At 65.8% G+C, this 56,208-nt stretch carries 51 protein-coding genes, 7 tRNA genes, 1 pseudogene and 1 riboswitch (2 of these 60 running past the window's edge); of the genes and pseudogenes, 22 read left to right on the top strand and 37 right to left on the bottom strand.

Annotation, left to right across the window (positions count from 1 at the left end):
* On the top strand, window positions 1-678 hold the 3' portion of the coding sequence (locus ACVWY0_RS11430) for a Gfo/Idh/MocA family protein (RefSeq protein ID WP_485836785.1). It extends 357 nt beyond the left edge of the window; only the last 678 of its 1,035 coding nucleotides appear in the window; its start codon lies off the left edge, out of view; its stop codon occupies window positions 676-678.
* Between the two features lie 1,051 nt (window positions 679-1,729).
* Here ACVWY0_RS11430 and ACVWY0_RS11425 read toward each other — a convergent pair.
* From ACVWY0_RS11425 to ACVWY0_RS11400, 6 genes are all read right to left on the bottom strand, one after another.
* Window positions 1,730-2,980, bottom strand: coding sequence for an IS30 family transposase (locus tag ACVWY0_RS11425; RefSeq protein ID WP_485836798.1), 1,251 nt, complete (start codon window positions 2,978-2,980; stop codon window positions 1,730-1,732).
* Between the two features lie 746 nt (window positions 2,981-3,726).
* Window positions 3,727-3,873 (bottom strand): lmo0937 family membrane protein, encoded by a 147-nt coding sequence (locus ACVWY0_RS11420; RefSeq protein WP_485836784.1) that lies wholly within the window; start codon window positions 3,871-3,873, stop codon window positions 3,727-3,729.
* 716 nt (window positions 3,874-4,589) lie between these two features.
* Window positions 4,590-4,796: a hypothetical protein gene (locus ACVWY0_RS11415; protein WP_485836783.1), complete on the bottom strand. Its 207-nt coding sequence runs from the start codon at window positions 4,794-4,796 to the stop codon at window positions 4,590-4,592.
* Between the two features lie 348 nt (window positions 4,797-5,144).
* Complete coding sequence (locus ACVWY0_RS11410; RefSeq protein ID WP_372447828.1) at window positions 5,145-5,237, bottom strand: hypothetical protein; 93 nt, start codon at window positions 5,235-5,237, stop codon at window positions 5,145-5,147.
* A gap of 272 nt (window positions 5,238-5,509) precedes the next feature.
* Window positions 5,510-6,907, bottom strand: coding sequence for an IS1182 family transposase (locus ACVWY0_RS11405; RefSeq protein ID WP_485836797.1), 1,398 nt, complete (start codon window positions 6,905-6,907; stop codon window positions 5,510-5,512).
* 466 nt (window positions 6,908-7,373) lie between these two features.
* Entirely contained in the window at window positions 7,374-8,408 is a 1,035-nt protein-coding gene (locus tag ACVWY0_RS11400; RefSeq protein WP_485836782.1) for an AAA family ATPase, read from the bottom strand.
* Window positions 8,409-8,555: 147 nt separating this feature from the next.
* Here ACVWY0_RS11400 and ACVWY0_RS11395 point away from each other — a divergent pair.
* Window positions 8,556-8,714, top strand: a pseudogene (locus tag ACVWY0_RS11395) (DUF2188 domain-containing protein); the annotation flags it as partial.
* A gap of 278 nt (window positions 8,715-8,992) precedes the next feature.
* On the opposite strand, the gene ACVWY0_RS11390 reads toward ACVWY0_RS11395, so the two are convergent.
* Window positions 8,993-9,074 (bottom strand) — tRNA-Leu (locus ACVWY0_RS11390).
* Between the two features lie 204 nt (window positions 9,075-9,278).
* On the opposite strand from ACVWY0_RS11390, the gene ACVWY0_RS11385 reads away from it, so the two are divergent.
* Entirely contained in the window at window positions 9,279-9,884 is a 606-nt protein-coding gene (locus ACVWY0_RS11385) for an ANTAR domain-containing response regulator (protein ID WP_056345656.1), read from the top strand.
* A 112-nt stretch (window positions 9,885-9,996) separates the two neighbouring features.
* Here ACVWY0_RS11385 and pyk read toward each other — a convergent pair whose 3' ends face one another.
* From pyk to hisI, 11 genes are all read right to left on the bottom strand, one after another.
* Window positions 9,997-11,478: a pyruvate kinase gene (gene pyk, locus ACVWY0_RS11380; RefSeq protein WP_485836781.1), complete on the bottom strand. Its 1,482-nt coding sequence runs from the start codon at window positions 11,476-11,478 to the stop codon at window positions 9,997-9,999.
* Between the two features lie 71 nt (window positions 11,479-11,549).
* The gene (locus tag ACVWY0_RS11375; RefSeq protein ID WP_485836780.1) at window positions 11,550-13,007 is read right to left on the bottom strand and encodes a glutamate synthase subunit beta; all 1,458 of its coding nucleotides are present in this window, start codon (window positions 13,005-13,007) and stop codon (window positions 11,550-11,552) included.
* A complete protein-coding gene (gene gltB, locus ACVWY0_RS11370) occupies window positions 13,000-17,610 on the bottom strand; it encodes a glutamate synthase large subunit (RefSeq protein ID WP_485836779.1) in 4,611 nt (1,536 codons plus the stop codon). Before gltB ends, ACVWY0_RS11375 begins: the two co-directional genes overlap by 8 nt.
* Window positions 17,611-17,873: 263 nt before the next feature.
* The gene (gene lgt / locus ACVWY0_RS11365; protein WP_485836778.1) at window positions 17,874-19,028 is read right to left on the bottom strand and encodes a prolipoprotein diacylglyceryl transferase; all 1,155 of its coding nucleotides are present in this window, start codon (window positions 19,026-19,028) and stop codon (window positions 17,874-17,876) included.
* 5 nt (window positions 19,029-19,033) lie between these two features.
* Window positions 19,034-19,840, bottom strand: a complete 807-nt coding sequence (gene trpA / locus ACVWY0_RS11360) for a tryptophan synthase subunit alpha (protein ID WP_485836777.1) — start codon at window positions 19,838-19,840, stop codon at window positions 19,034-19,036.
* On the bottom strand, window positions 19,840-21,246 hold the full coding sequence (gene trpB / locus ACVWY0_RS11355) for a tryptophan synthase subunit beta (RefSeq protein WP_485836776.1): 1,407 nt from the start codon (window positions 21,244-21,246) through the stop codon (window positions 19,840-19,842). Before trpB ends, trpA begins: the two co-directional genes overlap by 1 nt.
* A gap of 74 nt (window positions 21,247-21,320) precedes the next feature.
* Window positions 21,321-22,142, bottom strand: a complete 822-nt coding sequence (trpC, locus tag ACVWY0_RS11350; RefSeq protein ID WP_485836775.1) for an indole-3-glycerol phosphate synthase TrpC — start codon at window positions 22,140-22,142, stop codon at window positions 21,321-21,323.
* Window positions 22,142-22,429: an HGxxPAAW family protein gene (locus tag ACVWY0_RS11345; RefSeq protein WP_104062004.1), complete on the bottom strand. Its 288-nt coding sequence runs from the start codon at window positions 22,427-22,429 to the stop codon at window positions 22,142-22,144. Before ACVWY0_RS11345 ends, trpC begins: the two co-directional genes overlap by 1 nt.
* Before the next feature lie 118 nt (window positions 22,430-22,547).
* Window positions 22,548-23,150: a Trp biosynthesis-associated membrane protein gene (locus ACVWY0_RS11340; RefSeq protein WP_485836774.1), complete on the bottom strand. Its 603-nt coding sequence runs from the start codon at window positions 23,148-23,150 to the stop codon at window positions 22,548-22,550.
* The gene (locus tag ACVWY0_RS11335; protein ID WP_485836773.1) at window positions 23,147-24,748 is read right to left on the bottom strand and encodes an anthranilate synthase component I; all 1,602 of its coding nucleotides are present in this window, start codon (window positions 24,746-24,748) and stop codon (window positions 23,147-23,149) included. The genes ACVWY0_RS11340 and ACVWY0_RS11335 overlap by 4 nt, the downstream gene beginning before the upstream one ends.
* A gap of 123 nt (window positions 24,749-24,871) precedes the next feature.
* A complete protein-coding gene (hisI, locus tag ACVWY0_RS11330; protein ID WP_485836772.1) occupies window positions 24,872-25,279 on the bottom strand; it encodes a phosphoribosyl-AMP cyclohydrolase in 408 nt (135 codons plus the stop codon).
* Between the two features lie 136 nt (window positions 25,280-25,415).
* Between hisI and ACVWY0_RS11325 the strand changes: the two genes are divergently transcribed.
* A complete protein-coding gene (locus tag ACVWY0_RS11325) occupies window positions 25,416-26,060 on the top strand; it encodes a TIGR03085 family metal-binding protein (RefSeq protein WP_058932697.1) in 645 nt (214 codons plus the stop codon).
* Between the two features lie 53 nt (window positions 26,061-26,113).
* Here ACVWY0_RS11325 and hisF read toward each other — a convergent pair whose 3' ends face one another.
* From hisF to ACVWY0_RS11255, 14 genes are all read right to left on the bottom strand, one after another.
* Window positions 26,114-26,890, bottom strand: a complete 777-nt coding sequence (gene hisF, locus ACVWY0_RS11320) for an imidazole glycerol phosphate synthase subunit HisF (protein WP_485836771.1) — start codon at window positions 26,888-26,890, stop codon at window positions 26,114-26,116.
* A 58-nt stretch (window positions 26,891-26,948) separates the two neighbouring features.
* Window positions 26,949-27,809 carry an ATP phosphoribosyltransferase gene (hisG, locus tag ACVWY0_RS11315; RefSeq protein ID WP_141140181.1) on the bottom strand — a complete coding sequence of 287 codons (861 nt, stop codon included), beginning with the start codon at window positions 27,807-27,809 and terminating at the stop codon, window positions 26,949-26,951.
* Window positions 27,810-27,902: 93 nt separating this feature from the next.
* A complete protein-coding gene (locus ACVWY0_RS11310) occupies window positions 27,903-28,166 on the bottom strand; it encodes a phosphoribosyl-ATP diphosphatase (protein WP_056345618.1) in 264 nt (87 codons plus the stop codon).
* 104 nt (window positions 28,167-28,270) lie between these two features.
* Window positions 28,271-28,756, bottom strand: coding sequence for a 6,7-dimethyl-8-ribityllumazine synthase (ribH, locus tag ACVWY0_RS11305; protein WP_463862399.1), 486 nt, complete (start codon window positions 28,754-28,756; stop codon window positions 28,271-28,273).
* A 17-nt stretch (window positions 28,757-28,773) separates the two neighbouring features.
* Window positions 28,774-29,505 (bottom strand): GTP cyclohydrolase II, encoded by a 732-nt coding sequence (gene ribA, locus ACVWY0_RS11300; RefSeq protein ID WP_485836796.1) that lies wholly within the window; start codon window positions 29,503-29,505, stop codon window positions 28,774-28,776.
* A gap of 10 nt (window positions 29,506-29,515) precedes the next feature.
* Entirely contained in the window at window positions 29,516-30,232 is a 717-nt protein-coding gene (gene ribB, locus ACVWY0_RS11295; RefSeq protein WP_485836770.1) for a 3,4-dihydroxy-2-butanone-4-phosphate synthase, read from the bottom strand.
* The gene (locus ACVWY0_RS11290) at window positions 30,229-30,864 is read right to left on the bottom strand and encodes a riboflavin synthase (RefSeq protein WP_485836769.1); all 636 of its coding nucleotides are present in this window, start codon (window positions 30,862-30,864) and stop codon (window positions 30,229-30,231) included. Before ACVWY0_RS11290 ends, ribB begins: the two co-directional genes overlap by 4 nt.
* Window positions 30,864-31,982, bottom strand: a complete 1,119-nt coding sequence (gene ribD, locus ACVWY0_RS11285) for a bifunctional diaminohydroxyphosphoribosylaminopyrimidine deaminase/5-amino-6-(5-phosphoribosylamino)uracil reductase RibD (protein ID WP_485836768.1) — start codon at window positions 31,980-31,982, stop codon at window positions 30,864-30,866. Before ribD ends, ACVWY0_RS11290 begins: the two co-directional genes overlap by 1 nt.
* 174 nt (window positions 31,983-32,156) lie before the next feature.
* Window positions 32,157-32,311, bottom strand: a riboswitch (FMN riboswitch).
* A 40-nt stretch (window positions 32,312-32,351) separates the two neighbouring features.
* Complete coding sequence (gene rpe / locus ACVWY0_RS11280; RefSeq protein ID WP_485836795.1) at window positions 32,352-33,032, bottom strand: ribulose-phosphate 3-epimerase; 681 nt, start codon at window positions 33,030-33,032, stop codon at window positions 32,352-32,354.
* Window positions 33,033-33,050: 18 nt separating this feature from the next.
* Window positions 33,051-34,640, bottom strand: a complete 1,590-nt coding sequence (locus tag ACVWY0_RS11275; RefSeq protein WP_485836767.1) for an RsmB/NOP family class I SAM-dependent RNA methyltransferase — start codon at window positions 34,638-34,640, stop codon at window positions 33,051-33,053.
* Entirely contained in the window at window positions 34,637-35,557 is a 921-nt protein-coding gene (fmt, locus tag ACVWY0_RS11270) for a methionyl-tRNA formyltransferase (protein WP_485836766.1), read from the bottom strand. Before fmt ends, ACVWY0_RS11275 begins: the two co-directional genes overlap by 4 nt.
* Window positions 35,554-36,132 carry a peptide deformylase gene (gene def / locus ACVWY0_RS11265; RefSeq protein WP_485836765.1) on the bottom strand — a complete coding sequence of 193 codons (579 nt, stop codon included), beginning with the start codon at window positions 36,130-36,132 and terminating at the stop codon, window positions 35,554-35,556. Before def ends, fmt begins: the two co-directional genes overlap by 4 nt.
* Before the next feature lie 108 nt (window positions 36,133-36,240).
* The gene (locus tag ACVWY0_RS11260) at window positions 36,241-37,101 is read right to left on the bottom strand and encodes a cytochrome (RefSeq protein WP_485836764.1); all 861 of its coding nucleotides are present in this window, start codon (window positions 37,099-37,101) and stop codon (window positions 36,241-36,243) included.
* Window positions 37,102-37,193: 92 nt separating this feature from the next.
* Window positions 37,194-37,265 (bottom strand) — tRNA-Val (locus tag ACVWY0_RS11255).
* Between the two features lie 228 nt (window positions 37,266-37,493).
* Here ACVWY0_RS11255 and ACVWY0_RS11250 point away from each other — a divergent pair.
* The 6 genes from ACVWY0_RS11250 to ACVWY0_RS11225 all read left to right on the top strand — a co-directional run bounded on the left by ACVWY0_RS11250 (window position 37,494) and on the right by ACVWY0_RS11225 (window position 38,459).
* Window positions 37,494-37,566, top strand: a tRNA-Gly gene (locus ACVWY0_RS11250).
* 47 nt (window positions 37,567-37,613) lie between these two features.
* A tRNA-Cys gene (locus tag ACVWY0_RS11245) sits at window positions 37,614-37,684 on the top strand.
* Window positions 37,685-37,723: 39 nt separating this feature from the next.
* Window positions 37,724-37,798, top strand: a tRNA-Val gene (locus tag ACVWY0_RS11240).
* A 58-nt stretch (window positions 37,799-37,856) separates the two neighbouring features.
* Window positions 37,857-37,929, top strand: a tRNA-Gly gene (locus ACVWY0_RS11235).
* 44 nt (window positions 37,930-37,973) lie between these two features.
* Window positions 37,974-38,045, top strand: a tRNA-Val gene (locus tag ACVWY0_RS11230).
* 156 nt (window positions 38,046-38,201) lie between these two features.
* A complete protein-coding gene (locus ACVWY0_RS11225) occupies window positions 38,202-38,459 on the top strand; it encodes an antitoxin (protein ID WP_485836763.1) in 258 nt (85 codons plus the stop codon).
* Between the two features lie 113 nt (window positions 38,460-38,572).
* On the opposite strand, the gene zapE is transcribed toward ACVWY0_RS11225, so the two are convergent.
* Window positions 38,573-39,610: a cell division protein ZapE gene (gene zapE, locus ACVWY0_RS11220; RefSeq protein WP_485836762.1), complete on the bottom strand. Its 1,038-nt coding sequence runs from the start codon at window positions 39,608-39,610 to the stop codon at window positions 38,573-38,575.
* A gap of 212 nt (window positions 39,611-39,822) precedes the next feature.
* Here zapE and ACVWY0_RS11215 point away from each other — a divergent pair, with 212 nt between their 5' ends.
* From ACVWY0_RS11215 to ybaK, 3 genes are read left to right on the top strand one after another with little or no spacing between them, the layout of a single operon-like run.
* Window positions 39,823-40,734: a sulfurtransferase gene (locus tag ACVWY0_RS11215; RefSeq protein WP_485836761.1), complete on the top strand. Its 912-nt coding sequence runs from the start codon at window positions 39,823-39,825 to the stop codon at window positions 40,732-40,734.
* A gap of 10 nt (window positions 40,735-40,744) precedes the next feature.
* Complete coding sequence (locus ACVWY0_RS11210; RefSeq protein ID WP_485836760.1) at window positions 40,745-41,206, top strand: SufE family protein; 462 nt, start codon at window positions 40,745-40,747, stop codon at window positions 41,204-41,206.
* Between the two features lie 30 nt (window positions 41,207-41,236).
* Window positions 41,237-41,734: a Cys-tRNA(Pro) deacylase gene (gene ybaK, locus ACVWY0_RS11205; protein WP_485836759.1), complete on the top strand. Its 498-nt coding sequence runs from the start codon at window positions 41,237-41,239 to the stop codon at window positions 41,732-41,734.
* Here ybaK and ACVWY0_RS11200 read toward each other — a convergent pair.
* Entirely contained in the window at window positions 41,731-42,933 is a 1,203-nt protein-coding gene (locus ACVWY0_RS11200; protein ID WP_485836794.1) for an alpha/beta hydrolase family protein, read from the bottom strand. The genes ybaK and ACVWY0_RS11200 overlap by 4 nt on opposite strands.
* Before the next feature lie 219 nt (window positions 42,934-43,152).
* Between ACVWY0_RS11200 and ACVWY0_RS11195 the strand changes: the two genes are divergently transcribed.
* The 9 genes from ACVWY0_RS11195 (at window position 43,153) to ACVWY0_RS11155 (ending at window position 53,334) form a co-directional block, all read left to right on the top strand.
* The gene (locus tag ACVWY0_RS11195; RefSeq protein WP_485836758.1) at window positions 43,153-43,644 is read left to right on the top strand and encodes a hypothetical protein; all 492 of its coding nucleotides are present in this window, start codon (window positions 43,153-43,155) and stop codon (window positions 43,642-43,644) included.
* Window positions 43,645-43,658: 14 nt separating this feature from the next.
* Window positions 43,659-44,168, top strand: a complete 510-nt coding sequence (gene msrB, locus ACVWY0_RS11190) for a peptide-methionine (R)-S-oxide reductase MsrB (RefSeq protein WP_485836757.1) — start codon at window positions 43,659-43,661, stop codon at window positions 44,166-44,168.
* 154 nt (window positions 44,169-44,322) lie between these two features.
* Complete coding sequence (locus ACVWY0_RS11185; protein ID WP_485836756.1) at window positions 44,323-45,690, top strand: DUF6421 family protein; 1,368 nt, start codon at window positions 44,323-44,325, stop codon at window positions 45,688-45,690.
* A complete protein-coding gene (locus ACVWY0_RS11180) occupies window positions 45,687-46,448 on the top strand; it encodes an SDR family oxidoreductase (RefSeq protein ID WP_485836755.1) in 762 nt (253 codons plus the stop codon). The genes ACVWY0_RS11185 and ACVWY0_RS11180 overlap by 4 nt, the downstream gene beginning before the upstream one ends.
* Window positions 46,449-46,523: 75 nt before the next feature.
* A complete protein-coding gene (locus tag ACVWY0_RS11175; RefSeq protein ID WP_485836793.1) occupies window positions 46,524-47,639 on the top strand; it encodes a threonine aldolase family protein in 1,116 nt (371 codons plus the stop codon).
* A 61-nt stretch (window positions 47,640-47,700) separates the two neighbouring features.
* Entirely contained in the window at window positions 47,701-48,351 is a 651-nt protein-coding gene (locus ACVWY0_RS11170; protein WP_485836754.1) for a DUF3000 domain-containing protein, read from the top strand.
* Window positions 48,352-48,382: 31 nt separating this feature from the next.
* Window positions 48,383-49,711 (top strand): HRDC domain-containing protein, encoded by a 1,329-nt coding sequence (locus ACVWY0_RS11165; protein WP_485836753.1) that lies wholly within the window; start codon window positions 48,383-48,385, stop codon window positions 49,709-49,711.
* Between the two features lie 120 nt (window positions 49,712-49,831).
* A complete protein-coding gene (locus ACVWY0_RS11160) occupies window positions 49,832-51,121 on the top strand; it encodes a thiolase family protein (protein WP_485836752.1) in 1,290 nt (429 codons plus the stop codon).
* On the top strand, window positions 51,118-53,334 hold the full coding sequence (locus tag ACVWY0_RS11155; protein WP_485836751.1) for a 3-hydroxyacyl-CoA dehydrogenase NAD-binding domain-containing protein: 2,217 nt from the start codon (window positions 51,118-51,120) through the stop codon (window positions 53,332-53,334). The genes ACVWY0_RS11160 and ACVWY0_RS11155 overlap by 4 nt, the downstream gene beginning before the upstream one ends.
* Here the strand turns inward: ACVWY0_RS11155 and ACVWY0_RS11150 are convergent.
* The 3 genes in view from ACVWY0_RS11150 to ACVWY0_RS11140 are tightly spaced (at most 23 nt apart) and all read right to left on the bottom strand, a layout consistent with a single transcriptional unit that may run on beyond the window.
* Window positions 53,320-54,825 carry an ABC transporter ATP-binding protein gene (locus ACVWY0_RS11150; RefSeq protein ID WP_485836750.1) on the bottom strand — a complete coding sequence of 502 codons (1,506 nt, stop codon included), beginning with the start codon at window positions 54,823-54,825 and terminating at the stop codon, window positions 53,320-53,322. The two genes, ACVWY0_RS11155 and ACVWY0_RS11150, sit on opposite strands and share 15 nt — an antisense overlap.
* A gap of 23 nt (window positions 54,826-54,848) precedes the next feature.
* Window positions 54,849-55,595, bottom strand: coding sequence for an energy-coupling factor transporter transmembrane component T (locus tag ACVWY0_RS11145; protein ID WP_485836749.1), 747 nt, complete (start codon window positions 55,593-55,595; stop codon window positions 54,849-54,851).
* Window positions 55,596-55,605: 10 nt separating this feature from the next.
* Window positions 55,606-56,208, bottom strand: partial view of an ECF transporter S component gene (locus ACVWY0_RS11140; RefSeq protein WP_485836748.1) — the 3' portion only. The gene runs 240 nt beyond the window's last position; 603 of the gene's 843 nt are visible here — the last part of the coding sequence; its start codon lies beyond the right edge, outside the window; its stop codon occupies window positions 55,606-55,608.

Here is a 56,208-nt window from a genome sequence, read left to right as displayed (position 1 = left end):
GGCGTCAAGGTCGTCGACGGCTTCCATTATCTTTACCACCCTGTCACGAAAAGACTCCACGAACTGGTCACCTCCGGGGAACTCGGCGAACTCCAGCGTGTCGAAACCATGGTGATGATTCCTCCCCCGCCACCCGAAGACCCCCGGTGGTCGCTGCCACTTGCGGGCGGTGCACTCATGGACCTGGGCTGCTACAGCCTCCATGCCATCCGGGCCATGGCCCCCTTGGCAGGCGGGAATCCCACCCTCATCAACGCCCGGGGAGCCGAACGAACCGGCTTGCCCGGAGTGGACGAATGGGTTGACGCTGACCTGGTCTATCCCTCCGGAATCACCGCAACGGCACGATGCAATATGAACGGGACCCGAGCCGAAATGACCTACCGCGCCATCGGCAGCAAGGGACAAGCCACCGTGACAAATTTCATCCTCCCTCATACCGATGACAGCCTCGAGGTGAAAACGACTGACGGCCGACGGATCGAGCACCTGGGCACAAGATCCTCATACACCTATCAGCTGGACGCTTTCACCGCACTGATCCGGCACGGAATCCCCATGCCCACAGACAGCGACGACGCCGTCCAAACCATGGAACTAATCGACCAATGCTACAAAGCCATCGGACTGGAACCCCGCGCCGGCACCCGAAACGAGGCAGACACCCACGAACGCTAAGGAGAATCCCCTAACGGTCCGCAACGATCACTCAATCAACCTCGTAAGCGGGTGCCCGGAATGACGAGCGCTTACGCCGTCATTCATCGGGATCGAACGGCTCGTCGGTGCCGCTCACCTCGGGTACCCACGCCGAACGCGGCTTCTCGTTCGTACATGGCGGGCGCAGGGATGAAAAGATGCCGATCCTGGACGCGCTCCTCCAGCACTTCCGGAACCGCGGTTTATGATACGCGCGGCGCCGGTGCGCCAACCAGTCGTGATGGCAAGCCGCCAATGCTGGAGGAAGTCTCCCTCGCCCCAGGGCTCGCCGGTACGCGTGATTACGTAAACTGACACTGTCGCTGAAGGCGACCCAGTCCAACCAGATCAACACCGAATTCGTCTACCGCGGCGGCACCATCGAGCCGACAAACCGCATCACCCTGCTGGCCTCGACGAAAGAAGGCCGCACACCGGCCGCCGTTGATGACCGCGTGAAAAACAATCCACAGGATGATCGCGGGCGAGGCCAGGACGCTCTGGGACGGCATGCTCGACGCGAGCAGATCCTGACCACGTCACGGAGGTCCACGGGAAGGCGACTGCAAAGTAGAGAAGTTTTTCACAGCCCGGACCGGTCATGTCGCCCGCTCGGTGAACGACAATGAAGAAGTAACTAAAACCCGAGCCACCGAGTTTTCAGTGGAAGGAGCCGCCCGGCCACAGCAACGGCCACCAACAAAAAAGGGCCCCCGCAGGGGCCCATAAGTGAACAGCTTGTGCACACTCAGAGGCCCACAGGCCTTTGACTTGGGAAAACACGTGCCCGAGGGACTCGAACCGGACTCCAGCCCTTGCAAACACTGGGAACTCCCGACAACATAGCCAGTCCGAGCCAGTCCGGCCGATGTGCGATCCGATCCAACGCCCCAACTGTGCACATTGTGCACACCTGTTTTTGCATTCTGCAGCAACGCCGAAGGGACAAGAACACCCTTGACGGAAGATCAATTATCGGCGTTCGATTTGGCCGTCACTTGAATTCTAGGGGTCGTTGCAACACCCGAGGTTAGCTGGCTATCAGTAAATCACGAAGACGCTCTGCCGGGGTGTCCCAGTCGAGTGTTTTGCGTGGTCGGGCGTTGAGTTCTTGGGCGACGTGCTCGAGGTCTTCGGGGCCGTAGGCGTTGAGGTCGGTGCCTTTGGGGAAGTATTGGCGCAGCAGCCCGTTGGTGTTTTCGTTGGATCCGCGCTGCCAGGGACTGTGGGGGTCGCAGAAGTAGACGTCCATGTCGGTGGCGATGGTGAAGGCTTTGTGTTTGGCCATTTCGGCGCCTTGGTCCCAGGTCAGGGATCCTCGCAGGTGCGCCGGCAGGGTGCCCATAGTCTTGATCAGCCCGTCGCGGACCGATTCGGCGCTGTGGTCCACCGGCAGGTGCACGAGCATGACGTAGCGGGTGGTGCGCTCGACCAGCGTCGCAATCGCCGACTGGTTGTGTGCCCCTGTGATGAGGTCGCCCTCCCAGTGGCCCGGGATCGCGCGGTCCTCAACCTCTGCGGGGCGTTCGGAAATATTGATCATCGGGTCCCGGAAACGACTGGTGCGTTCCTCGGGATTCTTGTGCTGCTTGCGGCGGGTTCGCCCGGTGCGCAGCGCCTCCTTGACCTCGCGTTTGAGCCCGCCGCGGGCCTGAAAGTAGAGGGCCTGGTAGATCGTTTCGGGGCTCACGCGCATGACGGGGTCATCAGGGTATTCCTTGATCAGCAAGTGCGAAATCTGTTCCGGGGACCAGCGTGTCAGCAGCTTGGTTCCCACGTACTTACGCAGCTTCCCAGGTTCTGCCAGCTTACTGTCCTTGGGCCGTGCCCGGGCCGCCGCAGCGGTGCGGTGGGCGCCGTAGGGCCGGTAGCCGAGCACCGCGTGGCTGTTGCGTTTGATCTCCCGGCTGATGGTGCCCACGGAGCGGCCCAGAGCCCTGCCGATCGCCTGCATTGAGGTTCCATGGGTACGCAGGTCCGCGATCCTCTCCCGCTCTGACAGGGACAGGTAGCGGGTGCTGATGGACTGCTCCAGCGCTTCCAAGGCCACCGGGGCGGGCGCCGGCTCTGCCGCCGCTGCCGTCAGTCCTGGTGCCGCCGCGGGGGCCGACGGTTCCGCAAAAGTAGTTGTCACCTCCTGTTTATACGGCAGATCCGCAGCATGGCCCTCGGCAGCCGCAGTGTCCTTAGCAGCCTGTTGCCGGTCCCATGCGTAGGAGCTCGGTTTGCTGGCGCCGACCGCGAGAGCGGCGTCCCTCCGGCCTGCTCCTTCTTGGCGCAGGCGCAGGTACTGAAGCTGCTTCGCTGATGGCCGTCGCGGACTGACCGAGACCAGACCGGCGGCCCTGGCCCAGTTGGAGCAGGTGGAGTGGTTCAAGCCGAGTTGCCGGGCCGCAACGCTGACGCTGCCGACGTCCTGCAGCACTGTCACGAACTCCTCAAGCACCGCGGATGGGTGGCGTCGCGCCGGATCAGGTTTCCGAGTTCTCGTGGCCCGTGGCTTTCTCACAGCAGGATTGACCCTGCCGGCCCAGTTACGCGCGGTGCTGATGTTCAATCCCAGCTCTTGGGCCGCCGAAGTGATGGTGCCGGTCTGGTCCAGAGCGGCATAGAACTGGTCCTTGTCCGCCTGCGTGTACAGGCGCTGAGGCCTGATCCCCGCAGCGTTCGCCCACTTCTGGCATGTGCTCCGGTTGATGCCGAGCTCCTTGGCCGCCGTGGCAACACTTCCCAACCGCTCCACGGCGGAAAGGAAATCCTGTTTTTGCGCACGGGTGTGGGACTGCTGATGACGCTTCCCCGGCGCCCCTGCCAGAGACGCCGATTCCTGCGTTGAAGGAGATTTTTTCTTTAGGGAAGAACTATTTCTTGATGGTGAATCCATGGGTGTTGCAACTCCCGATTATTCGGGGTGTTGCAACGATCGCTAGAACTCGCCTCACTGGATGAGAGATCCGCCCACCTGGCGCCAATATATAGCCTCCTATTCGGCTCGGGCGTTCGCCGCGGCAGAACAGGGTTTCGAAGTCAGGCGCGGGACCTGCCGCGGATGAAGTGGAAGATCAGGACGACCACGGCTACAACCAAAAGCAGGTGAATCAACCCGCCGCCGATGTTGCCGAGCAGCCCGAGAAGCCAGAGAACTGCGATAACGATAGCTATCCAAAGCAACACGAGAGTCTCCTTCGTTTGGCGGATGGAAATGTGGTAATTATTGCGCCCCGGCCGCTCTGCGTACATATGCTTCGGGCAGGAATCACATGACTGCCAGACAGTCGCCCAGGGGCGCTGCCGGCAAGGATCATCCTCGTACTCATCGGGCCCGGCTCCGCATCTCCAGCTGTGGTGCTTATCAGCCTATGTCAGGATCAGGTTGCCGGAAATAGCCATACCTCGCCTAATTGTCCACAGAACTCTGGACAATTAGAGGCTCACCGTGAACTCCGACGCCCAGTGGCCGGCGCCCAAAGCCGCGTACCATCCGGCGATATTGGAGATGCAGCTTCGGTCAACCGCTATGTCGCCGGAGTTCCGCCACTTCGGGACGCGGCGCGTGATCGGCCAAGTACTTGCTGAATCAATTGAGGTCCCCCATCCCGCGGGCAGGTCCGGCCTCCACCCCTCCTCCCCTCAGGTGACGAAAGGCCGGTTATCGGCGTTTCAAAAATCCCCGGAAACACGGGGGAGAAGAACCCTTCGGCGACCTTTTCGGCGCCTAAACGCTGACCAGTCGGCGCTGCGGATTCGGACGTGACTGTGGGATTTTGTCGGGGATCCGGCACCGCCCCGGCGCCTGGAAAGGCGGCGCAGCGCAGGGGGCGCAACGCGGTAACGCATGGTGACATCAAGATGCACTCGCGTCAGTGATCCGCCCACCTTGGCGCGGAGATTTACCCCGATGAACTGCCGCTGTCGTCGGTGGCGTCCGGATCCTCTTCCGGTTCGAACGTATTGGGCTCCGCGCCCGCGCCGATCCCTACGCCGTCCCCCGAGCTGGGAATACTGCCACCCTGACCAGCGACTTCGGAATCAGACAAATTCTGCCCGGTAGATGTATCGTCGTCCTGGCGTTCCTTCTCGACCTCTTCAGCGTTCATAACGGCCTCCTGGATCCTGTCGTGGAATCTTCACGCTAGCACCCGGGCGGCGGACCCGTAAGCCTGCTTACGGTTCACCATCCGGCGGCAGATACGCCCGGAACCAGCGTCCCGCCGGCCTTCACCAGCCACCCGGACCGGCAGTAATCCGATGGCGCAGACTATCTCGTGTGACACCGGGTTCTCGCCATGGTTGTCAGAGGTGCCTTGAAACAAGGAAGGGATGTTCCCGGGTGGCAACGTTTTTAGCTTTAGGCGAGGCCCGATATTGCTCAGCCTAGAACAACGCTTCTTCGGCAGCAGTCAGAGTCGCATGTATGTACGTTGCAACAGACTCCACGGCCTTGCTTAGCAGGTCTCCAGAGGCACCGCCAGGGACGATCGATTGACGTCGATGATCTCCGTCCACAACACGGGCCTGTAACGCGTAATCATTGACAGTGCGTAGAGGAGAGTCCCACGTCAGCAGCGGATCGCGAGTCTTTGAATTATCGCCACAAGCAGGTTGGATTCGGCCCCGCAGCGATTTGCGAGGCTGCCGGCATCTAGGAGCGTGGGGCGGTAGTCGTTTCCGTGATCCACGAGTAGCCCTGCCTGCTGACCGGTAAATCGTTGTCATCTTGATGGCCGGGCTGTCCGCAGCGGTGCCGGGCCTCTTACCGCGGTTCCCGGCTGCCCCGGGCCGGGCACCGGTGGCCGCGTCGGCCCTTGGGTCAGGCTCCTGCCGGGACGGGGAACCCGGCTTTCCCTTTGAACGTGAAGAGTTTGAGCAGGTTGTGGCAGCCGGCGATCAGGTTCCACTCGTGTTTGGCCTGTTCGAGTCCGCGCAGGAGCACGTGTTTGCCCTGTCGGGTGTGGATCTGGCCGAAGACCGGTTCGATGATGGCCTTGCGGCGGGCGTAGACGGCCCGGCCCTTCTTCGTTTTCAGTTTCCTGCCCATCCGCTCCCGCCCGGTGGCCTGGCCGGGGATCCGTCCCCGGGGAGCGTCCGGGACCTGCTCGCCTTGTTTGAGGCGGCCGGTGGCGATGAAGAACTCGCTCTGCCCGGCAACGGTTTCCGCCAAGGAGGCCACATGCTCAAGGTTGCCCGCCGAACAGTAGCCGGCGTCGGCGAGGAACTGTCTGCCGAGTGAGCCGTTGATCTCCCGGGTCTTCTCCACCATCGGGACCAGTTGCTGCACGTCCACCGCGGTGTTGTTCAGCGCGGTAGCGACGATGACCTGGTGGTCCGCGTCGACCACGGCCTGGGCGTTGTAGCAGTAATGGAAGGACCCGTCCGCGGTCTTCATGATCCGGGAGTCGGGGTCGGTGAAGTTCCGCTGCGCCCTCGGTCTGACCTCCGCTTTGGCTGCGGCGTCGTCGCCTTTGCCGGCGGCAGTGTCGTCATCGTCGCCGCGGTCCCGGGCTTTCTGCTCGGCCTCGCTGCGGGCCTTTTCGGCTGCGTCGTCTTCGAGCTGTTTGCGGGCCGCGGCCATCTTCACCAGCCGCGACTGCCGGTCAGCGAGCTCCGGCGGGAGCTCGTCCCCGCGTTTGTCCGCCCCGAAGCGGGCATCCTCGGCAGCGTCAACGCTTTGCGCGTCGGCGAACATATCGGAGACCTCGGCGGCCAGGATCTTCTGCCGCTCCGTCAGCCGCCCGTAGCTCATCGCCTTGCGCCGGGAGGCGTTGGCCCGCACCTTGGTCCCGTCCAGCGCGACCCGGCCCAGGGAGACCATGCCCGCAGCCCGGCACAGCTCCAGGGCCTGCAGGAACACGTTGCCCAGGGCGGCGAGGTGGCGTTTGCGGAACCGTCCGATGGACCGGAAATCCGGTGCCTGCTGCCCGGCCAGCCAGCGGAACGCGACCACGTCCACGCAGGCCCGCTCCAGCTCCCGGGAGGAGCGGATCCCGACGCAGTAGCCGTAGAGCAGGACCCGGACCATCAGCCGCGGATCATACGGCGGCTGGCCCTTCGTCCTGGCGTAGGAGCCGTAGAACCGCGACAGATCCAGTTCCTCCGCGACGAGATCGGCGATGAACCGGGCCAGATAATTGCCCGGCAGCCACTCATCCAGCGACGGCGGGACCAGCATCACCGCGTCCGGCTCAAACGGTTTGAACCGCTTATTCACACCCGCGCCAGCCTCAACCACACCATCACCGGCCGGTTCCACCCGCTCAACGAGCGCTTCATCAAACAACCCGTCCTGGGAATCAGAAGTCACACCCCCGATTCTCCCAGCCACCACGCCACGGGCCCGGAATTTCGCCCGGCGTTTCAACGACTACTGACCCACGCTCCTAGCAGGCAGCTACGCCCGAGGGCCCCGAATCCGTTCTGAACTGCTCCCCGTAAGTTGGACTGAAAATTCAGTTCTAACTTACGGGGAGCAGTTTCAGGTTTAAGGGCAGTTCGTTGTCTGAGGAGCAGCGCGAAGCCGCGGTGGCGCTGTTTGCGACCGTTGGGGGCCCAGGGCCGTAGCGAGCAAGCTCGGGGTGGGTAGGAAAGCTGTCCTCCGGTTGCACGACAGTGGAATAGTTGTGCTTTTCCCGCTCGGGGGCGGGACGGGCATTCGCCTGACATCGCCGCAGATCCGGTCAGACCAGCCAGCGCCACCAGCGTGACCGCTCCGGTTCCGGCGTCGGTTCCGGCTCCGGCTCCTCGCCCAAGGCCAGCGCGGCCTCGACGATGTCGTCCGCGGTGAGCGTCATGACGGCCTCACGATCGAGCGCGTCGAGACTTCGTTCCTCGTCGAGCGACAGCCGCAGCGCCTGGCGGTTGAGCGCCTGCTCGAACAGCGTGCGGGCGAACCGTGCGTTGCCGGAGTCCTCGCCCGCATGGAGCCCGGTGAAGATGCGGCGCAGCACCTGGTCCGCACCCGGCTCCAGCGTGTACTCGTGCTGGGCCAGCATCTGGTGGAAGATCGTCTGGAGTGCGTCAACGGAGTAGTCGGGGAACGTGATCTCGCGGGCGAACCGGGAGCGCAGTCCGGGGTTCGAGAGCAAGAAGGACTCCATCAGCCGCGGGTACCCGGCCACGATCACGACCAGGCGGTGGCGGTGGTCCTCCATCCGCTTGAGCAGGACCTCGATCGCCTCGGGGCCGAAGTCCATCCGGCCGTCCTCCGGGGCCAGCGCGTAGGCCTCGTCGATGAACAGAACGCCGTCCAGCGCACGCCGGATCACCCGGTCCGTCTTGATGGCGGTCGCGCCGACGTACTGCCCCACCAGGCCCGAACGGTCGACCTCGACCAGATGGCCTTTCTGCAGCAGACCGACCGCGCGGTACATCTCGGCCAGGAGCCGCGCCACGGTGGTCTTGCCCGTGCCGGGGTTTCCGAGGAACACCAGATGCTGTGATGTGGCCACCTCCGGCAGGCCGTGCGTCTTACGGCGGGCCTGGACCTGGAGCAGTGCGACAAGGGCCCGCACCTGTTCCTTCACGGTCTCCAGTCCGACCAGCGCGTCGAGCTCGGCCTGCACCTCGGACAGCGGCCGGGCCGGCCCGGGCCTCGCACCGATGAGATCGCCGACCAGGTCGTCGACGCGCTCGGAACCGTGCAGCCTGAGCTGATCGGTCAGATGGCCGATGGTTTCGCGCAGGTCGTCGAGCGGATTGCGGCTGGCAGCCATGCATCCACTGTAGTACTCGATTCCCGACCGGGGTGGGGTTGGCCTCACCGGTATCAACTCCCTTTTGGTCGTAGTACTCACGCGGTACACGCAGTCTCCGTTGGATAATGCGGGCACTGGCCGTGCTTCGGTTCTGACTACGGCACCAAGGATGAGGCAGAAGCTGCAGGTCGGGACGCTGCCCAGGCCGACAAGGTGGAGCACGTCATCAAGAACCAGGACGGAAAGATCGGCTCCAAGAACAGCTACGGCAATGATCCCCGGGCTGATCCGGCAGTTCACGCCATCGCGCAGCGATGTCGGTGAAACAAGAAGGGACGGCTATTTCGGTGCCGGCCTCCGGCAGTAAAGCTGGGCTTCTCGGGCAAGAAACATATTCCTTCTTCCCCCGAGCAGGTCATGTCGCCCAGCCACCGAACGACCATGAAGAAGTAACAAGCCCAGAGTCGTCGCCAAAACCCAAGGAAGGGAGCCGTCCCGCCCAGCAGCGACCGCCTACAAAAAAGGCCCCCTGAAGGGGCGGATAAAAGAAGATTTGTGCACAGTCAGAGGCCCCAAAGGGCCCCTGACCTGCGGAAACACTGTGCCCGAGGTGGGACTCGAACCCACACACCTTTCGATACCGCATTTTGAGTGCGGCGCGTCTGCCAATTCCGCCACTCGGGCGCGGAATACGTTGTGCAAACCGGTACGCCCACAGCTGATTGTGAGCAACGCGATCGCTTCACGTACGCGGAATTACTCTACATGCAGATAGGCTGAATTCCAGAATCGCGCCGCTGACGCCGCAATAGACCATGCAGATCAAACTACGGCCGCGGGCGCACCTAAGATGGTGATGTTCCCGCCGTACCTTTCCAAGGAGATCCCGTGACTGAACAAACGGAGTCAAAACCCACGTCCCAGCCGGCGCGCCGCGTCATTGTGGCCGAGGATGAAACCCTCATCCGACTCGACATCATCGAGATCCTGCGCGGCGAAGGCTATGACGTGGTGGGCGAAGCAGACAACGGCGAGAAGGCCGTGCAGCTCGCGGAGGAACTCAAGCCGGACCTCGTCCTGATGGACGTCAAGATGCCCATCATGGATGGCATCACCGCAGCCGAGAAGATCGTCAAGGCCCGCATCGCCCCCGTGGTGCTCTTGACGGCTTTCAGCCAGAAGGAACTCGTGGAGCGCGCCCGCGACGCCGGCGCCATGGCCTACGTGGTCAAGCCCTTCACCCCGGCCGACCTCATCCCGGCCCTGGAAATCGCACTCTCCCGCCACGAGGAAATCAAGGCCCTCGAAAGCGAAGTCTCGGACCTGCAGGAGCAGTTCGCCACCCGCAAGCTCGTTGAGCGCGCCAAGAGCCTGCTGACCACCAAGATGGGCCTGACGGAGCCGGAAGCTTTCCGCTGGATCCAGAAGACCTCCATGGACCGCCGCCTCAGCATGCGCGAGGTTGCCGAGACCATCATCAACCAGGTCAACTAGCACAACAGTCGACACCGGGGTTTCGGCAAGCTCAACCACCGGGCGACAAGCTCAACCACCGGACCAAAGAAAGGACCCCTGCCAGCCGGCAGGGGTCCTTCCTTTTAGGTTGCTAAGCCGTCGGCCAGGGACCGAGCTTTTCCCTGGGTGCACCAGCTTCGCCGCCTAGGCTGCCGGCGTCGCCCAGGTCTCCGACCCGGTGAACCTTCAGCATGTTCGTGGAACCGGCCTTTCCGGGAGGCGAACCGGCGGCTATGACCACCAGGTCGCCGTCGTCCACCACTTTCAATTCCAGCAGGCTGCGGTCAACCTGAGCCGTCATCTCGTCGGTGTGGCCCACCATGGGAACCAGCACCGGCTGGATGCCCCAGGTCAGCGCCAGCTGGTTCCACACGTGCTCCAAGGGAGTGAATGCGAACACCGGCCTGATGGGACGCAGACGTGACAGGCGGCGTGCGGAGTCGCCGGACTGGGTGAAAGTACAGATGTATTTTGCTTCCAGCTGGTCAGCGATTTCGACGGCGGCGCGGGTGATGGCGCCACCACGGGTCTTGGGCTTGGTGCCCAGCGGCGGAACGCGTTCCAGGCCGTGGACCTCGGTGGATTCAATGATCCGGGCCATGACCTTGACGGTTTCGATCGGGTACTTGCCCACGCTGGTCTCGCCGGACAGCATAACGGCGTCTGCACCGTCGAGTACGGCGTTGGCGCAGTCGGAGGCCTCTGCGCGGGTGGGGCGCGGGTTGTCGATCATGGATTCGAGGACCTGTGTGGCCACGATGACGGGCTTCGCCCAGCGGCGTGCCAGTTCGATGGCGCGCTTCTGCACGATCGGCACTTCCTCCAGCGGAAGTTCCACACCGAGGTCGCCACGGGCCACCATGATGGCGTCGAAGGCGTCGATGATCTCGTGCAGCTGGTCCACTGCCTGCGGCTTTTCGATCTTCGCGATGACCGGCACACGTCGGCCTTCTTCGTCCATGATCTCGTGCACGCGGACAATGTCGGAGGCGTCACGGACGAACGACAGGGCAACCAGGTCAACACCGCGGCGCATGGCCCAGCGGAGATCGTCCTCGTCCTTTTCGCTCAGCGCCGGGACGTTGACCGCAACGCCGGGAAGGTTGATGCCCTTGTTGTTGGACACCATCCCGCCGACAGTTACCTCGGTAACGACCTTGACGTCGTCGACCTCGATCGCCCGCAGGGCCACCTTGCCGTCGTCGATCAGCAGGGCATCGCCCACGTTGACATCCTCGGTGAGGCTCTTCAGCGTGGTGGAGCAGATCTCCTTGGTGCCCGGAACATCTTCGGTGGTGATCGTGAAGATGTCACCCTCGGCCAGGGCATGGGGGCCATCCACAAAGCGGCCAAGACGGATCTTGGGGCCTTGCAGGTCGGCCATGATTGCCACAGGCTTGCTCAGCTGGGCTGCTGCCTTGCGGACATTCTCGTAGGTGTTGTCGTGCACGGAGTAGTCACCGTGACTCATGTTCATCCGGGCAACATCCACGCCGGCTTCCAACACCGCGAGGGTGTTCTCAAAGCTGGCAATTGCCGGGCCAAAAGTGGCCACAATCTTAGCGCGTCTCATATACCTACCCTAGTAGTGTCCTGCATTGGTTAAGTTGTTGTGGAGGTTAATCCGCGGCGAACTAACGGCTGTCAGAGAACCGCGATGGCCCGGTCCGTCGGAGCCACCGGCGCCGGCAGGATGGTGCTGCCCATAAGGAACTTGTCCACGGCGGCGGCACAGGCCCGGCCCTCAGCGATGGCCCATACAATGAGCGACTGCCCGCGTCCGGCGTCGCCGGCCACGAAAATGCCCTCCGTGTTGGTCATGTAGTACCCGTCGCGGGTCACGTTGCCGCGCCCGTCGAATTCGGCGCTGACCTGCTCGGTAATGCCCGCGGGCTCGGCACCGGTGAAGCCCAGCGACAGGAAGACCAGGTCCGCCGGGATGATCCGTTCGGTGCCGGCCTTCGGGAGCCGCTTGCCGTCAACGAATTCCGTTTCGGCAACCTTGACGCCGGTGAGCTTGCCGTTCTCCCCGACAAACGCCACGGTGGAGGCGAGGTACGTGCGTTCGCCGCCTTCCTCGTGGGCGCTGGCCATTTCGAACAGGGTGGGGAACGTGGGCCAGGGCTGGTGCCCGGCGCGTTCGGCCGGCGGCTGTTTGCCGATGGCCAGGGTGGTCACGGATGCGGCTCCGTGGCGGTGCGCAGTACCGAGGCAGTCAGCACCGGTATCGCCGCCGCCCAGGATCACCACATGCTTGCCCTTGGCATGGATCTGGTTCTCCACCGTCTCCCCCGCGACAACGCGGTTGGCCGGCACCAGGTAATCCATGGCGAAGTGCACGCCTTCAAAGTCGCGGCCCGGGATGGGCAGGTCCCGCGGGACGGTGGCGCCCGTGGCAACCACGACGGCGTCGTAGCGGCGTCGGAGCTGCTCCCACGTCACGTCGGTACCCACAGCGACGCCGGTGCGGAAGCGGGTGCCTTCCGCCTTCATCTGCTCAACGCGGCGGTCCACCTGCTCCTTCTCCATCTTGAAGTCGGGGATGCCGTAACGGAGGAGGCCGCCGATTTTGTCGTCACGCTCGTACACCGCGACGGTGTGGCCCACCCGGGTCAGCTGCTGCGCCACGGCCAGGCCGGCCGGGCCGGAGCCGACGACGGCAACAGTCTTTCCGGTCAGGCGCGTTGGAGGCAGCGGGTTGACCCAGCCGTTTTCGAACGCTTCATCGATGATGGAGACTTCAACCTGCTTGATGGTGACGGCAGGCTGGTTGATTCCCAGCACACAGGACGCCTCGCACGGTGCCGGGCAAAGCCGGCCGGTCCACTCGGGGAAGTTGTTGGTGGCGTGCAGCCGCTCAATCGCTTCCTCGCCCTTGTCCCGCCACGCGAGGTCGTTCCATTCGGGGATGAGGTTGCCCAGCGGGCAGCCCTGGTGGCAGAACGGCACGCCGCAGTCCATGCAGCGGCCGGCCTGGGCCTTCAGGACACCCTTTTCCTGGGCCTCATAGACTTCCTTCCAGTCCATGATGCGGACCGGAACGGGGCGGCGCGGCTGGGTTTCACGCTGGCGTACTTTAAGAAATCCGCGTGGATCAGCCACCGGTCACCTCCAGGATTCGAGCCCATACTTCTTCGCCATCAGGGTCGAGACCCTCTTCGATGGCGTCCAGACGGGTTTGCAGGACTGCCGCGTAATCGCGCGGCAGCACTTTGGTAATGCGGGCAGCGGTATCGTCGAAGTTCTCCAGCAAACGGGCCGCATGGAGCGATTCCGTTTCCTCGACATGCTTCACCAGCAGGCCGTGGACAATGTCCCGGTCTTCGGCGTCGAGTTCAACGAGCTGAAGTTCGCCGGACTGCAGGGCGTCCTTGTTGACCTGGGTGGTCTGCAGGTCCAGCACATAGGCGGTGCCGCCGGACATGCCGGCGCCGAAGTTGCGTCCGGTACGGCCGATGATCAGCGTCTGCCCGCCGGTCATGTACTCGCAGCCGTGGTCGCCGATGCCTTCAACAACTGCAGTGGCTCCGGAGTTGCGGACCAGGAAGCGTTCGCCCACCTGGCCGCGCAGGAACATCTCGCCGCTGGTGGCGCCGTAGCCGATCACGTTGCCGGCAATGACGTTGCTTTCGGCCTTGAACACGTTGGTGCGGTCCGGCCGGACGATGATCCGCCCGCCGGAAAGGCCCTTGCCTACGTAGTCGTTCGAGTCACCAAAGAGGCGCAGGGTGATACCGGCAGGCAGGAAGGCGCCCAGCGATTGTCCCGCGGTACCGGTCAGGGTGATGTCGATAGTGTCCGGCGCCAGGACGTCCGTGCTGAACGTCTTGGTCACCGTGTGGCCCAGCATGGTGCCCACCGAGCGGTCCGTGTTGATCACGTCCACCGCGATTTTCACCGGGCTGCGGTCAGTCAGCGCCTCCGTGGCCATGGTGATCAGCCGCTGGTCGAAGTGTTTGTCCAGCTCGTGGTTCTGCGAGGTCATGTTGCGCAGCGGAGCGTCGTCGTCGAACTCGAGCCCGTGCAGGATCGGGTCCAGGTCCAGGCCGTCGGCCTTCCAGTGGTTGATCGCTTCGCGGGCATCCAGCACCTCGGCGTGGCCGATCGCCTCCTCGATGCTCCGGAAACCGAGTTCCGCGAGGATCTCGCGGACTTCCTCGGCCAGGAATTCGAAGAAGTTGACCACAAATTCGGGCTTGCCGGTGAAGCGTGCCCGCAGTTCGGGGTTCTGGGTGGCAACGCCCACCGGACAGGTATCCAGGTGGCAGACGCGCATCATGATGCAGCCTTCCACCACCAGCGGGGCGGTGGCGAAACCGAATTCCTCGCCGCCGAGCAGCGCGGCGATAACAACGTCGCGGCCGGTCTTGAGCTGGCCGTCCACCTGGACCACCACACGGTCGCGCAGGCCGTTGAGCATCAGCGTCTGCTGCGTCTCCGCAAGCCCAAGCTCCCACGGCACACCCGCGTGCTTGAGCGAGTTCAGCGGGGACGCGCCGGTCCCGCCGTCGTGGCCGGAGACCAGTACGACGTCGGCCTTCGCTTTGGTGACACCCGACGCCACAGTGCCGATCCCCACTTCGGAGACGAGCTTGACGTGCACACGGGCCGAGGGGTTGGCGCGCTTCGCATCATAGATGAGCTGCGCGAGGTCCTCGATGGAGTAGATGTCGTGGTGCGGCGGCGGTGAAATCAGGCCGACGCCGGGCGTCGAGTGGCGCGTCCGGGCAACCCAGGGGTACACCTTCTGCGCCATCAGCTGGCCGCCCTCGCCGGGCTTGGCACCCTGCGCCATCTTGATCTGGATGTCATCGGCGTTGGTCAGGTACAGGCTGGTGACGCCGAACCGCCCCGACGCGATTTGCTTGACGGCAGAGCGGCGCTTCGGGTCCAGCAGGCGGTCCACGTCCTCGCCGCCTTCACCGGTGTTGGACTTGCCGCCCAACTGGTTCATGGCGATCGCGAGGGTCTCGTGGGCTTCCTTGGAGATGGACCCGTAGCTCATGGCGCCGGTGGAGAAGCGCTTCACAACGCTGGAGACGGGCTCCACTTCCTCCAGCGGAACAGCGGGACGGTCGTTCTTGAACTTGAGCAGCCCGCGCAGGGTCATCAGGTTCTCGGACTGGTCATCCACGCCCTTGGTGTACGCCTTGAAAATGTCATAGCGGCGCTCACGCGTGGCGTGCTGCAGCCGGAAGACGGTCTCCGGGTTGAACAGGTGCGGCTCGCCGTCGCGGCGCCACTGGTATTCGCCGCCGCCCAGGAGCGGGCGGTGCGGCAGTTCGATGCCGCCTTCGGGGTAGGCCATCTGGTGCCGCGCCGAAACCTCTGCGGCGATGACGTCCAGTCCCACGCCACCCAGCTGGGAATGCGTGCCGGCAAAGAACTCGTCCACCAGTTCCTGTCCGAGGCCCAGTGCCTCGAACGTCTGTGCGCCGGTGTAGGACGCAACAGTGGAGATGCCCATCTTGGACATGATCTTCAGGACGCCCTTGCCGAGGCCCTTGATCAGGTTGTAGACGCCGTCCTGCGGCGTGACCCCAACAACGTCACCGGCGGTGATGAGCTGCTCCACGGATTCCATGGCCAGGTACGGGTTCACGGCGGAGGCACCGTAGCCGATCAGGACAGCCACGTGGTGCGTCTCGCGGACGTCGCCGGCCTCGACCACCAGGGCGGTCTTGGTGCGGTTGGCGCTGCGCAGCAGGTGGTGGTGCACGGCGCTGACCAGGAGCAGCGAAGGAATCGGGGCCCACTGCGCGTTCGAGTCACGGTCGGACAGCACAACGTACTGCACGCCGCGGTTGATCGCGCCGGACACCTGCTCGCAGATCTCGGTGAGCCGCGCACGCAGCGCGTTCTCGCCGCCTTCGGGGCGGTACAGGCCACGGACCTTCATGGCCACGCGGTCGCCGTCGGGCGTTTCGATGTTGGCGATCTTGGCGAGCTGGTCGTTGTTGATCACCGGGAACGGCAGGGAAACCTGCGGCTGGCGGACCTGCTTGGTATCCAGCAGGTTGCCGTTCGGGCCGATGGCGCACGTCAGCGACGTGACCAGCTCTTCGCGGATGGCGTCCAGCGGCGGGTTGGTCACCTGCGCGAAGGACTGCACAAAGTAGTCAAAGAGCAGCCGGGGACGCTTGGACAGCACTGCGATCGGGGTGTCCGAACCCATGGCACCCAGCGGCTCGGCGCCTGTGCGGGCCATCGGACCAAGCAGGATCTTCAGCTCTTCGGTGGTGTAGCCGAAGGTCCGCTGGCGGATGTTGACGGACGCGGCCGTGTGGACCACGTGCTCGCGCTCGGGGAGGTCCTTGAGGTCAATGAGGTTGTCCTTGACCCACTCGGCCCAAGGATTCGCAGCAGCGACCTCGGCCTTGACCTCTTCGTCGTCGATGATGCGACCGGCGTCGGTGTCCACCAGGAACATCTTGCCCGGGGAAACCCGGCCCTTCTTGACCACCTTGGAGGGTTCGACGTCGATCACGCCCACCTCGGAGGCGAAGATGATCAGCCCGTCTTCGGTGATCCAGTAACGTCCCGGACGCAGGCCGTTGCGGTCCAGGGTGGCGCCGACGAGGTTGCCGTCCGTGAAGGAGACTGCGGCGGGGCCGTCCCACGGTTCCATGAGCAGGGAGTGGTATTCGTAGAACGCACGCCGTGCCGGATCCATGGTGGCGTGGTTTTCCCAGGCCTCGGGGATCATCATCATGATCGAGTGCGTGATAGGGCGGCCGGAAAGCCAGAGCAGCTCGGCGACTTCGTCGAAGGACGCGGAGTCGGACGCACCAGGGGTGCAGATGGGGTACAGCTCTTCCGGGGAGTCACCCAGCAGCGGGTTGGCGAGCTGGGACTGGCGGGCGCGCATCCAGTTCCGGTTGCCCTTGACGGTGTTGATTTCACCGTTGTGGGCGATGGTGCGGAACGGCTGGGCCAGCGGCCAGGACGGGAACGTGTTGGTGGAGAAGCGCGAGTGGACGATCGCCAGCTTCGTCTTGAAACGCTTGTCCGAGAGATCGGGGTAGAACGGCTCCAGCTGGGCCGTGGTGAGCATGCCCTTGTAGACGATGGTGCGCGAGGACAGCGACGGGAAGTACACGCCGAACTTGTTCTGGGCACGCTTGCGGATCCGCCAGGCGCGTGAGTCGAGCTCGTTGCGGTCCAGTTCCTCGCCGCTTGCCGAGGCAAGGAAGGGCTGTGAGAAGTAGGGCATGCAGGCGCGGGCCATGGCGCCCACGAGGTCTGCGACGATGGGCACTTCGCGCCAGCCGAGCACGGTCAGGCCTTCATCGGCGGCAAGGCCTTCAATGCCGGCCTTGGCGGCGTCGGCTTCGCGCTGCTCGGCAGGGAGGAAGGCGGTACCGGCAACAAACTGGCCCGGTGCGGGGAGTTCGAATTCTGTGACGGCGCGGAAGAACTCGTCCGGGATCTGCATCAGCAGGCCGGCACCGTCACCGGTTCCCTCGTCGGCACCCACAGCACCGCGGTGCTCGAGGTTGCGGAGCGCGGTCAGCGCGGCGTCGACAATGTCGTAGCCGGGCTCGCCGCGCAGCGTGGCGATGATCGCCAGGCCACAGGCGTCTTTTTCGTTCTCTGGGTTGTACAGACCCCGGGCCTCGGGCAGCGCGGCAAAGCGCTTGAACGGGGAGACGGGGCCCTGCGATCCTATTTTTTCGGACCAACGTGGGCTATGAAGATGGGTCATTGAAGACGTCCTTCCTCGAGATCGTGCGTATGGAAGGGACACCGTTGGCCCGCCTTGTAAGCGCCGATGTGATGGGCACAACAAAGTGTTATTTACTGGAAATTGTAGGCCAGACCGGCCTGCTGAACGAAGAGTTACGCAGGCCCGTGACCCGGACTTGACCGGCCAGCTGCTGTCTGCTGGCCGGATGGGCCCTGTTGCCACGACGCTGTGGTGTGTGGGCGCTCCGAGTGTTGACTCTGCTACCCTGCCGTGCTGGCGTTCTACTTGTTCGTGCCAGCCTCCGGCGCGGATTCCGTTGCCTTGTGGCGGGAACTTCCGGTTACCGGCGACTCCGGTGCAGGCTTGTCGCCGTCCCGGAATGCCGGTTCCTCTTCCGTTGGGCTGGAAGGGATCCGGGCACCATTTTGGTTATTTGGGAGATTATCACGCGATTCACGATCCGAGACAGAAGAGTCCGCATCGCGGACCGGTGCCTTTTCTGACCCCGAGGCGTCCATGGCCTCGTCTCCTGCCGGCTCGCGGCCCGCCAGGAAAGGTGTGTCCGGTTCCGGGCGGCCCTTCAATCCCAGGAGGACGAACACGATGAGTGCTGCCACAAAGACAAAGATGCTGGTCCAGACGTTGAGCCTGGTGGTGATGCCGAACAGGTTAATCTGTTCGGCGTCGTCGATCCGCATCGCTTCGATCCAGACCCGGCCCAGCGTGTAATACATGGCGTAGAGCCAGAAGAGCCGGGCACGGCGGAAGTGGAATCGGCGGTCCAGTGCCAGCAGGATGAGCACGCCGGCAATGTTCCAGAGCGACTCATACAAGAACGTGGGGTGGAAGAGCGTCTCCACCGGCATGCCGGCCGGGAAATTGGGATTGTCCGCATCAATCTGCAGGCCCCACGGCAGGGTGGTGGGCCCGCCGAAGAGTTCCTGGTTGAAGTAGTTACCCCATCGGCCAACGGCCTGGGCAAGCAGCAGTCCGGGCGCCGCGGCGTCCAGGAAGGCGGTGAGTTTCACACCGGACCGGCGGCAGCCGATCCAGGCGCCCAGGACGCCCAGAACCACGGCGCCCCAGATTCCGAGACCGCCACGCTGGATCTGCGGGATGAGCCACAGGTCCCCGGTCCCGTCGAAGCCGGGCCCGAAGTAGGCGTCCGGGGACGAAACCACGTGGTAGAGCCGGCCGCCGATGATGCCGAACGGAATCGCCCAGATGACGATGTCCCAGACGCTGCCTTCGGGTGCACCGCGGCGGGCCCACCTGACGGACGTGAGCCACAGGCCCACGATGATCCCGGCGAGGATGCACAGGGCATAGGCGTGGATCCGCAGAGTCCCCCACGGCAGCGGGATGTCGAAGCCGGACCAGTCCGGGCTGGGGATGCTGGCCGGCACCAGGGCGGCGGCCTGAAGGAGGATCTGCATGGTGGTTAGGCTTCTTCCCTGACTAGTCCGGCGCTCAGGTCCCGGGTGAGGTCCGCGACGGCGGGGACTCCCCCGTCACGGATGGCGGCAACGAGCGCGGTGCCAACTATGACACCGTCTGCGTACGCTGCGATCTCGCGGACGTGGCTGGCGTTGGAGACGCCGAGTCCCACGCAGACGCGTTCGGCGCCGGCGGCGTGCGTATCGGCAACGAGCTTCTCCGCGCTGCTGCTGACGGCCTGGCGGGTACCCGTCACGCCCATGATGGAGACGGCGTACACAAAGCCGCGGCTTGCCTTGACGGTCATGGCCAGGCGCTCTGGGGTGGAGGATGGCGCCACGAGGAACACTCGGTCCAGTCCGTACTTGTCCGAGGCGGCGAACCATTCCGATGCTTCGTCCGGGATGAGGTCAGGCGTGATGAGCCCTGCTCCCCCGGCTTCGGCCAGCCGGCGGGAGAACTCGTCCACACCCATCCGGACCACGGGGTTCCAGTAGGTCATCACCAGCACGGCGACGTCGGTGGCTGCCGTGATGCCGGCGACAACGTCAAAGACGCTCTCGACCCGGAATCCGTTGGCGATCGCCTCGGTGGTGGCGGCCTGGATGACGGGGCCGTCCATGACAGGATCCGAGTAGGGAATGCCGATTTCGATCAGGTCGGCACCGTTGTTCGCCATGGCAATGCCGGCGTCAATGGTGGCCTGGACGTCCGGGTACCCGGCAGGCAGGTAGCACACCAGCGCTGAGCGTCCGGCGTCCCGTGCACGGTCGATAGCGGCGGCGGACTTGCTGGCCGTCTGTTCAGTCATCACTTCTGGTCCTCGTTGTTGTCCGCGGCGCTGGTGGCAGGGGCAGCTGTGGCGGGAACGGCTTCAGTTTCTGCCCTGTCGGCAGGGCCCTTGGCCTTGCGGGTGGACAGGTTGGTGCCCTTGACCTTGCCCTCCTCGTCGAGCATGTCGAACCATTCCGCGGCAGTTTCCACGTCCTTGTCGCCACGGCCGGAAAGGTTCACAACGATCACAGTTTCGGACGGGTCAGCACTCCCTTCGGTGAGGCGCTTCCCAACCTTGATGGCACCCGCGAGGGCGTGTGAGGATTCGATGGCGGGGATGATACCCTCCGTCCGGCACAGCAGCTTGAACGCGTCCATTGCTTCGCTGTCGGTGATGGGTTCGTAGCTGACGCGTCCGATGTCGGCCAGGTAGGCGTGCTCCGGGCCAACGCCCGGGTAGTCCAGGCCTGCGGAAATCGAGTGCGACTCGATGGTCTGCCCGTCGTCGTCCTGCATGAGATAGGAACGTGCGCCGTGCAGGACGCCCGGCTTGCCGAGGGTGATGGTGGCTGCGTGCCGGCCGGTTTCCACGCCGTCGCCGCCGGCTTCAAAACCGTAGATCTTCACGGACGGATCATCCAGGAATCCATGGAAGATGCCAATCGCGTTCGAACCGCCGCCGATGCAGGCGCAGACGGCGTCGGGCAGTTTGCCGGTCTGCTCCAGGATCTGGGCGCGGGCTTCCTCGCCGATGACCTCGTGGAAGAAGCGGACCATAGCCGGGAACGGGTGCGCCCCGGCGGCGGTGCCCAGCAGGTAGTGGGTGTTGTCCACGTTGCTGACCCAGTCCCGGAGGGCATCGTTGATGGCATCCTTCAGGGTCTGCGAACCGTTCACCACAGGCACCACGGTGGCGCCGAGCAGCTGCATCCGGGCGACATTCAGTGCCTGCCGGCGGCAGTCTTCAGCGCCCATGTACACAACGCATTCCAGGCCGAGGAGCGCGGCGGCGGTGGCGCTGGCAACGCCGTGCTGCCCGGCACCGGTCTCGGCGATGACGCGGGTTTTGCCCATGCGCTTGGCCAGCAGGGCCTGGCCCAGGACGTTGTTGATCTTGTGGGATCCGGTGTGGTTGAGGTCCTCGCGCTTAAGGAAAATCCGGGCGCCGCCGGCGTGCTCGGAGAACCGCTTGGCCTCGGTCAGCAGCGAGGGACGGCCGGAGTAGTTCTTGTTCAGGTCCGAGAGCTGGGCAAGGAATTCGGGATCTGCCTTGGCCTTTTCAAAGGTATCTTCGAGCTCGTCCAGGGCGGCGATCAGCGATTCCGGCATCCAACGCCCGCCGTAGCCACCGAAGTATGGCCCCGGGGCGTGCTTCAGCGAGCCGCCCTGCAGGAAAGCGTCCGCAGCGTTGTTGTCAGCGTTTTCTGAGGGTGCGTCAACCATCAGTCTCACCGTCCTGTTCAAGTTGGTCGTTCGGAAGTGTTGTACCGCCGGCGCCAGGCCGGCGGGTGCCCGGACTAGGCCCGGGCGGCGATGGCGGCAGCGCCGGCCGCCGTGAATTCGGCGATCCGGTCACGCGGCGTTGAGTCGCTGACCAGGGCCTCGCCCACCAGGATGGCGTTGGCGCCGTTGGCGGCGTAGTGCGTCACGTCGTCTACGCCGCGCACACCGGATTCGGCGATGACCAGCGCTTCGGCCGGAATCAGTCCGGCGAGTGAGGCGAAAACTGAACGGTCGACGTCGAGCGTCTTCAGGTTGCGCACGTTGACGCCGATGATGCGCGCCTCAGCCGCCACTGCACGTTCGATCTCCTCTTTCGTGTGCGTCTCCACGAGCACGTTCATGCCGAGTTCGCGGCTGAGGGCGCTGAACTCCCGGAGTTGGCTGTCGGCGAGCGACGCCACGATGAGCAGGATCAGGTCCGCGCCGTGGGCGCGGGCCTCCCAGATCTGGTACTCGTCGAGCGTGAAATCCTTGCGGAGCAGCGGAATGTCCACGCGGGCACGGACGGCGTCCAGGTCCGCAAGGGACCCGTTGAAGCGCCGCTGTTCGGTGAGGACGCTGATCACTGCTGCGCCGCCGTCGGCATACTGCTCTGCCAGCGCTGCCGGATCCACGATGGTGGCGAGGTCGCCCTTGGACGGGCTGCGCCGCTTGATTTCCGCGATGACCTTCAGCTGGTCCCGCTGCACCGCGGTGCCGCCGAGGGCCGACCAGGCGTCCCGGGCGGGTGCCGCGGCCGCAGTCAGGTCCTTCAGTTCTGCCAGCGAAACGAGACGCTTCCTGGCCTCCATATCCTCCCTGACACCGGCATTGATGTCATCGAGAACAGTCGCCATCAGTGGCCGGAGCTCTTCAGCTTGCTGCCTTCGACGCCGTAGCCCGCCTTGCGCATGACGTAGCCAAGGATCAGGCCGAGGACCATCACGGCTGCGCCGGCGATGAAGATGGGGGTGTTGGCAATGACAAAGGCGATGGACGCGATGAGGGCGCCGACCAGCATAACGATCACGCAGGTCCAGGCCGCGGGGCTGTTGCCGTGGCCAAGCTCCTGGCTGTGGTCAACAACGCCGGGGGCAACGGTCCGGGTGCCTGATTTCGATACGGAAGCGGGTGCTTTGCTCATGTGAATCTCCTCGGGATGAATACTGCTTACATTCTGCCATTTTTTGGCCGTGACCCGCCTATCGGCAGACCGGGCTCAGGTTTTAGCGGGCTGCCCGGCTTTGGCTGCGAGCGGGGGTTCAGGTGGGATCGTCGCCGCGCGAGAGCCGGTCCCAGCTGTCGATCTCGTCCACAGGACCGGTGGCGGCCGCCGTGCTGCCGGCGGGCCCCCCGTATGTGGCTGCGTCATATTTGGTCCGCGACTTCCAGCGCCGACCAGCGGGGATGATCAGCAACGCGGCCAGCGCCAGCAGGGCACCGGCGACGACGGCGAGGACCGGGAAGGCGGTAACGGCCACTTCCGCGTTGCCGCCGGTGACCCCGGTGGCAGCGGCGATGGAGCCCTGCGCAGCGCCCAGCGGGTCAGCCAGCACCGTGGCGGCGGCGGCAATGATGCCTACGGAGGCCAGCAGGATGATGGCGGTGATGACCCACCGCGCGAACTTTCCGGCGATGGACGCTGCCAGTCCGCCCGCCAGGGCCACCAAGGCCAGGGCTGTCACCGTGGTGGCCGCCTTGCTGCCCTGGACCGGAAGGGTGTTCTGGTCCCCCGCCGCCTGGCCCACCTGGTTGGCGTCAAGGCTGACGGTGATCCAGGTCTGGGTGGTGGTCCCGAAGACGGCCAGCGCAAGGACGGCGATCAGCAGTACCAGCGTGGATTTCCTGGCCCAGGCCGGCGTCATTCGGCGCCCTGGCTTTCCCCGGCCGTGCCGGCGTCGCTGAGGTGAGAGCTCCCGGGGAGTGATTCCGCCGCAATGTTGTGCAGCGATCCGGCAGTGTGAACGGCCCGGAGCGGAGCAGCCGCCTTGTTCACGGTCTCAAGCGCTTCTGTGGGGTTAACGGAATCCGCCACGATCCCTCCCCCGGCCTGGACATAGGCGCGTCCTTCGCGGAGAAGGGCCGAGCGGATGGCAATGGCCATGTCCATGTCGCCGGCAAAATCGAGGTAACCCACAACGCCGCCGTAAATGCCGCGGCGGTGCGGTTCAAGCTGATCCAGCAGGCGCAGCGCCCGGGGCTTCGGGGCACCGGACAGTGTGCCCGCGGGGAAGGTCGCCTTCAGGACGTCGTAGGCGTTGGCGTCCGGGGACAGCTTGCCCACCACGGTGGAGACCAGGTGCATGATGTGGCTGAACCGCTCCACCTCCATGAACTGCGTAACGTCCACGGTTCCCGCCACGCAGACCTTGGACAGATCGTTGCGGGAGAGGTCCACGAGCATCAGGTGTTCAGCGCGTTCCTTCTGATCTGCCAGCAGCTCCTCGGCAAGGGCTTTGTCTCCCTCCACCGTCTTGCCGCGGGGCCGTGAACCGGCGATCGGGTGGGTGATGACTTCCTCACCGGTCACTGTCACCAGGGCCTCGGGCGAGGACCCAACGATCGAGTACTCCCGGCCGTCGGCGTCCTCGAGGCTGAAGATGTACATGTACGGGCTGGGGTTGGTGTTGCGCAGGACGCGGTACACGTCAAGGGGCGAGGCTCCGCACTCCATTTCGAAGCGCCGTGAAATCACCACCTGGAACACTTCGCCGTCCACAATGGCTTCCTTGCCGCGGTCCAGCGCGGCCAGGTAGGAGGGTTCGTCCCACCGTTCCTCGACGCTGGAGGCGAAATCCAGGGCCGCGGGCTCCAGTACGGAAACCGGCTGGGCCACGGGTGTGCTGATCGTGGTCAGGAGGGCCTTGACCCGGGCCACGGCATCTTCCCAAGCCTCGTCCACGCGGTCGGAGCTGCCATCGAAGTTGATGGCGTTGGCGATCAGCAGCACCGTGCCGTCATGGTTGTCGTGCACTGCCATGTCCGTCACCAGGTTCAGCGCCATCTCGGGCAGGTGGAGGTCATCCTCCGGCGGGCTGGTCAGCCGTTCCCAGTGGCGGACCGTCTCCCAGCCCAGGAAGCCGACGAGGCCGGAGGTGAACGGCGGCAGTCCGTCAAACCTGCTGGTCCGCAGTGCTTCGATGGTGTCGCGGATGGCATCCACGGGATTGCCGTCCAGGGGCACTCCGGCCGGGGGCTGGCCCAGCCAGTGCGCCTGGCCGTCCTTCGTGGTCAGGGTTGCCCGGGACTTCGCGCCGATGAAGGAATACCGCGACCACGTGCCGCCCACCGCCGCAGACTCCATCAGGAACGTGCCGGGCTGGCCCTGGGCCAGCTTCCGGTAGAGGCCGATAGGGGTCTCCGCGTCCGCCAGCACTTTGAGCGTGACGGGGATGACCCGGCTGTTGCCGGCGAGTTCGCGGAACTCCTCGAGGCCCGGGCTGATGATTCCAAGGTCCTGCATGGCTATGCTTCGCCGCCTGTTCTTGTGTGTCGCCTCGTGAAATGTCGCCGGGTGTGGAACGGCGCCAGTCCTATGCTGCCAAAAGTGTTCGCTTGGGGCAGGTCATCCGCCCCGGGCCGTGGATCAGACTGCCTCGCCGGTCTGGACTTCCAGGTCCCTGCCCTCGAAGCATGTCCGCGTACCGGTGTGGCACGCCGCGCCGACCTGGTCCACGCGGATCAGGAGGGCATCGCCGTCGCAGTCCAGGGCAACCGACTTGACCCACTGGACGTGGCCGGAGGTGTCCCCCTTGCGCCAGTATTCCTGGCGGGAGCGGGAGTAGAACGTGACCCGGCCGCTGGTCATGGTACGGTGCAGGGCTTCATCGTCCATCCAGCCCAGCATCAGCACTTCGTGGGTGTCGAACTGCTGGACCACCGCGGCAACCAGCCCGGCGTCGTCACGCTTCAGTGCGGCCGCGACGGCAGCAGGAAGCGGGCTTGTGGCGGGGGCCGGGACAATTACGGGGGCGGAGGCGGGCTGCTCAGACATCAGACCAAGTCTAGTGCCTCATCAGCGGCCCCCGAATATGCACCAACGGGCATACAAACAGTGTGTGAACAAGGGCACCTATCGGCTGGCGGTTCTGCTGCCCAACTTCGCTGCTCTCGTGCTAGTTTCACAAGTGATGCATTTCGTCGAACCGTCCCGAGAAGTCCTGGCCGAAACCCTGCTGGCGGCCGGCCCTGATGCCCCCACCCTCTGTAGAGGCTGGCGCACCAGGGACCTTGCCGCGCACCTTTACCTTCGCGAACGCAAGGCTGCCGTAGGGCTTGGCCTCATCATCAAGCGCCTGTCCAAGGCTTCGGACAAGGCCACCGCCAAGCTCGCGGCGAAGCTGAAAACCGCTGACGACTACACCGGCCTCGTGAACACCTTCCGTGGTGGCCCGCCGGCTCTGTCCCCCATGAACATCAAGGCATTGGACGAGAGCTCCAACCTGATCGAATATTTCGTCCACACCGAGGACATCCGCCGGGCTGTGGACCGCTGGGCGCCGCGCGCCCTCGACGAGGCCTACTCGGACGCCCTATGGGACGAACTGATCAAGCGGGCAGCCATCCTTTACCGCGGCGTCGACCTGGGCATTGTGCTGGTGCGCCCGTCCGGCCCGCGGCACGTCGCAAAGCGGGCACCGGTTTCGGTGGCGATCGTTGGTGAGCCGGGCGAACTGCTGATGCACGCCCACGGCCGGACCCGCCACGCCCTGGTCACTTTCGAAGGCCAGCCCGACGCCGTCGCCCTGCTCCAGTCAGCAGAAGTCGGCCTCTAGGTTTCGACAAGCTCAACCACCGGAATCGGTGATCGAGCCTGTCGAGATCCCACTCAGCGGACTTCGAAGCCTGCGTCGCGGATTGCCTGCTTGACCTGGGACATCATGTTGTCCGGTCCCCAGTGGAAGATCGACGCGGCCAGCACGGCATCCGCTCCTGCGGCAACGGCCGGCGGGAAGTGAGCCGGTTCCCCGGCGCCGCCTGAGGCGATGATCGGCACTTTCACCGCGGCCCGGACGAGCCGGATCAGTTCCAGGTCAAAGCCGTCCTTGGTGCCGTCGGCGTCGATGGAGTTGAGCAGGATTTCCCCGATGCCGCGGTCTGCGGCTTCCCTGGCCCACTCGATGGCGTCGATCCCGGTACCCGTACGGCCGCCGTGGGTAGTCACTTCAAAGCCCGACGGCGTGGGCTGGGACCCGGTGCGGATCCGGCGGGCGTCGACGGACAGGACCAGCACCTGCGAACCGAAATGCCGGCTGATTTCGTTGATGACGTCCGGCCGGGCAACGGCGGCCGTGTTGATGGAAGCCTTGTCCGCGCCGAAACGCAGGAGCTTGTCCACCTCGGCAACACCGCGGACACCGCCGCCCACGGTCAGCGGGATGAAGACTTCCTCGGCCGTGCGGCGGACCACGTCGAAGGTGGTTTCGCGGTTGCCCGAGGACGCCGTGACATCGAGGAACGTCAGCTCGTCGGCGCCCGCATTGTCGTAGCGGTGCGCCAGCTCCACCGGGTCACCCGCGTCGCGGAGCCCCTCGAAGTTGATGCCCTTCACAACGCGCCCGGCGTCGACGTCGAGGCAGGGGATGACTCGTACAGCTACAGCCATGGGGACTCCTGGAATTCTCGGGTGGATTCTGCGGCGCGGCGTGAACCGGGCGGGACGCTCAGATACGGCAGGCGTGGATGCTGCTGACCAGGATGGCGCGGGCGCCGAGGTCGTAAAGCTCATCCATGATCCGGTTGGTTTCCTTCTTCGGAACCATGGACCGGACAGCCACCCAGTCGGAGTCGCGCAGCGGCGAGACAGTGGGTGATTCCAGGCCGGGAGTCAGCGCGGCGGCCTGTTCCACGAGCTCCTTGCGGATGTCGTAATCCATCAGCACGTACTGGCGCGCCACAAGGACACCCTGCAGGCGGCGGATCAGGACTTCAATCTCCTTGGCGGTGCCGTTCGCGGCCCCGCCTTCGCCGGTGCGGCGGATCAGGACGGCTTCCGACTTGAGGATCGGCTCGCCGAAGATTTCCATCCCGGCGGCCTTGAGGGTGTTGCCCGTTTCCACGACGTCGGCGATGGCGTCCGCGACGCCCAGGCGCACGGAAGACTCCACGGCGCCGTCGAGCCGGACCACCTTGGCGTTGATGCCCCGCTCGGCGAGGTAGCCGCGGAGCAGGCCGTCGTAGCTGGTGGCGAGGCGCTTGCCTTCCAGCTCTTCTGCTGTGGCGAAGTCACCCACGGGTCCGGCGAAGCGGAACGTGGACGCAGCGAAGCCCAGGGGCAGCAGTTCCTCGGCCTCCACCTCGGCGTCCAGCAGCAGGTCGCGGCCGGTGATGCCGACGTCGAGGGTTCCCCGTCCGACGTACACGGCGATGTCGCGGGGGCGGAGGAAGAAGAACTCAATGTCGTTGTCCGGGTCCATCATGACCAGCTCGCGGGTGTCGCGGCGCTGGCGGTAGCCCGCTTCGGTCAGCATGGCGGAGGCGGCTTCGGACAGGGAGCCCTTGTTGGGTACGGCTACTCGCAGCATGGGGGTCTTTCTTGGTTGGGAGGTCTATGGATCAGGCAAACGGGCCACGCAGGGCACGGGCAGGCAAGTGTTGACCGCCGGGTGCCGCAGTGGCTACAGATGCTTGTAGACGTCTTCCAGGGTCAGGCCTTTAGCGAGCATCAGAACCTGCAGGTGGTAGAGCAGCTGGGAGATTTCCTCGGCCGTGGCCTCATCGGATTCGTACTCAGCGGCCATCCAGACTTCGGCTGCTTCCTCCACGACTTTCTTGCCAATGCCGTGGACTCCGGACTCCAATTCAGCGACGGTGCGGGAGCCTGCCGGGCGGGTGGCTGCCTTCTCACTCAGTTCAGCGAACAGCGTCTCGAAATTCTTCACGCCCTACAGCCTACTTGCTGCCGGCCCGGGGGCGCCTGTCGGGCCGCTGCATGACGGGCGCGATGTGAGCGAACACACACCGCGCCCCGGCAGCCCGCCCGCTGCTACGTGTACTGCTTGAGGAGGACTGCGGTGGCCAGGGCTGCCGTCACGGCTTCATGGCCCTTGTCCTCGCTGGAGCCCGGCAGGCCCGCGCGGTCCAGTCCCTGCTGCTCGGTATCGCAGGTCAGCACGCCGAAGCCCACCGGCACGCCGGTGGAGACACTGACATCGGTCAGACCCGACGTCGCAGCCTGGCAGACGTACTCAAAGTGCGGCGTGCCGCCACGGATCACGACGCCGAGGGCCACCACTGCGTCAAAGTGCGGTGCCAGCCGCGCGGCAGCAACGGGAAGCTCAAAGGCACCCGGAACGCGCAGGACGGTGGGTTCGCTGATGCCCGCGTCCTTGGCGGCGCGCAGGGCGCCGTCCAGGAGTCCGTCCATGATCTGGGTGTGCCAGCTGGCAGCCACAATGGCCAGCCGCAGCTGCGACGTTTCCGCCGGGTTGAGGGTGGTGAGGTCAATATCTGGTGCGCCGTGTCCGCTCATGCGTGAATCTGGTCCGTTCAGTTTTGGTCGTGGTCGAAATCGTCGGCGGCGCCGCTTGGCACCGTGACAATGTGTGTGTCCAGCGTCAGCCGGTGCTCCATGCGGTCCTTTTTGGTCTGCAGGTAGCGGATGTTCTGGTCGCGGGACGGCACCTCGGTGGGCACCATTTCCACCACCTTCACACCCGCTTTGGCGAGCCTGTTCTTTTTGTCCGGGTTGTTGCTCAGGAGCCGGATCTCGTGGAGGCCCATCTCGGCCAGGATCTGGGCGGCCGCCTTGTAGCAGCGGGCGTCCACCGGCAGTCCCAGCTGTTCGTTGGCCTCCACGGTGTCAAAGCCCGCTTCCTGGAGGGCGTAGGCCTTGATTTTGTTGGCCAGGCCGATCCCCCGGCCTTCCTGCCCGCGCAGGTACAGCAGCGTGCCGCCGAACTCGTTGATCAGCTCCAGGGCATAGGCCAGCTGTTCGCCGCAGTCACAACGGTAGGAGCCGAAGACATCGCCGGTCAGGCACTCTGAATGCAGCCTGACCAGCGGAGCAACGCCATCCTTGGGCGGGTTGGGCGAGCTCACCGCCAGGTGTTCGGCGCCCGTGACCAGGTCTGTCCACGCCTGGGTAATGAAATCGCCAAATGCCGTGGGCAGCTGCACAATGGGACCGCCGCTCACGGGGTGGTGGGCCCGGCCATTGCCGGCCGCCCCCTGATGGTGTCCGTTCTGGTGGCTGTTGTCCGATACTCCGGAAGCCGTCATCATTACTCCTCTACTCCGCCCGGGCGTCCGGCCCGGTGTCACTGTCGGCGGGTGTCCCGGTTCCTGCTTCAAGGTAGGCCACCAGATCCTCAATCGAGATCAGGGGGCACCCGTGTTCAGCGGCGAATCCCCGCAGCCCGTCGAGCCGCATCATTTCACCGTCGTCGTACACAACCTCGGCGATAACACCCACTGGCTCAAGTCCGGCGAGCCGGCAGAGGTCCACGGCCGCTTCGGTATGGCCGGGGCGTTCACGCACTCCTCCGTTAACTGCCCGGAGCGGGAAAATATGCCCGGGCCGGGTCACGGCGGCCGGTCCGGCGCCCGGGTCTGCCAGGACGCGGGCCGTGAGGGCCCGGTCCGTGGCGGAGATTCCGGTGCTGACACCCACCGCCGCGTCGCACGAAACCGTGTACGCCGTTCCCTTCGCGTCCTGGTTCACGGCCACCATGGGCGGCAGGGCCAGGGCGTCGGCGCGCTCGCCGGTCAGGGGGACGCAGATGACGCCGGAGCTGTACCGGATCGTCCAGCCCATGAGGGCAGGGGTGGCATGCTGTGCGGCGAAGATGATGTCGCCTTCGTTTTCGCGGTCCTCGTTGTCCACCACCAGCACGGGCCGGCCGGCGGCCATGGCGCGAATGGCATCTTCGACAGGGTCAAGTCCGAAGGTTGCGCTAGGCACCGGGGCTGCGGACGCGGCCGGCTCCAGCCGAACGGTGGCGTTCATCGTTCGCCCCCGGTGGTTGCGCCGGTGCTGAATGCCAGCAACCGTTCGGTGTATTTCGCGAGGACGTCCACCTCAAGGTTGACCCGGCTGCCGGTTTCTTTGGCCCCCAGGCCAGTCTCTGCCAGCGTGGTGGGGATCAGCCCCACTTCGAACCAGGGCTCCGGCTCCGCGGCCGGGCTGACCGCCGTGACGGTGAGCGAGACGCCGTCGATCGCTATGGAGCCCTTCTCCGCGACATAGCGGGCAAGGTTGACTGGCACACCGAACCGGAGGCGTTCCCAGTTGCCGAGCGCCTCGCGCTCCAGCAGCTGCCCGACGCCGTCGACGTGGCCCTGGACGACGTGGCCGTCGAGCCGGCCGCCGGCGGGGACGCAGCGCTCAAGGTTCACCGAGTCACCGGCGGCAAGTTCGCCGATGGTGCTGCGGACGAGGGTTTCGCCCATCACGTCAACGCTGAACTCTTTGCCCTCGATGGCGGTGGCCGTCAGGCAGACTCCGTTGACGGCAATGGACCCGCCCAGTGCGAACCCCTCGGTGGTACCGGGGGCCCGCAGGCGGAGCGTTGCGCTGGCATCGCCGTCCCGCTCCACGGACAGGACCTGTCCCTGTTCGGCAATAATTCCGGTAAACATCAGTAGCCTCCCATGGCTGGTTCCGCGGCAGCGCGGGATAGGTGTGGTTCAAAAGCTTCGGTTGGTTCTGGACGGAGGTGCAGCCTCAGGTCCCGGCCCAGGGTCAGGACGGCGCCGCCGTCGGAGGGGTCCCAGTCCCAGTGCCGGGCGTCCGCGAGGGTGGTGATTCCCAGTCCGTTGAGGGCGGGAGTGCCGGAGCCCAGCAGGGTGGGGGCAACGTAGACAATGAGTTCGTCCACAAGCCCGGCGGCCAGGAATGAACTGAGGATGCGTGAGCCGCCTTCCACCATGACGTGGCGGACTCCCTCCGCGTAAAGGAGGGAGAGCGCCTCCCGCGGATCCCGCGTGGCGAGGTGGAGCACGTTACCGTCATCACCGCGGACGGCGGCGTCGGCCGGAATGTCACGCAGGCCCATCACGGCACGCAGCGGCTGCTTGCCCGATGTCGCTCCGGACTCGTCCCGGGCTGACAGCCGGGGGTTGTCCACCAGCACGGTCTGGGTCCCCACGAGGATGGCGTCAATCCGTCGCCTGAGCCCGTGGTTGTCAGCGAGCGACTCAGGCGAGGAGATCCACTGGCTCGTGCCATCCTCGGCGGCTATCCGGCTGTCCAGCGTCTGGGCAATGTGCAGCGTCACAAACGGGCGTTGTGCGGCCACTCCCAGGAACCACTGACGGTTCAACTCGAACGACTCGCCGGCCGCGAGCCCGCTGCGGACCTGCACCCCGGCGTTCCGGAGGGTGGCAGCGCCGCCCGCCGCAGGGTCATGCGGATCGTCGACGGCGTAGATCACGTCCGTGATTCCGGCACGAATAATCGCCTGCGTGCAGGGCCCCGTGCGGCCGCTGTGGTCACAGGGTTCCAGTGTGATCACCATCGTGCAGCCGCTCAGGTCCAGCCCGGCTGCCTCAGCCTGGGTGATCGCGTCCGCTTCAGCATGCGGCGTGCCGGCGCCGCGGTGGTACCCGGTTACCAACTGGCGGCCGGCCGCATCGATGGCGACGGCGCCCACCAGCGGATTCGCTCCGCGCGGGCCCTGCAGGGCTGCTTGCAGCGCTGCGTCCATGGCGGCGGTTTCGGCGGCACTGAACGCCGTGACGTTTTCGATCCGGGTCATGGGGCGGCCACCGGTCCGGTGGCTTCGGTTCCCGGAGCATGGGAAATCCTGGCTTCAAAGAGCCATCGCAAGGGGTTCATGTGTGTTGTCGTTCCTTCCCTCTAGAACCGCGATGGCTCCGGGGGTATACGACAGCAGAAGGCCGCAGCGCCATAAGGCGCCACAGATACAGCTGTACGTGCTTCTCTCATCCAGACTTTAACTGTCGGTACCGGAATTTCACCAGTTCAACCGTCCGCCGGTTCCTTCCCTGAAGGGGGAAAGCGCCGGCTCGCGGGTCGCGGACTATCACCGCCGGTTCGGACTTACACCGACCCCGGAGCACGTATTGTGTGTTGCTATTGTGCCATAACCACAAGGTGGCCCAGACTATTCCGCGGACGCAGCACGTAACTTGATGCTGCCGGCTTCGCGGAGCCGTCCGATGGCTGCTGCCGGGTCCTCCGCGCCGTAGACAGCCGAACCCGCCACGAAGACGTTGGCACCTGCTTCGGCCGCCCGCAGAATGGTTTCCTCGGTAATGCCGCCGTCCACCTGGATGGCGACATTGATTCCGGAGCCGTCAATGGCTGCCCGGGCCTTGCGGATCTTGGGCAGGGTGAAGTCCAGAAACGCCTGGCCGCCGAAGCCCGGCTCCACGGTCATGATCAGGAGCATGTCCAGTTCCTCGAGCATGTCCAAGTAGGGTTCCACAGCTGTGGCTGGGCGCAGCGCCATGCCGGCCTTGGAGCCCCGGGCCCTCAGCTCGCGGGCCAGTTTGACCGGTGCAATGGAGGCCTCGGCGTGGAAGGTCACGGATGCCAGCCCTGCGTCGGCGAACCCCGGTGCCCAGCGGTCGGCGTCGGAGATCATCAGGTGGGCGTCCAGCGGGACGGGGCTGACCGCCTGGATCCGCTGGACCACGGGCAGCCCGATGGTGAGGTTGGGGACAAAGTGGTTGTCCATCACGTCCACGTGCACGGCGTCAGCGTTGCTGATGCGCTGCAGTTCGGCCTCGAGGTTGACGAAGTCGGCGGACAGGATGCTGGGGTTGATGCAGCATTGCGGCATGGGGGAACCTTTCACGGGTCAGGCTTTCTTCCGGATGAGGGCCAGGAACATGGCATCGGTGCTGTGGATGTGCGGCCAGAGTTGCGCCGTGGAATCGTGGCCTGCGCCCAGGTTCCCGGTCAGGCTCACGCTGTCCAGCACCGCACCGGCGTCCAGCAGCTCCAGGTCATCACGCTTCCGGAGGGCATCGCTGACCACCGCCGTGGTTTCGGCCGGGTGGGGTGAACAGGTCACGTAGGCAACCACGCCGCCGGGGCGGACGGCGTCGAGCGCCGATTTCAGCAGGGCACGCTGCAGCGGACCGAGGTCCGCGAGGTCCTTGGGGGTGCGGCGCCAGCGGGACTCCGGCCTGCGGCGCAGCGCACCAAGCCCGCTGCAGGGGACATCCACCAGGACCCGGTCAAAGGATTCCGGCTGCTCAGTGCCCACGTCGCGGCCATCGCCGGTCCGGACGCGCCAGACGTCCCTGGGCACAGCTGACAGGGCTTGGCTGACGAGTTTGGCACGGTGCGGGGCAGGTTCATTGGCGAGCAGCGTGGCGCCCTGGGCGTTGGCCAGCGCGCCAAGGAGGGCCGCCTTGCCGCCGGGGCCGGCGCACAGGTCCAGCCAGGTTTCGTTCTGGCGTTCTGCTCCAGTGCCGTCGGTGGGGTCGAGGTCCACTGCCGCCATGGCGCGGGCCACCAGCTGCGAGCCGACGTCTTGGACGCGCGTGCTGCCTTCCCGTATGGAGGCCAGGCGGCCGAGGTCTCCGCCGCTGGAGAGTGCCGAGCCTTCAACGAGTTCACCCAGGGTGGCCCCGCTTTCCAGGGCTTCGTCCAGGCTGCCCAGGCCTGGCAGTGCAACGAGGTTGACCACCGGAGCCGCGTTATCGGCTTCCAGCAGGTCGTTGATCTCGGTGGCGGACCGTCCGTGGGCCACCAAGGACTGGCGCATCGCACGGACAATCCATTCGGGGTGGGCGTACCGGAGGGACGCGATGGTGGTTTCGTCGCTTTCACCGGCAACGAGGACCTCAAGCCACTCCTCCAGCGTGTGCGCCGTGACCTTCCGCAGCACCGCATTGATCAGGGCGGAGGGTCCGGCGCCGATGACGGCGCGGGCCAGGCCCACGGTCTGATCCAGAGCGGCGTGGGCCGGGACGCGCATGGCCAGCAGCTGATGGGTGCCGATCCGCAGGGCGTCCAGGATGGCGGGGTCAAGCTGGTCCAGCGGCCGGTCAACGCAGCGGGCCAGGATGGCATCGTAGGTGCCCTGGCCACGCAGGGCACCGTAGCTGAGCTCGGTGGCGAAGCCGGCGTCGCGCTTGTCCAGGCCGTGATGGCGGATGCGGGACGGGAGCACCAGGTTGGCGTAAGCGTCCTCGGCGGCTACCGCGCGCAGGACTTCAAAAGCCACCAGCCGCGCGGGGTCAGCCCGGCGGGTCCGCTGCGCAGGAGCGTTTTCGGTGAAGCTCCGCTGCGAGGGGCGGTTGCGTTCGCGGCCCTGGGCGTTGCGCTGGCTGGAATCCCGCGGCCCGCCCTTGCCCCGTCCGCTGTTGCCGCGTCCGCCGCCCGGGGCGCCGCTGCCGCTGCCGCCCGTGCCGCCTGCATTACCGCCGGATTCGCTCATTCGAAGACCACGCTTTCCAGTGTTGCCATGCCACGCGCCCAGTCGGCGGCGGCCATCATCTTTTTGCCCGAAGGCTGGATCCTCGTTAGCTCCACAGCGTGGGATCCGGTGCCCACCAGGACGCTCTTGCCGTCGAGGAATACTGCGCCGGGCTGCAGGTCAGTGTCGTCCGGCCGGAGCCGGACGGGTTCGAGTTTGACGCGCTGTCCGTCCAGGGTGGTCCAGGCGCCGGGCTCGGGAGTTACGCCGCGGGCGCGCCTGCCGATCGCCAGGGCGGGCTGCTTCCAGTCGAGCCGGCCGTCATCGATGGTCAGCTTGGGGGCCAGTGAAACGTCGCCGACCTGCTGCTGGGCAGCTGCCCTCCCGGCTTCGACGGCGGCCAGCGTCTGGGCAAGGAGCACGGCCCCGCTGTTGGACAGCCGCTCCAGCAGCGCCCCGGCGGTGTCCTCCGGGCCAACGCCCTCGGTCAGCGTTCCGAAGACCGGGCCGGTGTCCAGACCTTCTTCCAACAGGAAGGTGACTGCCCCGGTGACGTCGTCGCCGGCCATCACGGCCCGCTGCACGGGGGCAGCGCCACGCCATGCGGGAAGCAGGGAAAAGTGCAGGTTGATCCACCCGTGCGGGGGAACATCAAGGGCGGGGCGCGGAATCAGGCCGCCGTATGCCACGATGGCGGCCACATCCGGCTTGGCCGCGGCGATTTTCGCCGTCACGGCCTCGTCCACGCGGGTGGCGTGGATGACGTCTATTCCCAGCTCGGCGGCGCGGGCGGCAACGGGCGACGGCGTCAGCACCCGTTTGCGCCCTATCGGCGCGTCGGGACGGGTCAGGACGGCAACGATCTCAAAGCCGGCCTCAACGAGGGCGTTAAGGGACGGGACGGCCACGGCGGGGGTGCCGGCAAAAAGTACCCTCATGCGGTGGCGCCGCCGCCGAAGCTCGCGCCCCCGAAACTGGACCCGACCGTCTTGGCGCGCTTCGCCGTCGTGCGTTCCGTAATGGCGTCATAGTTGGCATTACGGATGGAACGCAGGGCCGTTGTCCGGTCCTCGCCTTCCAGCCTGTCGGTGTAGAGGATGCCGTCCAGGTGGTCCGTCTCGTGCTGGAAACAACGGGCCAGCAGGCCTTCTCCCTCCACCGCGACAGGATTCCCGTTCAGGTCAACACCGGTGGCGCGTGTGGCGCGGAAGCGGCGGACCGGGAACGCCAGGCCAGGAATGGACAGGCAACCCTCAACCTGGTCCGCCTGGAAGTCCTCGCTGTTTTCCAGGACCGGATTGATGATGTGGCCCTCCACGCCGTCGATCCGGTAGGTGAAGACCCGCTGGCTGACGCCAATCTGGGGGGCCGCGAGGCCGGCGCCATCCACGTCCTCCATGGTTTCCGTCATGTCCGCGACCAGCTTGGCGAGCTCAGGACCGAATTCCGTCACGGGATCGGCCACTGTGCGGAGCACAGGATCACCGATGATGCGGATATTCAGAATGGCCATGTGCTGTCTTTCCTCACGGTGGGCGTTATTGGCGAACCTATCCAGTTTAGGCGCAGGGGAACCACCCCCGGGACTCCGGGCAGACGTGCGCCGGGCAGGCGCGCTCCGCTAGGCGCTGCGGACCTGCGCGGACGCGGGTGGAGCCACCGGAAGAAGCGCAGACCCGGCGGCGAGCGTATCGGCGGACAGTTCCCAGACGCGGCGCAGGGCGCAGAACTTCCACCAGTGGTGCTTGAGGACGTCGGGGTTGGCGCGGACCGGACGGACTTCGGTCTCGCCGATAGCCACAGCCAGCAGTAACGGGTTCTCACCGTACTTCCAGGGCTCCCATTCCCCTGCCACGGCATCCACGAGGCTTTCTTCGGCCTTCATGCCGGCCACCAGTTGCATAACCACCTTGTCGTCCAGCGGCTTGACGGTGCCGTCCCGCGTGGTGCCCTTGGTCTTGTAATCAATAACGCAGATCCGGCCGTTGATTTTGGCCACGAGGTCCAGCGTCCCGGCATAGCCCACTGACTTGTTCCAGACGGTAATTTCCGGTGCGATGGGCTCTACGCCGTAGAGGTCCCACCACTCATCGAACCGCAGGGCAAAGCCTTCCTCGCCGTTGGCCGCCAACGCCTCGCGGGTTTCCTTCATGGCGTGGGGCCGGCCCAGGGCGCGGAGCGCAACCTGCTCGCAGTAATTATGGACGCGGTCGCCGCGTTTGGCGGCCTCGTCGCGATACAGTTCTGCTGCTTTTGAGGCCCGGTTGACGGCCTGCCGGATTTTCGCCGGGCTGCCCAGGCAATCGGCCAGCAGCGGATCCTTCGCCAGGCTGCTGGCGCCCATGTAACCGAACCAGCCGTCCAGGCCGTGCGGCTGCTGGCCGATGACGGTGGTGATTGACGGAACGGAGAACTGTTCGGAGGTGGACCGCGCATACATGCGGCCGTATTCCGTGGCGTGGGCAAGGAGTGGATCAGTCATACAAAGACTCTTTCACAAGGGGCTGACAGAATGGCGGGCACAAAAAAGGTCCGTTTCCGCTCGGCTGAGCGGAAACGGACCAGATTCCTCGGTGGGCGATACTGGGTTCGAACCAGTGACCTCTTCGGTGTGAACGAAGCGCGCTACCACTGCGCCAATCGCCCCGATGCCTTTGAATGCTAGCCGACCCGGCGGGGTTTATGGAAATCGAGCCGGGACCGGAGTCGAATTACACGCCTGTAATTAGCAAAATCCCCTAGATTGCAGGGATCCAGGGGCATTGCCGCCGTTGAGGCACGCTCGATTTGGAGAATCCCTGAACCTCCTATAGAGTTCTTACTCGTTGGAACGCGAGGAATTGCCCGAAACGGCACGGATTCAGCGGCCCAAATGCGGACGTAGCTCAGCTGGTAGAGCACCACCTTGCCAAGGTGGATGTCGCGAGTTCGAATCTCGTCGTCCGCTCGCAGGACACTGTCACGGCAAAGATTTTTCGGAATCGGCGCTTACACGGTGGGTTGGCCGAGAGGCGAGGCAGCGGCCTGCAAAGCCGTTCACACGGGTTCGAATCCCGTACCCACCTCGGTGAAAACCATGGATTCCGGTTTACGCCGGACGAAATGGGCGATTGGCGCAGCGGTAGCGCGCTTCCCTGACACGGAAGAGGTCACTGGTTCGATCCCAGTATCGCCCACCAAGCAAGGAAACTTGCTTCATGCAGTACGTCTGGCCACCGGCCAGGCTGTACTTCATACGCGGACGTAGCTCAGCTGGTAGAGCACCACCTTGCCAAGGTGGATGTCGCGAGTTCGAATCTCGTCGTCCGCTCTCTACCCCAGTAATAAATCCGAAATGACCGGCCTTCCGGTTCCGGGCGATTGGCGCAGCGGTAGCGCGCTTCCCTGACACGGAAGAGGTCACTGGTTCGATCCCAGTATCGCCCACACACAGCAGCTCCCCCGAGAGCTGCTTTTTTTATTGCCTGAATGGCCCGCCTTCGACTTTACAGAAATTGTCACAGCACCTTGGCACGCCCCGCAGAGAGGGCTAGGATCGGTTGCGGAGGAGCGACCTGGCTCCGCGATTGAAGGGAGGTGCTCGTGGGACTGATTGACGATCTCAAGGGCAAGGCTCAGGGTCTCATCCACGGCAACGAGCGGGCCATCAAGGACGGCATCACCAAGGCCGGCGATTTTGTCGACTCAAAGACCGGCGGCAAGTACGCAGGCCACGTCGATAAGATCCAGGATGGCGCTTCCAAGCTCGTTGACAAGAACGACGGAACCCCCGGCGAGACGCCTGCCACCGAGCAAGCTCCGCCAGTCAACCCGGTTCCCCCGGTTGAGAAGGCTCCGTAAGAAGGATTTGGCCAGGGCATTGCCCTAGCACGTCAAGGGGGTGCGGGTCCCGCCGGGAGGCGGCACCCGCACCTTTGGCGCTTAACGGACTGTCCAGCTTCCCCAGCCGCTGCCTAGGACGGCTCGTGGTTCTGGCCTTCGCGGGCCAGTGCGGTCAGGCGGGACACAGCGCGGAAATACTTCTTGGTGTACCCGCCGTGCATCATCTCATCCGTAAAGAGTTTGTCGAAGGGGACGCCGCTGGCCAGGATGGGCACATCCTTGTCGTACAGGCGGTCCGCCAACACCACGAAGCGAAGCGCCACTGCCTGTTCGGTGATGGTCTCCACGTTGCGCCACACAACGCCGTCGATGCCGTCGATGAGCTGCCGGTAACGGCTCGGGTGGACACCGGCCAGGTGGCCGATCAGTGAACTGAATTCGTCCTCTGCCACGGTCTTGCCGTCGAACTCGGCCCTCATCTGTGCGGCGAGCTGGCTGTTCTTCAGCGGTGCCGGGGCGGCGGGCAGGCCACGGTGGCGGAAGTCCTCGCCGTCGATCCTGATGACGTCGAACTGGTCCGCCAGGACCTGGATTTCACGGGCAAAGTCGACGGCGGCAAAGCGGCCGTCGCCCAGCGAACCCGGCAGGGTGTTGGACGTGGCAGCCAGCTTGACGCCGGCGTCGGCCAGTTCACGCATCAGACGGGACATCAGCACGGTGTCACCCGGATCATCCAGCTCGAATTCGTCGATGCACACCAGCTTGTAGTGGCTCAGCGCCTCAACAGTTTTGCGGAAGGAAAGCGCCCCGACCAGGTTGGTGTATTCCACAAACGTGCCGAAGGCCTTGGGGCCCGGGGCGGCATGCCACAGCGAGGCCAGCAGGTGGGTTTTGCCGACGCCGAATCCTCCGTCGAGGTAGATCCCCGCCCTGGTAGCGACCTTCTTGGTGAAGAGCTTCTTGAACAGGCCGTCGCCGTCGCCGGCTCCAACTCCCCCGGCGAACGCTTCCAGCGCCTTGACCGCCGCCGCCTGGGACGGCTGGTTCGGGTCCGGCCGGTAGCTGGCAAAGGAGACCTGGCCGAACCGTGCGGACGGATAGAAACCTTTGAGGAGTTCATCCACCGAAACCGCCGGAGTGCGGGCGGCAAGCTGTTCGATCTGTACCAAGGTGGTCCGTTCTGCTGGTGGGTTGTCCCCAGAAAGAATACCGGCAACAGCCCGGGCCTCCCCCGCCGTGCGGCCGGCAGGGGCCCGGGCGTGACGAAGGCCATATTTCCCACTGTTAACAAGGAGGCGGACAGGGCGGCCGGCCATGGCTAGTGTGGGAGGCAGGTTTTCCTTCTACAGCATCCGCCGTGTCTCAGTGAAAGGCCACCACCATGTCCTACGCAGTTGAACAGAACGAGAAGTTCGCCACCTACGCCAACCCGGAGCGTCTGGTATCCACCGACTGGCTTGCCGCCGCACTTGAGGGTGGCGCCCTTACGGACGGAAAGCTGGTGGTGGTCGAATCCGACGAGGACGTTCTCCTTTACGAGACCGGCCACATCCCCGGATCCGTCAAAATCGACTGGCACACCGACCTTAACGATCAAGTGACCCGCGACTACGTGAACGGCGAGGCATTCGCCGCCCTGGCCGCTGCCAAGGGCATCTCCCGCGACGCCACGGTGGTCATCTATGGGGACAAGTCCAACTGGTGGGCCGCCTATGCACTCTGGGTCTTTACCCTGTTCGGCCACGAGGATGTCCGGCTGCTCGACGGCGGCCGGGACAAGTGGATCGCCGAAGGCCGCGACCTGACCACGGAGCAGACCGCCCCGGCACCCGGTGACTACCCGGTGGTGGAGCGCAACGACGCCCCCATCCGCGCGTTCAAGGAAGATGTGCTGGCACACTTCGGCAAGCCGCTCATTGACGTCCGCTCCCCTGAGGAATACACCGGCCAGCGGACCCACATGCCGGCCTACCCGGAAGAAGGTGCGCTCCGCGGCGGCCACATTCCCACGGCAGCATCCATTCCCTGGGCGCGCGCCGCTGCGCCGGACGGAACGTACCGCAGCCGGGAAGAACTCGAGGCCCTCTACCTGGGCGAGGCCGGGTTGGCCGCAGGCGATGACGTGGTGGCTTACTGCCGCATCGGAGAGCGTTCCAGCCACACCTGGTTCGCGCTCAAGTACCTGCTGGGCTTTGACACTGTCCGGAACTACGACGGCTCCTGGACCGAGTGGGGCAACGCCGTACGTGTTCCCATCGCCAAGGGCACGGAACGCGGCACGGTCCCGGCGTAAACTGGAACAGATGACTACACATGACCTGCCCGCCGCATTGGCGGAAATCGTGGATGACTTCCAAGCCCTGACCGAACCCGATCGGCTTCAGTTGCTGCTTGAGTTCTCGCGCGAGCTGCCGGAACTGCCGGCCCGTCTGAAGGACCACCCCGAGCTCCTGGAGCAGGTGGTGGAATGCCAGTCGCCGCTGTTCCTGACCATCGAGACGGAAAAGAACGACGCCGGCCCGGCTGACGCCGTTCGGCTCTACTTCAAGGCGCCACCGGAAGCCCCCACCACGCGGGGTTTCGCCGGTGTGCTCCACGAGGGACTCGACGGACTCAGCGCCGCCGAAATCCTGGCGGTGCCGGACGATATGCCGGAGCTGCTGGGCCTGACGCGGGCCATCACGCCACTGCGGATGCGCGGCATGACCGCCATGCTGGGACGGATCAAGCGCAAGGTCGCTGCTACGTCCCGGTCCGCGTCCTGATCCCCTGATCTCTGTCGGAAACTGAACGCTTTGGGACGCAAGAGTTCTTCAAACGGAACGCCGGCCACAGCCGCCCTGGCTGCAGCCGGCGTTCCTTTTGTGCTGCATCCGTATGCCCATGATCCTTCCGCGGCCAGCTACGGCGCGGAAGCCGCCGAAGCCTTGGGCATCGCTCCGGAGAAGGTCTTCAAGACCCTCATGGTGGAAGTCGAAGGCCGGCTGGCCGTGGGGGTTGTGCCGGTCAGCGGAAACCTTGACCTGAAGGCATTCGCGGCCGCCTTGGGCGCCAAGAAGGCTTCGATGGCAGATCCTGCGGCTGCTGAACGCCGCACGGGCTACGTCCTGGGCGGGATCTCGCCGTTGGGCCAGCGCCAGACATCACCCACAGTGGTGGACAGCAGCGCCCTCAATCTGGGGACGATGCTGGTTTCCGGTGGTAAGCGCGGCTTGGACGTTGAGCTTGCACCGGCCGACCTCATCCGGCTGACCTCCGCTGTGACAGCCGCCATCGGCACGCGCACACCTTAGCGGTTCTGGCCGGGATTAAGCCGTTGAGCCAGCTGGGGCCGGAGCCACGCCTTAATCAGGTTCTCCCAGCGCTGGGGATCGACATTCCATTCCTTGGTGTGCCTGGCGTGATTGAACGTTTCGAACGTGACCATGTCCGGATTCCGCTCGGCCAGAAGGGCGGACGGTTCATAGGGAACGTACTCGTCATCAACGCTGTGGATGATCAGGGTGGGCGTCCGGACTTCGACGGCGCGCGCCACCCAGTCCATGGCCTTGAGGTCCACGGGTGCGGCCAGGCCGGTGAGCCTGCGGCCCACAGGGTGGCCCAGCATCAGCTGCCCGTAGCGGCCAACGAGGGACGGAATGCGGTTGATCTGCGCATGGTGGGCCAGCACATTGACCCAGTTGATGACGGGCGCGTCCAGGACCATGGCCCGGATCAGGTGACGGTGAGGCGAGAGATCGGCCGTCTGCAGGCAGATGGCGCCGCCCATGGACCAGCCGAAGAGAACAATTTCCTCGGCGCCGTTGGCCAGGGCGAACTCGATGGCAGCCTCCACGTCATGCCATTCCGTGGATCCCAGGCCGTACCGGCCATCCTCGGCCGACGGCGCCAACCCGTCGTTCCGGTATGAGACAAGCAGGCTGGTAAGCCCCAGTTCGAGGGCGGGACCTACCGCCCGGAGGGCCTCCTGGCGGGTGGCCCCACGGCCGTGAACCATGACTGCCCAGGTCCGGGCAGGTCCGCCGGCCCGGACCAGCCACGCCGGTGCTGTGCCGCCGTCGACGTCGATCTGCACGTCCTCCGCCGCAAAGCCGGCGGCAGCGGGGTCCGGGTAGAGCGCACCGCTCCACCATCCGCGGCGGGCCGTTTCAAGATCGCCGGCGTAGACGGCTTCCACTTCGCGCAGGACCGTGCCGTCCGCCGGCGAATAGGACACGATCCGCCCGATCCGGGCGTGGCCCTTCCCGCCGTCGAAAAACAACCCATAGACGCCCTCCACAGTGGTCTCAGGAGTGGCTGTCAGGATGACCTTGCGGCCGCCTCCTTCCCGGAGCACGGCGAGGACTTCCTGGTCCGCCGTCCGCTGCCGGACTGGAGTGATCACGCGCCTGGCAAAATAAAGCGCCAGTGCGGAGGAGCCTGTGGCCAGCAGGCCGGCAAGGGCCCCGCCGCCAATGACGCCGCCGAGCGCCCATTTGGCGCGCAGCGACATGTGGCCGTCGGCCTGGATCGGAACTGCCGCCGTCAACGTGGAGGTGCGCGTGGAAGGTGCCATGGAACCATTCTTACTGCCGCAGACGGGTTGACCATATTCCGTCCGGCACGTGGCACCGGAATTCTGCCGGCCCCGGGGACGCCGCGCGCATGACACCGCACGCACCGATCGGCCCAAATGGATGCAGGCGCCGGTGCGCACGACTAGGCTGATGCCATGAGCGATCCAATCGTCATCCTGACCGAAGAACCCCTGGGCGCGGACGACCGCGTCAACATAGAACGCCTGGTGGACGGGCAGGACACTCCCCTTGTCCTGCTGGTTCCAGGGAACACTGAACGGCATCTGCTGGTGGATTTCCTTGAGAATCTCTCCCTGCTGGACGTTGCTAAGGCGTTCCGCGAACTGACCGCCCACGCCCCGGACCCCACCGCTGAACGGGCCGAGGCTGCAGAGACGCTGGCCGTCTCGCTGGCCGCCTTGGAGGGGCTGGGCGCCGGGGTCACGGGCGAAGTAGTGGACGGTGGGGCCGTCAACGGCCTCGTGGCCAAGGTCAAGGAACTCGGCGCAGCCCAGGCAGTAGTGATCACCCGTCCTCATGCAGTAGCGGATACGTTCCACACGGACTGGGCCAACAAAGCCCAGGACCAGCTGGGGCTCCCGGTGCTTCACCTGTATGCCGGTTCGGGATTTATCGGCGACTCCTGAGCGTTGAGCTGACTATGAGTATCTTTGGTAAGAGCATCTTCGAGAACAAGGCCACGGACTCGGTCCCGGGTCCGGCCGCCGACGCCGCCGCTGCGGAACCCGCCTACCGGAAATCCGACGCCGAGTGGCGGCAGGAGCTCACGCCGGAGGAGTACCACGTGCTGCGGCAGGCGGGTACGGAGCGCCCCTTCACCGGCGAGTACGTGGACACCCATACGGAGGGTGTCTACCAATGCCGTGCCTGCGGAACCGAGCTCTTCAGGAGCAACGAAAAATTCGACTCTCATTGTGGGTGGCCGTCCTTCTGGGCACCGCTCGCCGAAGGCACAGTCCGCTACATCCACGACCGGACGCTCGGCATGAAGCGCGTGGAGGTACGGTGCGCGCACTGTGATTCACACCTGGGCCACGTATTTGAGGGCGAGGGCTACGGCACACCCACGGACCAGCGCTTCTGCATCAACTCGGTGTCCCTGAAACTGGTGCCGCGCGGCGCTGCCGCGGAAGAATCCACGGAGTCCTGAGTCCGCCAGCCGTGGCTCCGCCTACATCTGGCGGAGCCGTGAGGCGCCTCGAGCCCGAGAATATCTTATGCTCAGGCTCGATTTGAGTTAGAGACTCTGGTTGCTTGCTACGCTCGCCGTAGATGCCCCAAGCAATGAGAAAGGCAGTCGCACCATGACCGTCACCGTGACCGTGGCCCCTACGAGGATCACCGCCGAAAATCCCGCCTGGCTCCGCCTCAGGAGCGCCGCCGAATCCCTGCATGCACTGCAGGTCCAGGACGGCTCCGTGCCTGATGCTGGCCATCACGCCTTGGCAGCCCTGCAGGTTGCCGCCATCACGGAGTCGCTTGCCGAACTGGCACCGCTGTTCCCGCACGACGCGGCCTACCTTGACGCCGTCGTCGCTGATTTCCAGGCGTGGGCCACGGCTGGATTCGCCGTCCCGGACTTCCTCGCATCGCTGCTGGCGTTCCAGCCCCAGCTGCAGCGCCAGGATGGCCTGCAGCATGTTGTCATCTTCCCCATGTACACCCAGAACGGAAGCAGCAGCCGGCTGGTGGAGGCCGTACTGATCGAGGTCATCTGGCCCGATTTTGTGGCCAGCCTTGAGGCCGGGGACTATTCCAACAAGCTCTTTGTGCCCATCCGGTTCCTGGACTTCACCCACGGCTACAACACCAACTCGGCGGTGCTGTTCCCCGAAACCGTGGCCGTGCGGGCGACACCCACCTTCACCTGGGGCGCGATTTTTGCGGACCGTGAAGCAGCCCGGTTCCGCCGGGTCCTGCGCGCGGCCGCAGACATCACCTCACTGGACCTGCCCGCGGGCGCCGCGGAACTCCTGGCCGACCAGGAACTGACCGAGGCCACGTTTGTGATGTGGGACCTGATCCATGACCGGACCCACATGCGCGGCGACCTGCCCTTTGACCCGTTCATGATCAAGCAGAGGATGCCCTACTTCCTGTATTCGCTGGAAGAACTGCGCTGCGACCTCACAGCCTTCCGGGAATCCGTCCGGATCGAACGGGACGAAAACGCCGGGCCGGAAGCACGCCGGCACGCGAAACTGGTGCAGTACGCCATCATCTTCGACCGGATCTTCCGCTTCGCGATCACCGGCAACCGGGTGCGCAACTACGACGGGCTCGGCGGACAGCTGCTCTTCGCCTGGCTGCACCAGCACCACGTCCTGCACTGGACCGACAGCCGGCTCAGCATCGACTGGGACAAGGTGGCGGACGCGGTGATCGCCCTCGGCGCCTCGATCGACGAGCTCTACTGGCGCTCCATTGACCGGCCGAAAATGGCCCATTGGCTTGCCGCGTACCAGCTGATCTCCGCCACGGTCACACCCAACCCCGCATCAGCCTGGGCCAAGGGCCCCGACGCGCTTCCCGTTGCAGGTCCGCCCCGCGGCCTCACAGACCAGGTGCTGGACGACGAATTTCCGCTGTCCATGTTCTACGAAGCGTTGGAGAAGAAAATGCGCCCAGTCATCGAATCCACCGCCGGCATCACCGGAGCGTCCGCGCTGTGAGCGAACCCGGCGCCCCGCGCGTTGTACCTGTTCCGGATAATTCCCTCGGGCTGAACGTCCTGATCACCGGCGGCAGCGGACCGTCCGGGATCGCGGTGGCCCGGGCACTGCACGAGGCGGGGTTCCGGGTCTTCACGGTCGGCTCGGACAGCACGCGCATCGAGGGTGCTGCGAGGCAGGCGGGCGACGGCGTCACTCCCCTGGTGTGCGATCTTGCGGATCTCGCTGACGTCCAGGCCCTCCGGAAGACCCTGACGGGCACGGCAGGTCTGATGGACGGGGTCATCCACCTCGTGGGCGGCTGGCGCGGCGCCAAAGGCATCACGGACCAGAGCGACGCCGACTGGGACTTCCTGGAGCGCGGCGCCATCACCACACTCAGGAATGTCTCCCGGGTCTTTTACGCCGACCTGGCCGCCGCCGGAACCGGACGGTTTGCCATGGTGTCCTCCACCGCGGTGGACAAGCCCACGGCGGCGACTGCCAGCTACGTAGCGGCGAAGGCCGCCGCCGAGACCTGGACACTGGCGATGGCGGAGGGCCTGGCCCGCGGGGCTGCGAATGAAGGCACCGCCTTGCGGGGCGCCGCCGTCGTCCTGGTGGTGAAAGCGCTCGTGGACGCGGAACTCCGGAAGGCGCACCCGGAACGGACCTTCCCCGGCGCCACCGACGTCGAAGACCTGGCCGCCGCCGTCGTCGGTCTGTTCAACCGCCCGGCAGCCGAGCTGAACGGCCGGCGCCTACTCCTGGCCCCCTGACCGCAAAATCCCCTGACTTGCAGGACCCTGACCGGCCGGACCCGACCTCCCTAGACTGAGAACGTGAGCAAAGCAATGACAACAACGGCAGATGCCGCCCCGCGGCTTGAAGATCCCGCCGCCCGGCTGCATGACGCGTCCGTCCGCGGTTTCGCCTCGGACAACTACTCCGGTGTGCACCCCGAGGTCCTGGCCGCCCTCGCGGCAGCCAACGGGGGCCACCAGGTGGCCTACGGCGAGGACGACTACACGGCACGGCTGCAGGGGCTGATGGAGGAGCACTTCGGCGCCGGCCTCGAATGTTTCCCGGTGTTCAACGGCACGGGGGCCAACGTGCTGTCCCTGCAGTCGCTGCTCCCGCGCTGGGGTGCTGTGGTATGCGCTTCGACGGCGCACATCAACATGGACGAAAACGGCGCTCCGGAACGGATCGGCGGGATCAAACTCCTGCATGTGCCCACCCCCGACGGCAAGCTGACGCCGGAGCTGATTGACCGCGAGGCCTGGGGCTGGGGTGATGAACACCGGGCACAGCCGCTGGCAGTGTCCATCACGCAGACCACCGAGCTGGGCACGTGCTACACCCCGGATGAGGTCCGGGCCATCGCGGATCATGCCCACGCCAAGGGCATGAAGCTCCACATGGACGGCGCGCGGCTGGCCAACGCCGCCGCGCACCTGAACGTGCCGCTTCGGGCTTTCACGCGCGACGCCGGCGTTGACATCCTCTCCTTCGGCGGCACCAAAAACGGGCTGCTGTACGGCGAAGTGGTGGTGGCGCTGAACCCCGAAGCGGCCCACGGCCTCGTGTTCCTGCGCAAGATGAACATGCAGCTTGCCTCGAAAATGCGCTTCCTGTCGGCCCAGTTCATCGCCCTGTTGGAAGGCGACCTGTGGCTCCGTTCGGCGTCGCACGCCAACGCCATGGCTGCCCGCCTCCGCGCCGCGGTGGACACGATCGAGGGCGTGGAGCCCACGCAGGAGACGGAGTCCAACGGCGTGTTCGCCGTCCTGCCGGCCGGCATAGCTGACCGCCTGCGGGAGTCCTTCCGGTTCTACGACTGGGATGAAGCCGCCCGCGAGGTTCGCTGGATGTGCTCCTTCGACACCAGCGAGGACGATGTCGACGCCTTTGTGGCCGCGATCCGACGGGAACTTGCGGCCCACCACGCGGGCAAGGAAGCCGGATAGCATGGACCGGCCGACGGCGAGCCTGCACTGCCCGCCCCCTGCTGTTGCGTAATCTGCGAAGGTGAACGCACTCGCCCAGGTTCCCCCGGAATTTCTCCACGCCTTGGGAACCCTCAGGAAGGCCCAATGCCGCAGCGAACTGCGCCTGGCGGAAATTCCCGCCCCGGCGCGCCTGGCACCGTTCGCCGTGGCACTCGGGGCCGAGGTGATGGAGCCCGGACCGGGCAGCGGCACCACGCCGGTCCACGGGCCCGCCGCCATGGCCCTGGCCGCGGCGTCCGGCACTGAGGACGACGACGACACCGAGCTGGCCACGGGCCGCTTCATCCTGCTGCACGACCCCGAAGGCTCAGCAGTCTGGGACGGCGAATTCCGCATTGTCACCTACATCCGGGCCCAACTTGAGCCCGAAATGGGCAACGACGAAATGCTGGGGACCGTCGCCTGGACCTGGCTGGTGGAGGCCCTGGAGAATCACAAGGCCCCCTACCGGGCGGCCGGCGGGACCGCCACCCGCGTCCTGTCGGAGAGCTTTGGAACACTTTCTGACCGGCCCGGATCGATCGACATCGAGCTGCGCGCCTCCTGGACACCGGAGTCCTCGGACGTTACTGCCCATCTGGAGGCGTGGTCCGACATGGTCTGCACGTTCGCCGGCCTCCCCCCTCTGCCCGACGGCGTCACGGCCCTTCCGCGCCGGCGCCGGAACTAGGACTGCCCCTTGTCGGTAAACTGAAGGCATCATGACCCCTCATATTCCGGAAAACACCACGGCCGGCGCTCCGGCTGCTGATACGACCCCCCACATCACGGTGGAAGGCTTCGACAGCCAGGTCCCCGTAGTCATTGACCTCGATGCACCGCGCGACGGCGTGCCGCTGGTTATCGAAACGCAGTCCGGGCTGGAGCGGTGCGCGGCAGCCATCGCCGCCGGAACAGGGCCCGCAGGGGTTGATGCAGAACGGGCGTCCGGATTCCGGTACGGCCAGCGCGCGTTCCTGGTGCAGATCCGGCGCGAAGGCTCCGGTACCTGGCTGATCGATCCTGAACCGTTCGAGAACCTGTCCATCATCAACGATGCGCTCCAGGGGGTGGAATGGATCCTGCATGCAGCCAGCCAGGACCTGCCCTGCCTGCTGGAGCTGGGCATGTGGCCGGACAAGCTCTTTGACACGGAGCTCGCCGCGCGGCTGGCCGGCCTGCCACGCGTTGGCCTGGCTGCCGTCATCGAACAGCTGCTTGGGTTTGGCCTGGCGAAGGAACATTCGGCCGCCGACTGGTCCACCCGGCCGCTGCCCGAGCCGTGGCTGCGCTACGCCGCCCTGGACGTGGAAGTCCTGACCGAACTGCGCGAAGAACTCATCGAATTACTGCAGGCCGACGGCAAGCTGGAATACGCGGAGCAGGAATTTGCCGCAATCCTTGCCGCCGGCGTGGCCCCTCCCCGGGTTGACCCGTGGCGCAAGACGTCGGGCCTGCACCAGATCCGCGACCGGCGCCAGCTGGCTGCGGTCCGCGAAATGTGGCTGGAGCGCGATTCCCTGGCACAGAAGCGCGATGTGGCGCCGGGACGGCTGATCCCGGATTCGGCCCTCGTCTCCGCCGCCAAGGCCATGCCGTCCACCGTTCCCCAACTGCTCGGCACCAAGGGCTTCCATGGCCGTGCGGCTCAGCGGGAGGCACCCCGCTGGCTCCGGTGCATCGCCGCTGCCCGCGATCTTGAGGAACTTCCGCCGCTGCACCTGCCCACCAACGCACCGCCACCGCCGCGGGTGTGGTCCGATCGCGACCCCGAGGCCGCGGCACGCCTCTCCACCGCCCGCCCGCTCCTGCAGGAGAAGGCGGAGGAACTGAACCTTCCCGTAGAGAACCTGCTGACGCCGGACTACCTCCGCCGGGTGGCGTGGCGTCCGCCGTCGGACATTACCGAAGAAACGGTAGCCGCTGAGCTGCGCGGCCTCGGTGCCCGTGACTGGCAAGTCGGCGTGGTCGCGCCGCTTCTCACGGAGGCGTTCCTCAACCCGCAACCACTGCCGGCCAAGGAAACCAAGGCAACCGCAGCCACTGAGTAAACGCCTCTCGCCGAGCCTTGCGCACCATGTTACTGACGAGTAACATAGTGTGCACTGCCGTCCCGCCGAGTGCTGCCCTTTGGCCTCCGGACGGCGCCAACGTCTCGATGAGGAGTAAACGTGAGCCACCACGGAAGCAGCGGATCCCCGCGAACTGTCCGCGACGTCGTCTTTGTTGACGGCGTCCGCACGCCCTTCGGCCGGGCCGGCGAGAAAGGCATCTACGCCGGAACCCGCGCCGATGACCTGATGGTGAAGTGCATCCGGGAACTTCTGCGCCGCAACCCCACCCTGCCCGCGGCCCGAATCGACGAAGTCGCCGTCGCCGCCACCACCCAGACCGGCGACCAGGGCCTGACCCTCGGCCGCACAGCCGCCCTCCTGGCAGGGCTCCCCCGCACCGTCCCCGGATTCGCCATCGACCGCATGTGCGCCGGCGCCATGACCGCCGTCACCACAACGGCGAGCGGCATCGGCTTCGGCGCCTACGACGTCGTCATCGCCGGAGGCGTGGAGCACATGGGCAACCACCCAATGGGCTCCGGCGCCGACCCGAACCCGCGCTTTATGTCCGAGCGCTTGGTTGACCCTGCTGCCCTGAACATGGGCAACACAGCCGAAAACCTGCATGATCGTTTTCCCGCCATCACCAAGCAACGCACCGACGCGTACGCGGTTGCCTCGCAGGACAAACTCGAGGCCGCCTACGCCAAGGGCCAGATCCAGCCTGACCTCGTTCCGGTCGCTACCCTCAAGCCGGGACAGGGCTGGACGGTGAACAGCGTTGATGAGCCGCCCCGCCCGGGAACCACCCTCGAAGACCTGGCGGCCCTGCGGACTCCCTTCCGCGCCCACGGCCGGGTTACGGCAGGCAACGCCGCCGGCCTGAACGACGGCGCCACTGCCGCCGTCCTGGCCTCCTCGGAAGCTGCGGCGGAACTGGGCCTGCCGGTCAAAATGCGGCTGGTCAGCTACGCCTACGCGGGCGTCGAACCGGAGGTCATGGGCATCGGCCCCGTGCCCGCCACCGAAAAGGCCCTGAAGAACGCCGGACTCAGCATTGAGGACATCGGACTTTTCGAGATCAATGAAGCATTTGCCGTGCAGGTCCTCAGCTTCCTGGACCACTTTGGCATTTCCGACGACGACCCCCGCGTGAACCGGTACGGCGGCGCCATCGCGGTGGGCCACCCCCTCGCGTCCTCCGGGGTCAGGCTGATGAACCAGCTCGCGCGGCAGTTCGAAGAAGATCCCTCGGTCCGGTACGGGATCACCACGATGTGCATAGGCTTGGGCATGGGCGCCACCGTCATCTGGGAAAACCCGCACCACACCGATTACAGCGGCACCGTCGCAGCAGTCGTCCACGAAGCAAACTCAGTAGCCACCACCGAAGGAGCCGCCGCATGAGCGCCGCCGATTTCACCAAGCTTGCCGAGCTCTTCCCCGACGAAACCGTGACCCACTCGTACGTCCAGGACATCAAGCTGCCTGCCGCCCCCGGCCAGCAGAGCCCCGGAGTTTTTGCGCTGATCACCCTGGATAACGGCCTGGACCACTCCAAGCCCACTACCCTGGGACCCAATACGCTGGTGGAACTAGGCACGGTCCTGGAGGGCCTGAAGGAGCGTGCGGCCCGCGGCGAGATCGTGGGTGTGGGCGTGACAGGCAAACCGTACTTCCTCGTGGCCGGCGCTGACCTGTCCGCGGTGAAGTCGCTCGAGAACCGCGATCATGGCCTGTGGATGGCACAGCTCGGGCACAACGTTTATGCCACGCTGGCCAACCTCGGCGTCCCCAGCTTCGCCTTCATCAACGGCGTTGCCTTGGGCGGCGGCCTGGAGATCGCCCTGCAGTCCACCTACCGCACGGTGTCTACCGGCGCCGGCGCGTTGGCGCTTCCCGAGGCCTTTATCGGCCTGGTCCCCGGCTGGGGCGGTGTCTACATCCTGCCGCGCCTGATCGGACCCGAGAACGCGGTCAAGGTGATGATCGAGAACCCGCTCAGCAACAACCGTACGCTCAACGGGCCGCAGGCCTTCCAGCTGGGCATCGCCGACGCCCTGTTCGAACCGGCAGACTTCCTGGAACAGTCCCTCGCCTGGGCGGCCACGGTCATCACCGGCGACGTGGTCCCGGAGCGAGCCAACGCCGTGGACCCGGCTGATCCCACTGTTGCCGGGCGCTGGTCTGCAGCCGTCGCCGCCGGCCGGACATTCGTGGAGGCCAAGACCTCCAACGCTTCCCCTGCACCGGCCAGGGTCCTGGATATCCTCGAAGCCAACCGGACCATGTCCCAGGCCGAATCCGCCGCCCTCGAGTGCGAAACCCTCGCCGGTCTGATGCAGACGGACGAGTTCCGCGCCACCGTATACGCTTTCCTGGACCTGGTCCAGAAGCGTTCCAAGCGGCCCGCCGGCGCACCGGATCGTAAGCTCGCCCGTCCGGTCACCAAAATCGGCGTTGTGGGGGCGGGCCTGATGGCCAGCCAGCTGGCCCTTGTGTTCGCCCGCCAGCTCAAGGTCCCCGTGGTGATGACGGACATCGACCAGGCCCGCGTGGACAAGGGCGTGGGCTACGTCCACGCCGAGGTGGACAAGCTCCTCGGCAAGAAACGGATCAGTCAAGACGCAGCCAACCGCACCAAGGCGCTGGTCACGGGATCGGTCTCCAAGGAGGCCTTCGCGGACGCCGACTTTGTCATCGAGGCCGTCTTCGAAGAGCTGAACGTCAAGAAGCAGGTCTTCGCCGAGGTGGAAGCGATCGTCTCGCCCGACTGCATCCTCGCCACCAACACGTCCTCATTGTCCGTCACGGCCATGGCCGAAGACCTCGCGCACCCGGAACGGCTTGTGGGCTTCCACTTCTTCAACCCGGTGGCCGTGATGCCGCTGCTCGAAATCGTGCGCGCACCCAAGACCGACGACGCGGTGCTGGCCACCGCTTTTGAGCTCGCCAAGGGCCTCAAGAAGACCGCGGTCCTGGTCAAGGATGCGCCGGCCTTTGTAGTCAACAGGATCCTGTTGCGGCTGATGGGTGAAGTGACGGCCGCCTTCGACGAAGGCACCCCTGCCGAGGTGGCCGACACGTCGCTGCGTCCCATGGGCCTGCCGATGACGCCGTTCACGCTGGGTGCCATGGTGGGCCTGCCGGTGGCCCAGCATGTCCAGGAGTCCCTGCACGCCGCTTTCGGAGACCGCTTCGCCGTGTCCACGAACCTGCAGAAACTGATCGAGAACGGCGTGAAATCACTCTGGGCCCCGGCGGCCGACGGCTCCCAGGAGATCCCGGAGTCCACCCTGTCGCTGATGTCCTTCGGCACGTCACCGTCCGCCGGGGAGGACGTGCTGCGCCGCGTGCAGGACGCCCTCGCCGAGGAGATCGGGCTGATGCTGGATGAGGGCGTAGTGGCCGGTCCTGAAGACATCGACCTCTGCATGATCCTCGGCGCTGGCTGGCCGATGTTCCTGGGCGGCATCACGCCGTACCTGGACCGTGTTGGCGCCTCCGAACGGGTCAACGGCAAGCGCTTCCTGGCGCCCGGCGTCGCGTCGGGTCTGGCGGGTCAGTCCTCCGAATCAGTCAGCCCGGATGCAGCCACCCAGGCATCAGTCCGCGGGTAGCAGTCGGCCGGCGTCGATGCGCACCAGCCGGTGCGCGATGGACCGGGCGTAGTCCAGGTCGTGGGTGACCAGCACGACGGCGGTGCCCTCCGCCGTCGTGCTGCGCACTACCCGGTCCAGCGCGGCCAGCCCATGGCCGTCCAGGGAAACGGTCGGTTCGTCCAGTGCAAGGACTGAGGGACGCCGGGCCAGCACTGTGGCCAGTGCCAGAAGCCGCTGCTGGGACGCGGGCAGTTCGGCTGGGTGCCGTCCGGCAAGGTGCTCCAGGCCAACGGCGGCGAGGGCTTGCTGCACTGCCTGGTCAGCCGCTGGCTGCCTGTGCTCGAGTCCGAAGCGGATTTCCCGTTCCACGGTCCGCTCAAACAGCTGGTCCCTGGGCTGCTGGAAAAGCAGCCCCACGTCACCGGACACCCGTCCCGCGGGCTGTCCGCCGATGTTCCGACCCTTCACCAGCACGCTGCCTGCTGTTGGTTGGAGCAAACCGTTGAGGTGCCTCAGCAGCGTCGACTTTCCGGCGCCGTTGGGACCTGTCACCGCCAGGATCTCGCCCGCGCTGACGGTCAGGCTGAGTCCGTGCAGGACCGGGTCAGCCGGCGGGCCCGGTTGTGCCCTGAACCAGCCTCTGCGCTGTGTCCCCCGGTACGTGAACGAGACGTCACGCAGTTCCAAAGCCGGCGGACCGTCGACGGCGGATTGATAGCCTGCTTCTGCGAGCGGCCGGGGACCTGTATCCGGACGGGGGCGGACCACTCCCGCCAGTTCCAGCGCCCCGGCAGTCACGATTTCTGCCGGCGTGCCGGCCGCGGCCACGGTACCGCCGGCAAGAACCTGCCAGGTATCGGCGTTGTGCAGGACGGCATCGGCCCGCTGGCTCAGGATCACGACGGCGGTGCCGTCCTGTACGAGGTTCCGCACCAGGGCAGCGAGGTCTTTGGCTCCGTCCGTGTCGAGGGAGGCGAAGGGTTCGTCCATGATGAGAACCGCTGGGCGGGAAATGACCGCGCAGCCGATGGCCAGGCGGCGCAGCTGACCGCCGGAAAGCGTGGCAGGATTCCGGTCCAGCAGCCGGGTCAGGCCGGTCAGGGCTGCCGTGTGCCGGACGGCGCCGGCCATACTCTCACGGTCCACCCCCGCGTTTTCCAGCCCGAAGGCCAGCTCCTCGGCCACCGTGGCACGGACCGTGGACAAGGCGGCGGCGGGATCCTGCGGCACAAAGCCCACCTGGCGGCCCCAGCCCCCGGGATCGATCCGCGGATCGGCAGCTGTCCCGGTGAACCGAAGGCGCGTGCCGGCAAGCTCGAGAAAACCCGTAAATGTCCCGCCGTCGCCGGGCAGCAACCAGCCGGCGAGCAGCCGCCCCAGTGTTGACTTGCCGCTGCCGGACCCGCCGAGCACCGCTGTCAGCGATCCCGCGGCGAAGGACACCTCAAGGCCCGCCAGAACCGGTTCCTGCTCACCGGGGAAGACAAATTTCTCGATACCCGCAGCCAAAGCCGGAGGTGAGCTTTGCGCCATTAGTAAGCACCCGCCGTCGGCTGCCAGAGGCGCGCGGCGATGGCCGCCACCGCCGCGAGCAGCAGAACCACGCGCACGCACCGCTGGACGCGAGAATTCTGTACCTCGCGGTAACTCGTGTTTGGCCCGGAGCTGCCGAAGCCGCGGGCCTGCAAGGCTGCCGCGCGGGTGCCTGCTTCCTCCACGAGAGACAGCACCAGAGGAACCGCCTGCCACCGGAACGCGCCTGCGCGCCCGACAATTCCAGGCCGGATCACCAGGCCGCGCGCTTCCTGAGCCTGCCGGATCCGTCCCAGCCGTGAGCTGATGGCCGGCAGCAGCGTCAGGGTAGACGCGAGCACAAACGCGAACCGCGCGTGGACGCCGCGGGTGGACAGGGCAGCAACCAGGTCCGGGACGCTGACAGTGAAGGACCACAGCAGCAGCACCAGCACTGCGGCAGAAAGCTGCGCAGCCCGCTCGAAGGCAAAATGGAGGCCTTCCGCGGTGACGCGCGCCGGGCCCCATTGCGCCAGAACCGTGATGCCCTCAGGAAAGAACAGTCCATGCAGGGCCAGCAGCGACAGGACCAGCGGAACCAGGATGACCGCCACCACCGGCAGCATCCGGCGCGCCACTCCCCCGGCCACCGACAGGCCCGCGGCCGCGGCGATCACGGCGACGGACAGCGGCCAGCTGCCAGCCGCCGTCGTGATGACTGCCGTGCTGCCGGCAGCCGCCAGCGATGTCAGGGGGTGAAGGCGCATCAGGGCTGCGTCAGGCGTCCCGGCCGGTGGATTCGCCGGTGGGCTGGCTGATGGATGTTCCCGCAAGCACGCGGTACCGCCGGACAAACGGGAACTGCAGGCGGGTGCGGCGCGGCAGGGCGTACACCAGGACGGCCACCAAGGTGAAGACGATGGCCTTGTCCATGGGGTCCGAGATCAGGGCCTGCTTGGTGATGGCCGCCAGGAGGGTGTCACCCATGGAGCGGAAGGCGCTGACGATGGCGCCGGTGGCCAGGCCGGAGGTGCCGCCGAAGACGAACGCGGCAACGGGAGCGGAGACCACACCGCCGATGATGCCGGCCAGGAAGCCCGCCACCGGCGCCAGGTAGAAGCGCCGGAACAGGCCGTGGCGTGCGGCGACGCCGGCCAAGAAGCCGATCAGGGCGGCACCGGCGGCGAACGGCAGGACGGTGGGGTTGAAGAAGGACCAGACGATGCTGCTGAGGGCGCCCGTGGCTGCTCCGGCGGCGGGTCCGGCCAGGACGGCGATCAGGACGGTGCCGATCGCGTCGAGGTAGAAAGGCACCAGGGTGCTGCCCACGAACTGGCCCAGGACAATGTTCAGGACCAGTGCCACCGGAATCAGCACCAG

This window comes from Arthrobacter sp. UYNi723, from assembly GCF_054057635.1.
This window is presented reverse-complemented; position numbering and strand designations above follow the sequence as displayed.

Bases quoted from the DNA above. Each gene is read 5' to 3' on its own strand.
- ACVWY0_RS11415 (WP_485836783.1), bottom strand. From the start codon at position 4,796: ATGAACGCTGAAGAGGTCGAGAAGGAACGCCAGGACGACGATACATCT.
- ACVWY0_RS11400 (WP_485836782.1), bottom strand. From the start codon at position 8,408: ATGGCTGCCAGCCGCAATCCGCTCGACGACCTGCGCGAAACCATCGGC.
- pyk (WP_485836781.1), bottom strand. From the start codon at position 11,478: ATGAGACGCGCTAAGATTGTGGCCACTTTTGGCCCGGCAATTGCCAGC.
- gltB (WP_485836779.1), bottom strand. From the start codon at position 17,610: ATGACCCATCTTCATAGCCCACGTTGGTCCGAAAAAATAGGATCGCAG.
- lgt (WP_485836778.1), bottom strand. From the start codon at position 19,028: ATGCAGATCCTCCTTCAGGCCGCCGCCCTGGTGCCGGCCAGCATCCCC.
- trpA (WP_485836777.1), bottom strand. From the start codon at position 19,840: ATGACTGAACAGACGGCCAGCAAGTCCGCCGCCGCTATCGACCGTGCA.
- trpB (WP_485836776.1), bottom strand. From the start codon at position 21,246: ATGGTTGACGCACCCTCAGAAAACGCTGACAACAACGCTGCGGACGCT.
- trpC (WP_485836775.1), bottom strand. From the start codon at position 22,142: ATGGCGACTGTTCTCGATGACATCAATGCCGGTGTCAGGGAGGATATG.
- ACVWY0_RS11345 (WP_104062004.1), bottom strand. From the start codon at position 22,429: ATGAGCAAAGCACCCGCTTCCGTATCGAAATCAGGCACCCGGACCGTT.
- ACVWY0_RS11340 (WP_485836774.1), bottom strand. From the start codon at position 23,150: ATGACGCCGGCCTGGGCCAGGAAATCCACGCTGGTACTGCTGATCGCC.
- ACVWY0_RS11335 (WP_485836773.1), bottom strand. From the start codon at position 24,748: ATGCAGGACCTTGGAATCATCAGCCCGGGCCTCGAGGAGTTCCGCGAA.
- hisI (WP_485836772.1), bottom strand. From the start codon at position 25,279: ATGTCTGAGCAGCCCGCCTCCGCCCCCGTAATTGTCCCGGCCCCCGCC.
- ACVWY0_RS11325 (WP_058932697.1), top strand. From the start codon at position 25,416: ATGCATTTCGTCGAACCGTCCCGAGAAGTCCTGGCCGAAACCCTGCTG.
- hisF (WP_485836771.1), bottom strand. From the start codon at position 26,890: ATGGCTGTAGCTGTACGAGTCATCCCCTGCCTCGACGTCGACGCCGGG.
- hisG (WP_141140181.1), bottom strand. From the start codon at position 27,809: ATGCTGCGAGTAGCCGTACCCAACAAGGGCTCCCTGTCCGAAGCCGCC.
- ribH (WP_463862399.1), bottom strand. From the start codon at position 28,756: ATGAGCGGACACGGCGCACCAGATATTGACCTCACCACCCTCAACCCG.
- ribA (WP_485836796.1), bottom strand. From the start codon at position 29,505: ATGACGGCTTCCGGAGTATCGGACAACAGCCACCAGAACGGACACCAT.
- ribB (WP_485836770.1), bottom strand. From the start codon at position 30,232: ATGAACGCCACCGTTCGGCTGGAGCCGGCCGCGTCCGCAGCCCCGGTG.
- ACVWY0_RS11290 (WP_485836769.1), bottom strand. From the start codon at position 30,864: ATGTTTACCGGAATTATTGCCGAACAGGGACAGGTCCTGTCCGTGGAG.
- ribD (WP_485836768.1), bottom strand. From the start codon at position 31,982: ATGACCCGGATCGAAAACGTCACGGCGTTCAGTGCCGCCGAAACCGCC.
- rpe (WP_485836795.1), bottom strand. From the start codon at position 33,032: ATGCCGCAATGCTGCATCAACCCCAGCATCCTGTCCGCCGACTTCGTC.
- ACVWY0_RS11275 (WP_485836767.1), bottom strand. From the start codon at position 34,640: ATGAGCGAATCCGGCGGTAATGCAGGCGGCACGGGCGGCAGCGGCAGC.
- fmt (WP_485836766.1), bottom strand. From the start codon at position 35,557: ATGAGGGTACTTTTTGCCGGCACCCCCGCCGTGGCCGTCCCGTCCCTT.
- def (WP_485836765.1), bottom strand. From the start codon at position 36,132: ATGGCCATTCTGAATATCCGCATCATCGGTGATCCTGTGCTCCGCACA.
- ACVWY0_RS11260 (WP_485836764.1), bottom strand. From the start codon at position 37,101: ATGACTGATCCACTCCTTGCCCACGCCACGGAATACGGCCGCATGTAT.
- ACVWY0_RS11215 (WP_485836761.1), top strand. From the start codon at position 39,823: ATGTCCTACGCAGTTGAACAGAACGAGAAGTTCGCCACCTACGCCAAC.
- ACVWY0_RS11210 (WP_485836760.1), top strand. From the start codon at position 40,745: ATGACTACACATGACCTGCCCGCCGCATTGGCGGAAATCGTGGATGAC.
- ACVWY0_RS11200 (WP_485836794.1), bottom strand. From the start codon at position 42,933: ATGTCGCTGCGCGCCAAATGGGCGCTCGGCGGCGTCATTGGCGGCGGG.
- ACVWY0_RS11195 (WP_485836758.1), top strand. From the start codon at position 43,153: ATGAGCGATCCAATCGTCATCCTGACCGAAGAACCCCTGGGCGCGGAC.
- msrB (WP_485836757.1), top strand. From the start codon at position 43,659: ATGAGTATCTTTGGTAAGAGCATCTTCGAGAACAAGGCCACGGACTCG.
- ACVWY0_RS11185 (WP_485836756.1), top strand. From the start codon at position 44,323: ATGACCGTCACCGTGACCGTGGCCCCTACGAGGATCACCGCCGAAAAT.
- ACVWY0_RS11175 (WP_485836793.1), top strand. From the start codon at position 46,524: ATGACAACAACGGCAGATGCCGCCCCGCGGCTTGAAGATCCCGCCGCC.
- ACVWY0_RS11165 (WP_485836753.1), top strand. From the start codon at position 48,383: ATGACCCCTCATATTCCGGAAAACACCACGGCCGGCGCTCCGGCTGCT.
- ACVWY0_RS11155 (WP_485836751.1), top strand. From the start codon at position 51,118: ATGAGCGCCGCCGATTTCACCAAGCTTGCCGAGCTCTTCCCCGACGAA.
- ACVWY0_RS11145 (WP_485836749.1), bottom strand. From the start codon at position 55,595: ATGCGCCTTCACCCCCTGACATCGCTGGCGGCTGCCGGCAGCACGGCA.